Annotated in this window: 44 protein-coding genes and 1 tRNA gene (2 of these 45 cut by a window edge); 12 read left to right on the top strand and 33 right to left on the bottom strand. The window is 71.2% G+C overall.

All coding sequences use genetic code 11. The annotated features are described in order from the left end of the window. The 5 genes from ABUW04_RS14440 to ABUW04_RS14420 form a co-directional block, all read right to left on the bottom strand. Positions 1 to 226 carry the beginning of a thioesterase II family protein gene (locus tag ABUW04_RS14440; RefSeq protein ID WP_380564899.1) on the bottom strand. It extends 545 nt beyond the left edge of the window, so 226 of the gene's 771 nt are visible here — the first part of the coding sequence; it begins with the start codon at positions 224 to 226; its stop codon lies off the left edge, out of view. 176 nt (positions 227 to 402) lie between these two features. Then, positions 403 to 675 (bottom strand): acyl carrier protein, encoded by a 273-nt coding sequence (locus ABUW04_RS14435; protein WP_380564897.1) that lies wholly within the window; start codon positions 673 to 675, stop codon positions 403 to 405. Next, entirely contained in the window at positions 672 to 1,619 is a 948-nt protein-coding gene (locus ABUW04_RS14430) for a chlorinating enzyme (protein WP_037595105.1), read from the bottom strand. The genes ABUW04_RS14435 and ABUW04_RS14430 overlap by 4 nt, the downstream gene beginning before the upstream one ends. Positions 1,620 to 1,722: 103 nt before the next feature. Then, on the bottom strand, positions 1,723 to 4,962 hold the full coding sequence (locus tag ABUW04_RS14425) for a non-ribosomal peptide synthetase (protein ID WP_380564895.1): 3,240 nt from the start codon (positions 4,960 to 4,962) through the stop codon (positions 1,723 to 1,725). 92 nt (positions 4,963 to 5,054) lie between these two features. After that, the gene (locus ABUW04_RS14420) at positions 5,055 to 6,317 is read right to left on the bottom strand and encodes a cytochrome P450 (protein WP_030253642.1); all 1,263 of its coding nucleotides are present in this window, start codon (positions 6,315 to 6,317) and stop codon (positions 5,055 to 5,057) included. A gap of 253 nt (positions 6,318 to 6,570) precedes the next feature. Here ABUW04_RS14420 and ABUW04_RS14415 point away from each other — a divergent pair, with 253 nt between their 5' ends. Continuing rightward, positions 6,571 to 7,881, top strand: a complete 1,311-nt coding sequence (locus tag ABUW04_RS14415; RefSeq protein WP_380564893.1) for an MFS transporter — start codon at positions 6,571 to 6,573, stop codon at positions 7,879 to 7,881. Positions 7,882 to 7,999: 118 nt separating this feature from the next. Here the strand turns inward: ABUW04_RS14415 and ABUW04_RS14410 are convergent, their stop codons facing one another. After that, a complete protein-coding gene (locus tag ABUW04_RS14410) occupies positions 8,000 to 9,247 on the bottom strand; it encodes a helix-turn-helix domain-containing protein (RefSeq protein ID WP_051725249.1) in 1,248 nt (415 codons plus the stop codon). Positions 9,248 to 9,565: 318 nt separating this feature from the next. On the opposite strand from ABUW04_RS14410, the gene ABUW04_RS14405 reads away from it, so the two are divergent. After that, positions 9,566 to 12,682 carry an AfsR/SARP family transcriptional regulator gene (locus ABUW04_RS14405; RefSeq protein ID WP_380564891.1) on the top strand — a complete coding sequence of 1,039 codons (3,117 nt, stop codon included), beginning with the start codon at positions 9,566 to 9,568 and terminating at the stop codon, positions 12,680 to 12,682. Here the strand turns inward: ABUW04_RS14405 and ABUW04_RS14400 are convergent. The 7 genes from ABUW04_RS14400 to ABUW04_RS14370 form a co-directional block, all read right to left on the bottom strand. Continuing rightward, positions 12,660 to 12,869, bottom strand: coding sequence for a hypothetical protein (locus tag ABUW04_RS14400; RefSeq protein WP_030253635.1), 210 nt, complete (start codon positions 12,867 to 12,869; stop codon positions 12,660 to 12,662). The two genes, ABUW04_RS14405 and ABUW04_RS14400, sit on opposite strands and share 23 nt — an antisense overlap. Positions 12,870 to 12,995: 126 nt before the next feature. Then, positions 12,996 to 13,235: a hypothetical protein gene (locus ABUW04_RS14395; protein WP_380564889.1), complete on the bottom strand. Its 240-nt coding sequence runs from the start codon at positions 13,233 to 13,235 to the stop codon at positions 12,996 to 12,998. A gap of 111 nt (positions 13,236 to 13,346) precedes the next feature. After that, the gene (locus ABUW04_RS14390) at positions 13,347 to 14,135 is read right to left on the bottom strand and encodes a thioesterase II family protein (RefSeq protein WP_380564888.1); all 789 of its coding nucleotides are present in this window, start codon (positions 14,133 to 14,135) and stop codon (positions 13,347 to 13,349) included. 231 nt (positions 14,136 to 14,366) lie between these two features. Continuing rightward, positions 14,367 to 15,371, bottom strand: coding sequence for a GNAT family N-acetyltransferase (locus tag ABUW04_RS14385; RefSeq protein ID WP_380564886.1), 1,005 nt, complete (start codon positions 15,369 to 15,371; stop codon positions 14,367 to 14,369). Positions 15,372 to 15,429: 58 nt separating this feature from the next. Continuing rightward, complete coding sequence (locus tag ABUW04_RS14380) at positions 15,430 to 16,623, bottom strand: lipid-transfer protein (protein WP_380564884.1); 1,194 nt, start codon at positions 16,621 to 16,623, stop codon at positions 15,430 to 15,432. Then, entirely contained in the window at positions 16,620 to 17,966 is a 1,347-nt protein-coding gene (locus ABUW04_RS14375) for an OB-fold domain-containing protein (RefSeq protein WP_380564882.1), read from the bottom strand. The genes ABUW04_RS14380 and ABUW04_RS14375 overlap by 4 nt, the downstream gene beginning before the upstream one ends. Before the next feature lie 110 nt (positions 17,967 to 18,076). After that, positions 18,077 to 18,376, bottom strand: coding sequence for a hypothetical protein (locus ABUW04_RS14370; RefSeq protein WP_030253625.1), 300 nt, complete (start codon positions 18,374 to 18,376; stop codon positions 18,077 to 18,079). Positions 18,377 to 18,818: 442 nt separating this feature from the next. Between ABUW04_RS14370 and ABUW04_RS14365 the strand changes: the two genes are divergently transcribed. After that, entirely contained in the window at positions 18,819 to 19,949 is a 1,131-nt protein-coding gene (locus tag ABUW04_RS14365) for an alpha-1,2-mannosidase (RefSeq protein WP_380564880.1), read from the top strand. A gap of 26 nt (positions 19,950 to 19,975) precedes the next feature. On the opposite strand, the gene ABUW04_RS14360 is transcribed toward ABUW04_RS14365, so the two are convergent. From ABUW04_RS14360 to ABUW04_RS14345, 4 genes are all read right to left on the bottom strand, one after another. Next, the gene (locus ABUW04_RS14360; protein WP_198037434.1) at positions 19,976 to 20,134 is read right to left on the bottom strand and encodes a hypothetical protein; all 159 of its coding nucleotides are present in this window, start codon (positions 20,132 to 20,134) and stop codon (positions 19,976 to 19,978) included. A 110-nt stretch (positions 20,135 to 20,244) separates the two neighbouring features. Beyond that, positions 20,245 to 21,288: a glycosyltransferase family 2 protein gene (locus ABUW04_RS14355; protein WP_380565042.1), complete on the bottom strand. Its 1,044-nt coding sequence runs from the start codon at positions 21,286 to 21,288 to the stop codon at positions 20,245 to 20,247. Between the two features lie 231 nt (positions 21,289 to 21,519). After that, positions 21,520 to 22,485 carry an alpha/beta hydrolase gene (locus ABUW04_RS14350; RefSeq protein ID WP_380564879.1) on the bottom strand — a complete coding sequence of 322 codons (966 nt, stop codon included), beginning with the start codon at positions 22,483 to 22,485 and terminating at the stop codon, positions 21,520 to 21,522. Between the two features lie 76 nt (positions 22,486 to 22,561). Then, positions 22,562 to 23,029, bottom strand: a complete 468-nt coding sequence (locus ABUW04_RS14345; RefSeq protein WP_030253619.1) for a cupin domain-containing protein — start codon at positions 23,027 to 23,029, stop codon at positions 22,562 to 22,564. Between the two features lie 165 nt (positions 23,030 to 23,194). Here ABUW04_RS14345 and ABUW04_RS14340 point away from each other — a divergent pair, with 165 nt between their 5' ends. Beyond that, the gene (locus tag ABUW04_RS14340; protein ID WP_380564877.1) at positions 23,195 to 24,046 is read left to right on the top strand and encodes a helix-turn-helix transcriptional regulator; all 852 of its coding nucleotides are present in this window, start codon (positions 23,195 to 23,197) and stop codon (positions 24,044 to 24,046) included. An 8-nt stretch (positions 24,047 to 24,054) separates the two neighbouring features. Here the strand turns inward: ABUW04_RS14340 and ABUW04_RS14335 are convergent, their stop codons facing one another. Then, positions 24,055 to 24,675 carry a TetR/AcrR family transcriptional regulator gene (locus ABUW04_RS14335; protein ID WP_037595101.1) on the bottom strand — a complete coding sequence of 207 codons (621 nt, stop codon included), beginning with the start codon at positions 24,673 to 24,675 and terminating at the stop codon, positions 24,055 to 24,057. Positions 24,676 to 24,750: 75 nt separating this feature from the next. Next, on the bottom strand, positions 24,751 to 25,623 hold the full coding sequence (locus ABUW04_RS14330) for an alpha/beta fold hydrolase (protein ID WP_380564875.1): 873 nt from the start codon (positions 25,621 to 25,623) through the stop codon (positions 24,751 to 24,753). 261 nt (positions 25,624 to 25,884) lie between these two features. Here ABUW04_RS14330 and ABUW04_RS14325 point away from each other — a divergent pair, with 261 nt between their 5' ends. From ABUW04_RS14325 to ABUW04_RS14310, 4 genes are all read left to right on the top strand, one after another. Beyond that, positions 25,885 to 29,337: an efflux RND transporter permease subunit gene (locus tag ABUW04_RS14325; protein ID WP_380564874.1), complete on the top strand. Its 3,453-nt coding sequence runs from the start codon at positions 25,885 to 25,887 to the stop codon at positions 29,335 to 29,337. Next, a complete protein-coding gene (locus ABUW04_RS14320; RefSeq protein ID WP_051725243.1) occupies positions 29,337 to 29,780 on the top strand; it encodes a hypothetical protein in 444 nt (147 codons plus the stop codon). Before ABUW04_RS14325 ends, ABUW04_RS14320 begins: the two co-directional genes overlap by 1 nt. A 2-nt stretch (positions 29,781 to 29,782) precedes the next feature. After that, complete coding sequence (locus ABUW04_RS14315) at positions 29,783 to 33,034, top strand: efflux RND transporter permease subunit (RefSeq protein ID WP_380564872.1); 3,252 nt, start codon at positions 29,783 to 29,785, stop codon at positions 33,032 to 33,034. Between the two features lie 123 nt (positions 33,035 to 33,157). Further along, positions 33,158 to 34,789, top strand: coding sequence for an LPXTG cell wall anchor domain-containing protein (locus tag ABUW04_RS14310; RefSeq protein WP_380564870.1), 1,632 nt, complete (start codon positions 33,158 to 33,160; stop codon positions 34,787 to 34,789). Between the two features lie 84 nt (positions 34,790 to 34,873). Here ABUW04_RS14310 and ABUW04_RS14305 read toward each other — a convergent pair whose 3' ends face one another. Then, the gene (locus tag ABUW04_RS14305) at positions 34,874 to 35,524 is read right to left on the bottom strand and encodes an HAD family acid phosphatase (protein WP_380564868.1); all 651 of its coding nucleotides are present in this window, start codon (positions 35,522 to 35,524) and stop codon (positions 34,874 to 34,876) included. 466 nt (positions 35,525 to 35,990) lie between these two features. On the opposite strand from ABUW04_RS14305, the gene ABUW04_RS14300 reads away from it, so the two are divergent. Further along, on the top strand, positions 35,991 to 39,050 hold the full coding sequence (locus ABUW04_RS14300; RefSeq protein WP_380564866.1) for a S53 family peptidase: 3,060 nt from the start codon (positions 35,991 to 35,993) through the stop codon (positions 39,048 to 39,050). A gap of 98 nt (positions 39,051 to 39,148) precedes the next feature. Here ABUW04_RS14300 and ABUW04_RS14295 read toward each other — a convergent pair whose 3' ends face one another. Then, on the bottom strand, positions 39,149 to 40,759 hold the full coding sequence (locus tag ABUW04_RS14295; protein WP_380564864.1) for a purple acid phosphatase family protein: 1,611 nt from the start codon (positions 40,757 to 40,759) through the stop codon (positions 39,149 to 39,151). A gap of 178 nt (positions 40,760 to 40,937) precedes the next feature. Beyond that, positions 40,938 to 41,729, bottom strand: coding sequence for a DUF5707 domain-containing protein (locus tag ABUW04_RS14290; RefSeq protein ID WP_380564862.1), 792 nt, complete (start codon positions 41,727 to 41,729; stop codon positions 40,938 to 40,940). A 396-nt stretch (positions 41,730 to 42,125) separates the two neighbouring features. On the opposite strand from ABUW04_RS14290, the gene ABUW04_RS14285 reads away from it, so the two are divergent. Together ABUW04_RS14285 and ABUW04_RS14280 are read left to right on the top strand one after the other, a co-directional pair. Continuing rightward, on the top strand, positions 42,126 to 42,707 hold the full coding sequence (locus ABUW04_RS14285; RefSeq protein ID WP_380564860.1) for a hypothetical protein: 582 nt from the start codon (positions 42,126 to 42,128) through the stop codon (positions 42,705 to 42,707). A 142-nt stretch (positions 42,708 to 42,849) separates the two neighbouring features. Next, positions 42,850 to 43,398: a hypothetical protein gene (locus tag ABUW04_RS14280; RefSeq protein ID WP_380564859.1), complete on the top strand. Its 549-nt coding sequence runs from the start codon at positions 42,850 to 42,852 to the stop codon at positions 43,396 to 43,398. A 4-nt stretch (positions 43,399 to 43,402) separates the two neighbouring features. On the opposite strand, the gene ABUW04_RS14275 is transcribed toward ABUW04_RS14280, so the two are convergent. From ABUW04_RS14275 to ABUW04_RS14240, 8 genes are all read right to left on the bottom strand, one after another. Next, a complete protein-coding gene (locus ABUW04_RS14275) occupies positions 43,403 to 44,131 on the bottom strand; it encodes a carbon-nitrogen hydrolase family protein (protein ID WP_380564858.1) in 729 nt (242 codons plus the stop codon). 79 nt (positions 44,132 to 44,210) lie between these two features. After that, on the bottom strand, positions 44,211 to 45,374 hold the full coding sequence (locus tag ABUW04_RS14270; RefSeq protein WP_380564856.1) for a hypothetical protein: 1,164 nt from the start codon (positions 45,372 to 45,374) through the stop codon (positions 44,211 to 44,213). Between the two features lie 42 nt (positions 45,375 to 45,416). Next, positions 45,417 to 46,946, bottom strand: a complete 1,530-nt coding sequence (locus ABUW04_RS14265; protein ID WP_380564854.1) for a M48 family metallopeptidase — start codon at positions 46,944 to 46,946, stop codon at positions 45,417 to 45,419. Between the two features lie 151 nt (positions 46,947 to 47,097). Then, a complete protein-coding gene (locus tag ABUW04_RS14260) occupies positions 47,098 to 49,974 on the bottom strand; it encodes a PKD domain-containing protein (RefSeq protein ID WP_380564852.1) in 2,877 nt (958 codons plus the stop codon). Between the two features lie 287 nt (positions 49,975 to 50,261). Beyond that, a complete protein-coding gene (locus ABUW04_RS14255) occupies positions 50,262 to 51,011 on the bottom strand; it encodes a hypothetical protein (protein WP_380564850.1) in 750 nt (249 codons plus the stop codon). After that, positions 51,002 to 51,646 (bottom strand): hypothetical protein, encoded by a 645-nt coding sequence (locus tag ABUW04_RS14250; RefSeq protein ID WP_380564848.1) that lies wholly within the window; start codon positions 51,644 to 51,646, stop codon positions 51,002 to 51,004. The genes ABUW04_RS14255 and ABUW04_RS14250 overlap by 10 nt, the downstream gene beginning before the upstream one ends. Positions 51,647 to 51,866: 220 nt before the next feature. Then, positions 51,867 to 52,133 (bottom strand): hypothetical protein, encoded by a 267-nt coding sequence (locus tag ABUW04_RS14245; protein WP_380564847.1) that lies wholly within the window; start codon positions 52,131 to 52,133, stop codon positions 51,867 to 51,869. Further along, entirely contained in the window at positions 52,130 to 52,282 is a 153-nt protein-coding gene (locus ABUW04_RS14240; RefSeq protein WP_380564845.1) for a papain-like cysteine protease family protein, read from the bottom strand. Before ABUW04_RS14240 ends, ABUW04_RS14245 begins: the two co-directional genes overlap by 4 nt. A gap of 1,057 nt (positions 52,283 to 53,339) precedes the next feature. Between ABUW04_RS14240 and ABUW04_RS14235 the strand changes: the two genes are divergently transcribed. Then, positions 53,340 to 55,790 (top strand): hypothetical protein, encoded by a 2,451-nt coding sequence (locus tag ABUW04_RS14235; RefSeq protein WP_380564843.1) that lies wholly within the window; start codon positions 53,340 to 53,342, stop codon positions 55,788 to 55,790. A gap of 127 nt (positions 55,791 to 55,917) precedes the next feature. On the opposite strand, the gene ABUW04_RS14230 is transcribed toward ABUW04_RS14235, so the two are convergent. From ABUW04_RS14230 to ABUW04_RS14220, 3 genes are all read right to left on the bottom strand, one after another. After that, on the bottom strand, positions 55,918 to 56,097 hold the full coding sequence (locus ABUW04_RS14230; RefSeq protein WP_380564841.1) for a hypothetical protein: 180 nt from the start codon (positions 56,095 to 56,097) through the stop codon (positions 55,918 to 55,920). 300 nt (positions 56,098 to 56,397) lie between these two features. Further along, a tRNA-Ser gene (locus ABUW04_RS14225) sits at positions 56,398 to 56,486 on the bottom strand. A gap of 169 nt (positions 56,487 to 56,655) precedes the next feature. After that, positions 56,656 to 57,671, bottom strand: the 3' portion of a protein-coding gene (locus tag ABUW04_RS14220; RefSeq protein ID WP_380564839.1) for a S1C family serine protease. It continues 712 nt past the right edge of the window; the window shows 1,016 of its 1,728 coding nt (coding positions 713–1,728); its start codon lies beyond the right edge, outside the window; the stop codon is at positions 56,656 to 56,658.

Here is a 57,671-nt window from a genome sequence, read left to right as displayed (position 1 = left end):
TCTCGGTGTGGCCGGTCACCGGCGGCTCCGAGAAGCGGCGCTCCCGGCCGGGCAGCGAGACGCCCAGTACCTGGATCTCCGCGGGCAGGGCCGCCACCAGCGGCCGCAGCGAGGCGGCGCCGGCTGCGGCGTAGGGGAGGACGAGGAGCCGCGCCTGCGGTGCGGCGGCGTCCGGGGACTGCTTGCGCAGCGGGAAGAGCCACTGCGGGACGGGAGCGTCGGTCACAGGTCGCTGCCTCTCTGCGGGGCGGGATGGGGCGGGACGGGCGGAGTTGGGGTTGGGCCGAGGGGTGGCGCGGGGGCCGCGACGGCACGGGCGGTGCCGTGCTCGTCGGGGCCCCACGTCACATCGGTGCGGGTGTCGCGGTGGTGCGGGTGCTGCGTCAGTGCGGTGACGATCCGTCAGGACCTGTCGGCGGTGTTGCGGAGGAGCAGTGCGGCCACGGCCGACACCGAGCTGTCCTCGAAGAAGTCCTCCGGCGGGAGCACGTCCTCGCCGAACAGCTCCTCGGCGCCGGCGACGAACCGCGCCGCCGCGAGCGAGGTGCCGCCCACCGCGAAGAAGTCGGTCTGCGGCCCCTCCACGGCCAGACCCAGGGCACGCCAGCTCTCGGCCACCCAGGCCTCGGTCTCCTGCTGGGTCGCCGGACGGCTCCCCGTCGTCTGCACGGTCATGCGGACCTCCGAATGTCACGGACCGGGAACTCGTAGCCGTTCACGGTCTCCTGTACGTACGTGTTGTGCTGGTAGGTGTCCTCGCCGGAGGTGAGGATCGCCCCGTAGCGGGCGAGGCTGACCGTGGAGCCGAACTCCTTCAGCTCGGTGAGCCCCGGGTAGACGCGGGCGGCGGTGGGCAGGTAGCGCACCGAGTAGCCCAGGCGGGCCTGGTCCTCGCTGGTGTTGGGGTGCGAGGCGTGCATGAGCGTGGACCAGAAGATGATGAACTGCCCCTGCTTCATGACCGCGGAGATGGCCTTGGACTCGTCCGGGGCCCAGTCGGGGTTCTTCTGCAGCTGGCGGTAGTCGTAGCCGAAGAAGCCGCGGTTGGTGCCCTGCTTCTCCAGGTTGTTGATGATGTCGGCGTCGTAGGTCAGGCCCTTGGTCTCGTCGTAGTTCATCTCCTTGTGGGTGCCGGGAATGAACTGCAGCGCCCCGGTCTCGACGCTGGCCTCGGTGAAGGCGGTCCATACGGTGACGGTGCCGCGGCGGTCCGAGTCGGCCGGCCACTGGATCTGCGGGGTGGCGTTGTCGGTGAGGCTGGAGAAGTCCTCGGCCTGGTGCCAGTCGGTGCCCTCGTCGCCGGGGTACTTGGCCAGGAACTCCGAGCGCCAGCACAGGGTGTCGGGTCCGAGGATGGAGGCGACCCGGTCGACGATCTCCGGACGGGTGACGTGCCCGGCCAGGAAGTCGATGTCGAAGTGGCGGTCGTAGTTGGAGATGGCGGACGCCTGCTTCTCGTCGCTGTAGATCGACTTCTTGGTGCTGATCAGCTTGGGGCGCAGCGCCCGCAGGTTCTGCTCCATCTCGGCCGGGTCGTACAGGTCGAACGGGCCGATGTAGCCGTCGCGCTCGAACTGCTCCACCTGCTCGGGGGTGAGCGAGAAGTCGTTCTGGGACATAGCTCTTCCTCTCATTCGGATCATGCGGTCGGTTCGGTTGGTTCGGTCGGTTCGGTTCGTTCGGTTCGGGCGGGCTGGTCGGTGTGGACGGCCGCGGACGGCCTCAGGCGGCGGCGGGCTGCCGCGCGCCCCGGAGTTTGGCGACCAGGTCCTCGATGGCGCTGCAGGCGTACAGGTCGCCGACGGTGACCTCGTACTCGGGCAGGGCCTCCTTGAGGATCGAGTGGACCCGGATCAGCAGCAGGGAGTCGCCGCCGACGTCGAAGAACCAGTCGTCGGTACGGAAGTCGCGGTGGCCGAGCACCTCGGCCCAGGCCTCGGTCACCACCGAGACCAGCCGGTCGCCCTCGGACCGGACGGGTGCCGCCGGGACCGCCACGGGTGCGGGGGCGACGGCCTCCTCGCCCGCGGCCAGGCGCCGCAGCCGGTCCAGGTCGAGCTTCCCGTTGGCGGTGACCGGGAACTCGTCCACCTGCGCCCACAGTCCGGGGACGGCGTGGCCGGGCAACTGCCCGGCGGCGAAGGAGCGCAGCGCGGGCGTGAGCCCGGGCGCGGTGCCGACGACCGCGGCCAGCAGCTGGTGGTCGCCGTTGCCGAGCGGTACCACCGCCACCGCGGCGTCGCGGACCTCGGGGTGGCTCCGCAGCACCGCGGTCACCTGCTCCGGCTCGACCCGGAAGCCGCGGACCTTGACCTGGCGGTCGCTGCGGCCGAGGAAGCGCAGGTTGCCCTCGGCGTCCCAGCGGACCAGGTCGCCGGTGCGGTAGAGCCGCCGGCCGCCGGCCGCGGCGCCGAACTCCCCGAAGACCCGGGCCGTCTCCTCCGGCGCCCCGGCGTAACCCGCCGCCAGGCCGTCGCCGTAGGTGTACAGCTCGCCGACGCCGCCGGGCGGCACCGGTCGGCCGGACCGGTCGAGCACCAGCACGCCGGTGCCCTGGATCGGGCGGCCGATCGGCAGCCCGGAGGCGGTGGCGGCGGCCGGCTCGTCGACGTGGTGGACGGTGGTGAAGGTGGTGTTCTCGGTGGGCCCGTAGCCGTTGCTGACGCGCAGTCCGGGGCAGGTCCGCAGGACCTGGGCCACCTGCGCCGGCGGCACCACGTCCCCGCCGGTGAGCAGCTGCAGCACCGAGCGGAAGGCGGCCGGGCGGAAGTCGGCGACCAGGCGGAACAGGCCCGCGGAGAGCCAGAGGCCGGTGACCTCGCGCTGCTCCAGCACCCGGGCCAGCGCCGAGGCGGTGACGTGCCGGCCGGTGAAGACCTCGATCGTGCCGCCGGCCAGCAGCGGCGCGAAGATCTCCAGCGTCGAGGCGTCGAAGGCCAGCGGGGCCAGGCGCAGGAAGCGGTCGGTCGCCCCGGGCCGCAGGAACTGCGGCCGGTGGGCCAGCCGGACCACGCCCCGGCAGGGGATCATCGCGCCCTTCGGCGCACCGGTGGTGCCGGAGGTGAAGGCCAGGTAGGCGATCCGGTCGGGGTCGGCGGGCGCGGGCGGCGGCGCGGTGCCGACCAACGCGACACCGACCGGCGCGGTGCCGGCGGGCGGTGCCACGGTCAGCAGGGTGCGCCCGGTACCGGCGGCGCCCAGCGCCTCCAGCCGGTCCGGGTCGCCGAGCACCACCCGTGCCTGCGCGCCGTCCAGGACCGCGGTGTTGGCCGCGGGCGGGTTGCCGGCGTCGATGCCCACGTAGGCGGCGCCGATCCGCAGGACCGCCGCGATCGCGACGATCTCGTCGACCGAGCGGCGCAGCGCCAGGCCCACCCGGTCGCCCTCGGCGACCCCGGCGGCGGCCAGACGCGCGGACAGTTCGGCTGCGGCGTCCAGCAGTTGACGGTAGGTCAGGATCGACTCCGGGGCTACGCCGGCGCGGACCGCGGGGGCGTCCGGGGTGCGTACGGCCACCTGCTCGATCAGCTGCCACAGCCCCGCGTCGACGGTCGCCTCGGGGCCGCGCTCCAGGGCGTCCAGCCGGCGCCGCTGGGCCGGGGAAACCGTGCCGACCCCGGCCAGCGGGCGGTCCGGGGCGGCGGCCAGTTCGAGCAGCGCCTGCTCGAAGGAGCCGGCCAGGTCGAGCGCCTCCTGTGCGGTCAGCACCGAGGTCGCGTACTCGAGTTCCAGCGCCGGCTGGGCGTCCCAACCGAGCACGTGCAGCATGGCGTCGTAGGCGGTGCCACCGGTGTGCCCGACGCAGATCTCGAAGTCCACCCCGCCGGCCGGCAGCACGGTCGGCACCAGCTCGCTGTGCGCGCCGAAGGCGATCTGCGCCAGCGGGTTGCGGGAGCGGTCGCCGCCCCGGGTCAGCCCGGTCACCAGGTCCTCGAACGGCACCCGGCCGTACCGCAGCAGTTCCCGCAGCGCCCGGGCGGTGCTCCGGACGTAGTCGGCCACTGTCCCGTCCTCCGGGATCTCGCAGGCCACCGGGCCGAGGCCGGTGGCACCGCCGACGACCCGCATGGCGCTGCGGTTGTGCCGGCCGACGGTGGGGACGCCGACCAGCAGCCGCTGCCGTCCGGTGCGCCGGGCCACCACCAGCGCCCAGGCGCCCAGGAGCACCGCGTTGCGGCTGACGCCGAGTGAGGCGGCCAGCGCCACGCAGCCGGCCCGGGCCGACTCGGTGATGGTGAAGGGCAGTCGGACCCCGGCGCAGGTGCGGACCGCGGGCCGGTCCAGGTCGCTGGGGAGCTCCACGACGGTCGGCCAGTCGGCGAGCATCGCGGCGCGCTCGGCGGTCAGCGCGGCGACGGCGTCGGTGCGCTCGGCCGCGGCCAGCAGCTCCATCCCGGGGGCCTCGTCGGCGTCCCCGGGGCCGACTGCGTCCCCGGCGGTACCGGCGTAGTCAGCGGCGATCTCCTCCCAGAGCAGGCCGATGCTCCAGCCGTCCAGCACCACGTGGTGGCCGATCAGGGTCAGCACATGGCGGCCGGGCCCGGCGGCGGTCAGCACGAAGCGGACCGGCGGCGCCTCGTAGGGACGCAGCTGTGCCGGCACGGCCGGGGTCAGCAGCCGGTGCAGCACCTGCACCGGGTCGGCGTCCGCGGGGACCGTCGGCAGTTCCTGCTCCACCACGACCGGCTGCCAGTCGGCCAGTACCCGGGTGCCGAGGGCACCGGTCTCGGCGTCGCGGGTGAACACGGTCCGCAGGGCGGCGTGCCGTCGGGTCACCCGGGCCAGCACGGCGCGCAGCCGGTCCCGGTCCAGCGGTCCGGTGATCCGGGCGCTGACCATGACGTGGAAGGGCGAGGCCTGACCGTTCAGCGGCCCCTCGGCGGAGAGTATCCCCTCCAGGGTCCGGGTCACCCGGGCGTCGGGGTGCTCGCCCGTCTCTACTGATCGCTCCTGGGAATTCACGTCGGGCATCCTCTGTGACTCGTCGTGGCTCGTGGCTGGCGACTGGTGGCTCGTGGCTGGTGGCTGGTGGCTGGTGCTTCGGTGATCTGCCGTCAGGCGGTGCGTTCGGCCTTCAGTTCGGCGGCGAAGGCGGAGAGTCCGGCCTTGTCGGGGGTGAACCGGACCGGGAGGCGGCTGAAGCCCGCCAGGAAGTTGGAGTGGAACCTGGCCGTCTCCCCGGCGACCTCGATGGCGGAGGTGAACCGGCGCAGCGCGTCCAGCAGCGCGGTGATCTCCACCCGGGCCAGGTGCGCCCCGAGGCAGAAGTGCGGTCCGTAGCCGAACGCCACGTGCCGGTTGGGGGTGCGGGCCAGGTCGAAGCGGTCCGGGTCGGGGAAGACGGTCTCGTCCCGGTTGGCCGAGGAGTGCCAGACCGTGACGATGTCCCCGGGCTGGATCTCCCGGTCGCCCAGCAGCACCCGTTCGGTCGCGGTGCGGCCGAAGTGCATGGTGGGCGTCGCCCACCGGAGCGCCTCCTCGCAGGCGGAGTCGGCACCGACCTCGCCCTCCCGCAGCGCCTGCCACTGCGCGGGTTCACCGGCCAGGGTGTGCACGACGTCGTTCATGGTGAGCCGGCTGGTCTCGTCCCCGCCCAGGATCAGGCTGTAGCAGTTGAGGACGATCTCCTCGCGGCTCAGCGGGGCGCCGTTGATCCGGGCGTTGACCAGCACGCTGATCACGTCCTCGGCGTCGCCGCCGCGGCGCTGCTCCATCAGGTCGGCGAAGTAGAGCAGGATGTCGCTGCGCGCGCTCCAGCCGTCCTCCTCGCTCTGACCGGCCTCGCCGGAGCTGAGCGTCTCCCGGCTGCGCTCCAGCAGGAAGGCCCGGTCCGACTCGGGCACCCCGAGCAGGTCGGAGACGGTGGCCATCGGTACGTGCTCGGAGACCTCGGCGGCGAAGTCGCACTCGCCCAACAGCACCGCCCGGGCCACCCGCCGTGCGGTGTTACGGCGGACCCGGTCGGCGATCGGGGCCAGCACCCGCGGCGAGAAGGACTTCAGCAGCACGTTGCGCACCTCGCGGTGGCGCGCCCCGTCGGTGACGGCGCACATCTTGCCGCCCGCCGAGTCCTCCCCGGCGAGCAGCGTGACCAGCACGTTCCCCTGCTCGGAGGTGAACCGGGCCGGGTCGCGGTAGACGGTCATCAGGTCCGCGTAGCGGCTGACCACCCAGAATCCCGGGCGGCCCGCGGCGGCCGGCTGCCAGTGCACCGGGTCCTCGTGACGCAGCCGGCGCCAGTACGCCCCGAGGTCGTCCTTCGCGAACGTCTCCGGGTCGGCCAGGTCGACACCGAGGTCCAGTACCTGGGCAGCCATGCGTCTCACCTCCGTCGGACGGCGCTCCCCTGTCGTGAGCGATGAGGAGATTCCAGCCCCGGAGCACGGCCGCCACCAGGCAACCGGACCGGCAGGAAGAATGCCGCCGCAACGACCGCACCACGACCGGAACGTGCCTGGGCCGACACCGGGTGCACGCCCCACAGTGGGCGGGTCGCGCGGGCACACGGACCCGTGCCGGGACCCGTCCCAGCCGGACACATCCCAGCCAGACCCATCCCAGGAGGAACCAGTGAGCGAACCAGAGCGCCAGCCGCCCCTGTGGCGCAACGGCGACTACGTCGGGTGGTGGACCGGGAACACCCTCTCCGCCCTGGGCACCAGCGTCTCGGCGATCGCCTTCCCGCTGCTCGTCCTGGCCAGCACCGGCTCGGTGAGCAAGGCGGGTGTGATCGGCTCGGCCAACCTGCTCGGCGTCGTGGTCACCGCACTGTGGGGCGGTGTGCTGGCCGACCGGGTCTCGCGCCGGGCCATCCTGGTGGCCGGACCCCTGGCCCAGGCCGCGGTGCTGGCCGCGGTGACCGTACTGGCGCGGGCCGACCGGCCGTCGCTGCCGCTGCTGGTGGCGGCCTCGCTGCTGAGCGGTCTGCTCTCGGGCGTGGTGATGGGTGCGGGCACCCCGGCGCTGGCCCGGATCGTGCCCAAGGAGCAGCTGGCGACCGCCAACGGACAGGCCATGAGCCGGGACATGCTGGCGCAGCTGCTCGGCGCCCCGGTCGGCGGTGTGCTGTTCGGGCTGGCCCGCTGGGTGCCCTTCGGCGCGGACGCGCTCTCCTTCGTCTTCGCCGCCCTCGGCGCGCTCAACATCCGTCGGCCGCTCGGCCCGGACCGTGACGCGGCGGCTCCGCGGACCTCGGTGCTCGCGGACGTCTCGGCCGGCCTCCGCTTCGTGCGGGTGCAGCCGTTCGTGCGCTTCGTGGTGGTGATGGCCTCGGTGCTGAACATGGTCGCGCAGGCCTTCCTGCTGCTGCTGATCGCCCTGGTCGCGCACCGCGGCGGCGGCCCCACCGCGATCGGTCTGGTCAGCGCGACGACCGTGGCCGGGGGCTTCGCCGGCTCGCTGGTCGCCCCGGCGGTGGCCCGGCGGTTCCGGGCCAGGGTGCTGCTCTGCGGCGCGGTGTGGATCTTCACCCTCGGACTGGCCGTCACCGCGCTGGTGCCGCAGGTGTGGGAGATCGCGCTGGTGGTCTGCCTCACCCAGGTGGCCACCGTCCCGGTCAATGTGGTGCTGACGACCTATCTGATGCGGCTGGTCCCGGACGGGATGCTGGGCCGGGTCGCCGCGGTGAACCGTTTCGGCGCCTATGCGCTGGAGTGGTGCGGACCGCTGCTGGCCGGACTGTTCGTGGCCCTGTTCGGGGCGCCCGGCGGCATGCTGGCCCTGCTGGTCGTGATGGTCCCGCTGGCGGTGGCGCTGATGGTGGCCCCGGCCCTGGCGATCCTCGGCACACCGGTCGGGGAGGTGGCCGAACTCGCGGTGCAAGAACCGGCGAAGAGCGCACCCGGTGTGGTCGCAGCCGTCCCGCACCCCGCGCAGGGCTGAGCCGGCCGAGGCCGACGCTCCCGCCGACAACGGCGAGGCCCCCACCCGAAGTCCGGGCGGGGGCCTCGCTGTTGCGCCGGGCGTTACGACAGGCACTGCGACAGGCGTTGTGACGGGCTCAGGCGCCGGCCAGCGCGCCGGGGCCGTCCAGAAAGGTGCGGACGTGACGGAGCATCCGGTACCGGTACTGGCCGCTCCGGTCCACCTGGAGCAGTGAGGTCTCGGCCAGGTCCGCCAGCAGCCCGACCACCTCCAGCTCGGAGAACTCACCGGGGTCCACCTCCAGTTCACCGACCCGGAAACTGCCGCGCGAACCCCGGGCCAGCTGCGCCAGCAGCCGCTCGTGCCGGCGGCCCAGCAGGTCCAGGCTCCAGCGCAGGCTGGCCTCCGGGGTGCGCTGGTGCGGCAGCGTCCGCTGGTCGCCCGAGCTCAGCAGGCGCACCGCCTGACCGTCCGCCAGCAGCGACTCCAGCGGCACCATCCGCAGCCGGTGCGCGGCGAACTCGATCAGTCGCGGCAGCCCGTCCAGCAGTCCGACCAGGGCGATCAGCCGCTCCGAGTCCGCCGAGAGGTCCAGATCGGGGCAGCCGGTGCGGAGCCGCTCCAGCAGCAGCTCCACCGCGGCCTCCGGTCCCAGCGGCGCCAGCTCGCACAGCACCGCACCGTCCACCGACGGCGCGCGCCGGGCCGTCACCAGCACGTGCACGCCGGGGTTGCGCGCCAGCAGCCAGTCGACCAGCAGCGGGACGGTCTCCGGCAGGTGCTCGGCGTTGTCGAGGACGAGCAGCAGCTGCTGCCGGCCGCCGGCGGCGGCCTCCTCGCCGAGCAGGTCGGCGACGGCCTGCTCGGCCAGCTCCAGCACGGCGGGCCCGGCCAGGTCGCGCTCGCCGGGGATCAGCCCCAGCTCGACCACGGCCACCCCGTCGCGCAGCTCGCTGCCCGCGCTCTCCGCGGCCGCCAGGGCCACCCGGGACTTGCCCACCCCGCCGGGGCCGGTGACGATCACCACCTGCTGCTCCACCGCGAGCCCGGCCAGCAGCTCGGTCTCGGCCCTGCGCCCCACCAGCGAGGAGCGCGGCGGACGGCTGCCGCGCCAGACCCCCGGCTCCGGGCCCACCAGCTTGAGCCACTCGGCGGCCATGCCGACCGGCATGCCCAGATCGTCCACCGGGGCGGAGCGGAGCTTCTCCTTGAGGCTGGGGTCGAGGACGTCCAGCAGCATGTCCACGGAGCTGCGGCGCGGTCGCTGGATCAGCCCGCGCTCGAAGTTCCGAATGGTTCTGACGCTGATGCCGGAGCGCTCGGAGAGTTCCTCCTGCGTCATCCCGCTCTGCAGGCGCAGGCGCAGCAACAGGTTGTCGTTCATGTGGTTCACCTCCATGTGCGACAGACGACACCGCGGGAAGCGGTGCTCAGCCCCGTTGGCCGACGCACGAAGTGTCGGACACGGAGTTCCCGTTCCACTCCTGCTCGCGTTCCTGCTCGCGTTCCCGGTTGTGTACCGGGTTGTGCACCAAGTTGTGTACCGACTGTGGGCTGTACCGCTTGGCAGGTACAACGCCTATGATGCGACAGCTGAACTTCCCGGGGTGGGTCTGGCAGGTAGGCGGGGGCGTACATGAGCACAAGTGGCATATCCGGCAGAAGTCCTGATGATTCGCCAGCCCTGTCGGCGGCCACTGGATTGCAGTTCAACATCCTCGGACCGCTGGAGGCCTGGTCGGACGGGCGAAGACTGGAGCTCGGCGGCCCGATCGCGCGACGCATCCTCGCCGTTCTGCTGCTGGAGCCGGGCAAGCTGCTCACCGTGTCCCGACTGGTCGACGCGGCCTGGCCGGACAACCCGCCCACCACCGCCTCGCACCAGGTCCGCAAGGCCATCGCCGACCTGCGGCGCCGCATTCCCGGCGGCAGCGACGTACTGATCACCGACGGCCCCGGCTACGCCATCGCCGCACACACCCCGCTGGACGCGACCCAGTTCGACGCCAAGGCCCGCGAGGCCAAGGCCCTGATCCAGCAGGGCCGCACCGAGGAGGCCACCGTCCTGCTCGGGGCGGCGATCGCGCTGCGCCGCGGCCCCGCGCTCTCCGGGATCGGCGGGGGCGGCATCGTCGAGTCCGTCGCCCGGGTGATGGAGGAGCGTCATCTGGAGGTGGTGGAGCAGTACTTCGAGCTCCAACTGGCCTCCGGCAAGTCCGCGGAGCTGGTCGGCGACCTGCGCGAGCACACCAGCCGGCATCCACTGCAGGAGACCCTGCGTGGGCTGCTGATGCTGGCGCTGTTCCGCTCCGGGCGGCGCGCCGAGGCGCTCACCGAGTACGGGCGGCTGCGCGAGGAACTGGCCGAGGAACTCGGCGTGGACCCCGATCCGCAGCTGGCCCGGCTGTACGAGAAGATCCTGGTCGAGAGCCCCGAACTGGACGGCCCCGCCCGGCCGGCCGAGGTCCCCGCACCGCGGCGGCCCGAGCCGGAGCCGCCGCGGGCGCCCGTTCCCGCCCCGATCCCGGTCACCCGGCCGGCGATCCCGGTCGACCAGGGCACCGAGACCGAGGCTGCGTCCGCACCGCGCACCCTCCCCTACGACCTCGCCGACTTCGTCGGCCGCGACAAGGAGCTCGGCCAGCTGCTCGCCACCGCGCGCCGGGACGAGCAGCGCACCCGCATCATCGCCATCGACGGCATGGGCGGCACCGGCAAGACCTCGCTCGCCGTGCGCGCCGCCTACCTGCTCGCCGACGACTACCCGGACGGGCAGCTCTACCTCGACCTGCGCGGCTTCTCCCCGGACGAACGCCCGGTCAACATCAGCACCGCGCTGGAGGTGCTGCTGCGCACCCTCGGCGTCAACCAGGACCGGATCCCGGACGACCTGGTGGGCCAGAAGCTGCTGTGGCAGTCCGTCCTGGCCGGGCGCCGGGTGCTGCTGCTGCTCGACAACGCCTCCGCCGACGCCGCCCTGGTCAGCAGGCTGCTGCCGACCACCCCCGGCTGCCTGGTGCTGGTCACCAGCCGGGCCAGGCTGGTGGAGCTGGACGGCGCCGAGTGGATCTCCATCGACGTGCTGGCGCCGGAGGAGAGCCTGCAGCTGGTCGCCCAGCTGCTGGGCCCGGAGCGGGTCGAGGCCGAGCCGGACGCCGCCAGGGAGTTGACCCACCTCTGCGGCTACCTGCCGCTGGCCCTGCGCATCGCCACCGCCCGGCTGCGCAACCGCCGCGCCTGGAGCCTGCAGTACCTGGTCGAGCGGCTGCGCGACGAGAACCGCAAGCTGGACGAGCTCAACTCCGGCGAACGCGGGGTGGCCACGACCCTGCGGCTGTCCTACCAGGTCCTGCCGGAGAGCTGCCGGCGGGCCTTCCGCAGTCTGTCCCTGCACCCGGGCCGGGAGTTCGACGCGCACTCCGCGGCGGCGGTGCTGGCGGAGTCCGTCCAGGACACCGAGGACCACCTGGAGCAGCTGCTCGACGCGCATCTGCTGCAGCAGCCGGAGGTGGGCCGGTACGCCTACCACGACCTGGTCCGCAGCTTCGCCCGCGGCCTCTGCGACGAGCTGGCCGCCGCCGACCGCGCCGCCGCCGCCGAACGGCTGCTGGAGTACTACCTGACCGCCAGTGAGGCCGCCTGCGAGGTGCTCTACCCCGGCCGCAGCCGCCGCCCCACCGGCCTGGAGCTGCCGCCGCTGCGGCAGCCCGGGCTGCTCAAGCCCGAGGGCGCGCAGACCTGGTTCGCCAAGGAGCACATCACGCTGGCCAGCGTGGTGCACCGGGCGGTCACCGACGGGTACCACCGGCACGCGGTCTGTCTGAGCCGCAACGTCGCCTTCTACCTCAACGCGCAGGGCAACCTGGACGAGTTCGCCGAGCTGACCCGGATCGCCGTGCAGTCCGCGCGGCACCTGGGCGACGCCGGGCTGCTCAGCGTCAGCCTGGCCAACCTGGGCGTCGCCTGCTGGCAGCTGGGACGCTACGACGAGGGCATCGAGGTGGCCTCGGAGAGCCTGGAACTCGCGGTCAGGGTCGGCGACCGGCACACCGAGGCGCACAGTCAGGGCACCCTCGGGCTGTACAAGAGCCTGCTGGGGCAGTTCTCCGAAGCCCTCGGCCACCTCGAACAGGCGGTGGCGCTGGAGCGCGAGCTCGACAGCCCCCGCGCGGAGGCGGACACACTGACGGCGCTCAGCACCCTCTACGAGCAGTGGGGACGGTACCGGGAGGCCGCGGAGGCGGCGCAACGTGCGGTGGCTCTGGTCCGCGGACTGGACCGGCACGAGAACGCGCTGATCGCGCAGACCGATCTGGCCCTGGCCCTGCTGGGCCTGGGGGACCTGGACGGTGCCGGCAGGTGTCTGGCCGAGGCTCGCGGTCTCCCCGTGGATCGCTGCGAACCGGGGCAGATGGCGCTGACCATGGCGTTGTCCGCGGAAGTCGCCTACTCGGCGGGGGATCTGGAACAGGCCGAGGGCTTCGCGGACCAGGCCCGGGAGCGGGTCGAACAGAGTCTGTCGCCGCTGCGGCGGGCCAAGGTCGGGAACGTTCTGGGTCGCCTGCTGCGCAGTCTCGGCCGTCACGCGGAGGCGCAGCGGCTGCACGGTCAGGCCTACAAGGTCGCCGCTGCGATCAGCTTCCGGATCGAGGAGGCGTACGCGCTGGCGGGGCTGGCAGCGACCGCGGTCGCGCTCGGCGACTCCGTCGCCGCCGATGTGCACCACACCGCCGCCGAAGAGCTGTTCGCGCTGCTGGGCGTGCCGACGGACCGTCGCCGCCGCCCGGCGTCGCAGGTCACCCGGCAACTGCCGGGGTGACCGTGGTGTCGCTGGCGGCCGTGGTGCTGGTGCCCGTCGGGCTCTTGCCGTCGGCGAGCCGCACGTGGGCCGGCGTGCCGTGCTGACCGGCGGTGCCGTGCGCGGTGACCTCGGCGGCACCCGCACCCAGCCCGAGGGCGAGGACGGCGACTACGACACCGGCGAGGCTGACCATCGTGCGCTTCATGGGATGCTCCTGGGTTTGTGAGGCCGTTTCTTTCGACATGGCCTACATTCCCGGAGGCTGTTCCCGAACGGGTACCGTCACCTTCCCGTCGCTGACGGTACCCGCCGGGAACGTATCGGGCCCCGTTCAGGGCCGCCCGGTACGCGAGCTGAGGACGCGGGTGCCCACGTCGGACACCACCACCTCGGTGACCGCCGGGCCGGACTCGTGCCCCAGCAGGTCCAGATGACCGCGGACCGCGGTCCTCACCTCGGCCAGCACGGACTCGCTCTGTCCGGCCGCCTCTCCCACTCCGTCCTCGGCCAGCTCGTGGATCCGGACGATCTCGTGCATACCACCGCTGGTCGTCGTCTCGACGCTGAACACTGTGCTCCCTCCTGTTCCTCCGTCATCCGTTCGGTCCTGCCGTCAGGTACTTGCAGGTAGTGCAGGCAATGCACGTGGTGCAGTTCTCGATGACCGCTCCGCTCCTCGCGCTCAGCCCACCCCCGTTCCGACCCGGGCGCCGAGCCCCAGCGCCGGCACCCGCAGCAGTTCCCGGACGAATCCGAGCAGCGCGGCGGGGTCGGTGTGCGGGAAGGCGTGGCCGCCGGGGAGCATGGTCACGCTGAACTCCCCGCCCGCGACCCGTTCCCAGCGCGGAAGTTGCTCAGGGGGTGTGATCTCGTCGTCCAGTCCGCCGAAGACGTGCAGCGGACTGGACAGCGCGGGCGGGTCCGGCAGCAGGTACTGCTCGGCGTAGCGCAGGTCGGTCCTGATAGCGCGGAGGATCTCCGCCACGAAGCTCGGGTAGCTGAGCAGTTCCCTCGGCAGGCCGCCGTTGTCGGCGATCCACCCCAGCAGCCGGTCGTCGTCCACGTCGGACATGGTCCGCAGCGAGGGCACCTGGGGTGCCCTCGCCCCGGAGATCAGCACGGCGAGCGGCGCCGGCAGCCTCCGGGCCTCGATCCGCCGGGCCACCTCGTAGGCCAGCAGGCCGCCGAGACTGTGCCCGAACAGCAGGTACGGCATGGTGAGTTCGGCCCGCAGGCCCTCGAAGAGCGCGTCGGCGAGCTCCTCCACGTCCGCCGGCAGTGGTTCCTTCTCCCGGGTGCCGCGGCCCGGCAGTTCCACCGGGGCCAGCTCCACCCCCTCCGGCAGATGTCTGCGCCAGTTCGAGAACGCCCCGGCGCCCGCGCCCGCCTGCGGTGTGCAGATCAGGCGTACCTCCGGCTCACCGACGGCATAGCGCCCGGTGATCCACAGGTTGGTCGGCTTCGATGCCACCTTCCACCCCTTTCTCCGACTTGCCATCCTCCGCCTGGCGCACCCGCCCGGACCAGGCAATTCGTCGGCAGTGCGGCGGTAGGAACCCGGCAGTCCGGGGCACGGCGAGGCCTTCTCCCGGCAGACTGCCTGCAATGATTCGCTGTCGAAGGGGTGGTGCCGGGAACCGGTCCGTTCGTCCGCCATCCATGGTCCCGGGAAAGCGCGGACCGGCCGCCGGCGGACGCCGCGTCAGACCACGGGCGCGCCGACGCCGATCGGCTTGCTCTGGACGACCCAGACCTGCTCGGCGCGGAACCCGAGGCGCTGGTACAGGCCCAGGGCCCCGGTGGGCGAGTCGGCGTCGACGCCGAGCGAGGCGGTGTCGAAGCCCTCCGCCCTGGCCCGCGCCAGCACCTGTGTGAGCAGCGCCGAGGCCAGCCCCCGCCCGCGGGCGCTGCGGCGGGTGCCGACCAGCCCGATGTAGAGGTCCCGCTTGCCGGTGGCGGCCCGGTACTCGTCGAACTCCTCGGTGAGCACCAGCGCGAGCGGCTCCCCGTCCTGGTAGGCGACGACCGTGAGATCCGGCCGGAACGCGGAACCGCCGGTGACCTGCTGCCAGATCTCCGGGCTGGTCTCGGTCGAACCCCAGTGGTCGCGGAAGGCCTCGTTGCGGACCGTTCTGGCGTCCTCGGAGCACTCGGGCGCGAAGGTCCGCACGGTCACCCCTTCCGGGAGCGGCGCCCCGGGCAGTTCCCGGCCCAGGTCGATCCGCATGGTGTTGAACCAACGGCGCTGCTGGTAGCCCTGGTCCGCGAACAGCTGCTCCATGGCGGTGTGCCCGACCAGCGTCCCGATGTTGAGGCTCAGCGGCGCCTGCGGGAAGCGCTCCAGGTGCAGCGGCACCACGGCGTCCGCCGCCCACTCCAGCAGCCGCGTCCCGAGCCCGCGCCCCCGGTGCCCGGGGTGCACCCCACCGCTCATCCGGAACTCGTGCACCGGATCGGCCGCCGTCCGCGCCTGGAGATAGCAGTACGCCACCATCTCCCCGCCCTCGACCTCCCCGCCCTCGGTGAAGACCCCGACGGAGCCGCGCGGGAAGTCGATGTACGAGGACGCGAACGTCTCCGTGACCTGGTCGCGGCCGAGGTGGTCACCGGTGTCGTCCGCCTCGGCGAGGGCGTGGCGCAACCGCAGGAAGGTGTCCGTGTCGTCGACGGTGATGGGACGCCAGGTGTAGCCGCTGTCACTGCTCATGGACGACCATCCTCCGAGGCGCGGAGGAAGATGGTCAACCGCATTCGCGACCCGGGCCTCAGTCCCGTCCCAGCACCAGGCCCGAGGTGGGCACTCCGGTGCCGGCGGTCACCAGGACCCGCTGCGCGCCCGGGACCTGGTTGACGGCGGTGCCGCGCAGTTGCCGGACCGCCTCCGCGATGCCGTTCATGCCGTGCAGGTAGGCCTCGCCCAGCTGGCCGCCGTGGGTGTTCACCGGAAGGCCCCCGGCACCGTCCCAGCCCAGCTGCAGTCTGCCGCCGGCCGCGAAGTCGGCTCCCTCGCCCGGGCCGCAGAAGCCGAACTCCTCCAGCTGCATCAGCACGAACGGGGTGAAGTGGTCGTAGAGCACGGCGGTGTCGATGTCGGCCGGGGTCAGCCCGCTGGTGCGCCAGAGCTGGCGGGCGACCACGCCCATCTCCGGCAGGCCGGTGAGGCCGTCCCGGTAGAAGCTGGTCATCGCCTCCTGGTTGCGGCCCGCGCCCTGGGCGGCGGCGGCGATCACGACGGGGGTGTGCCGGAGGTCGCGGGCGCGTTCCGGGGTGGTGACCACCAGGGCCTGGCCGCCGTCGGTCTCCTGGCAGCAGTCGAGCAGCCGCAGCGGCTCGACGATCCAGCGGGAGGCGGCGTGGTCCGCCAGGGTGATCGGGCGCCGGTAGAAGTAGGCGGCCGGGTTGGTCGCGGCGTGGAAGCGGTCGGCGACCGCGACCGGGGCGAAGGCGTCCGGGGTCAGCCCGTAGCTGTGCAGGTAGCGCTGGGCGTGCAGGGCCACCCAGGAAGCGGGGGTGAGCAGCCCGTAGGGCATGGTCCAGCCCATCGCCACGCCCTCGGCCGAGGCCTGACGGGACGTCAGGCCGGTGCCGAAGCGGTGCTGGGACCGCTCGTTGAAGGCGCGGTAGCAGACCACCACCTCGGCGATGCCGGTGGCGACCGCGAGGGCGGCCTGCTGGACGGTGGCGCAGGCGGCACCGCCGCCGTAGTGGATCCGCGAGAAGAAGCTCAGCTCGCCGATGCCGGCCGCCTGGGCGACGGTGATCTCCGGGTTGGTGTCCATGGTGAAGGTGACGAGTCCGTCCACATCCTGTGGACGGAGTCCGGCGTCGTCGAGAGCCGCGTGCACGGCCTCGACCGCGAGCTTCAGCTCGCTGCGTCCGGAGTCCTTGGAGAACTCGGTCGCACCGATGCCGGCGACGGCGGCCCGGCCGCCCAGGGTGTCCGCTCGGTGCAGGCTCACGACTGCTCCTCGGTGGGCTGGTCGTCCATGGTGAGGCGCACGGTCGCGGAGGCGTGCGCGCCGCGCCGGGTGCGGCCGGTGACGGCGACGGTGATGCGGGGGCCGTCCCGCCCGGTCACCCGTCCGGTGAAGGTGAGTTCGTCGCCCGGGTGGGCGGGGACCCCCAGCCGTACCGAGATCCCGGTGAGCCGGGCCCGCGGCCCGGCCCAGTCGGTGACGTAGCGACCGACCAGGCCGTTGCTGGTGAGGATGTTCATGAAGATGTCCGGAGCCCCCTTGGCGTGGGCGAGTTCCACGTCGTGGTGCACGTCCTGGTAGTCCCGGGAGGCGATGGCTCCGGCGACGATGAGGGTGCGGGTCACCGGTATGCGCAGCGGCGGGAGCTCGTCCGGACCGGCGGGACGGAAGACCGGCAGGGTCAGCTCCTCGTCGCAGCGCTCGAAGTCCAGCCGGACCGGGAGCCCGATCCGGACCTCGGCGGCCGGCAGGCCGAGGACGTTGCTCACCATGCGCACGCCCTCGTCGAGCTCGACCAGGGCCACGGCGTACGGACTGCTGCCCCGGAAGGCGGCCGGGACCGGATGGTGCACCACCACGTACGAGTAGACCGTGCCCGCGCCGCCCGCCGGCTCCGCCGTCCAGGCGTCCGAGCCGCAGGCGTTGCACCCCGGCAGCCAGGGGAAGCGTGCGGTGCCGCAGTCGGCGCAGCGCTGGAAGCGCAGTTCGCCCTCGGCGACCCCGGCCCAGAAGCCCGCGTTGTCGCGGTTGACGACAGGACGGGGGCGCAGCGCGCGTTCACCGGCCGCCGCCTCGTTCACCTCCCGCGCCGCGGGGCGGAACTTCAGGATCCGGAACCGGTGGGTGGCCACCGGCACGGCCTCCTCCGGCTTCTCCCCGGCGGCCTCGTCGTAGGCCCGGAGGTCGGTCCGGGTGGTGACGAAGCGTCCGACGCCGAGGGCGGTGGTCTTCTCCGCGGAGACGGACTCGATCTCGGAGTCGTAGAGCACCCGCTGTCCCGGACGCAGCGACCGCAGGTACTCCTGCTCGCAGTCGGTGGCGACGACCGAGGTGAAGCCGGCGGCGTCCAGCGTCCCGAGGAGTTCGTCGTAGGCCGCGCTGCGACCGGTAGCCCCGTTGCCGGGGCCCGTCCCGTTGCCGAGCCCGCCCATGGTCCAGGACTGGAGCATCGCGGGCGGGGCGACCGCGCCCGGTCCGGTGTAGGCGGCGTTGGCGTCGCCCATGGCCTCGCACCAGTGGCGGATCATGGGGGCGTTGACGGGATCCAGCGCCCGGCCGCCCACGGCGGCGGGGCGTCCGGTGTAGGCCTGGAAGGTGTCGGTCACGAATCTGACTGTGCGTCAGCTACTGTACGCGAGTCAAGACCGTGCATGCGTCAAGACAGCAGTCGGCCCCGGGGCGTGGGACCGGCCCCGGGGCTGACTGCTAGAACAACCTAGAAGAAGATGCGCACATTGCTGTTGGACTGGCTGCTGTACACCGCGCCCGAGTTGTCCTTCACCCCGAGGGTGTTGTTGGCGTTGGAGGCGCCCGACCCGGTCGCGGTCTGCTGGGTCCAGTTGGAGTTGCCGTCCACCCATCCACTGAGGTTGCCGCTGCCGGTGTTCGACACGATGCTGCTGTTGGAGTGGTCGCTCGCGAAGGAACCGTCGTCGGCCGAGGCGGCGCCGGCGCCGGCGAGGAGCAGCGCGATGGCGACCGGGGCGGCGGCGAGGGCGATACGGATACGGGACATGAAATCCTCCAAGTAGTGGAAGCCGGAGTGCATGTGGGACGGCCCATGGCCAGATGGGGCCCTCCCTGACTGCGACGTCGCTCCGCAAGACTGACCCAGTGAGTCGACAAATATCCAACCCTGACAGCCTAATTCCCCCATAAGCGTGACAAGGGAGCCCTAACCCCCGAACGACCAACAGTTCGGGTCGTAACGGTTCTCCCTTGTGCCACCGCCCATTCGGCCGTCCGCAGCCACCCGCTCGGCCCCGCCGGGGGCTCGCGGCCTGCGAAAACCGCACGCCCCCGGGCGTGCGGCCGCCCTCCACACGTCAACCCGCCGAAGTATTCATCACCCGTCAATCCGCCCTCCACGGCGACGCAGGCGAGGGTCCACCCGCACCCGGCCGGTGTCAGTGGACGGCAGTAGCATCACCGGACCGACCGACTGTCAGGAGTCCCGTATGGAGCCCACGTTCGCCGACTTCTCGGTGTCCCCGCCGCTGCTCGGCAACGGAGTGGTGCGCAACGACGGCAGCAGTTTCGGCGGGGACCACCTCAAGCTCGGGGCGGGCGGGAGTGCCGAGCTGGACTTCGAGGTGGCGTCCGGCGAACAGATCATCGAGGCGACGCTCAAGGTGACGGTGCTGACGTCCAAGCTCGGGCCGTCCCCCGGGTTCGCGCCGATGGACCTGGTGGTCAACGGCGAGCCCCTGGTCGAGGCGCTGACCGTCCCCGGCGGCGGCGACCTGCCGCAGACGCTCGCCTACGCCGTGCCCGGCGAGCAGCTGCACCCCGGCACCAACACCGTGGCGGTGCGCAGCTCGCCCAAGTCGGCCACCATGCTCTGGCTGTACCGGATCACCGTCGACTCGGTCTACGAACGGGACCGCTCCGAGCGGGCGATGGGCGCCAAGGCCGCCGAGCGGGCGGTCTTCGCCTTCCGCACCGAACGACGGCCGGTCGGTGCGGAGAACTGGGTGCCGGCCCCGCCGTTGCACCTGCACGTCGACCGCGGCGAGCACGCCCTGCCGTCGCAGGTCTCCTGGCGGAGCGTCGACGGCGCCGAGGGGGCGGCCGTCTTCCAGTCCGCGATGACCGACTTCCTCGGCCACCACCGGGCCGCGGACGGCACCGTCGCCGAGTTCCGCGGCCGTCTCGCCGAGCGCTGGGCCCATCCCCACGGGACCTCCGGCGCCCCGGTGCACCGCTTCAGCACCCAGGAGGGCTGGGGCGGCGGCTGGCACGACTCCGGCGAACTGCGGTTGCTGGTGGACCACGGCGGGGTGCCCCTGGAGCGCGTCAGCTGGCGCGACCAGCGGACCAACGGCGGCTCGATAGCGCTGCTGCCGGACGGCTCCGGCTTCGTCGGCATCTACCAGCGGGTCAACGAGGGCCCGATCGGGTACCGGAGCGTGCCCGTCCTCAGTGGCCTGCCGCTCCCGGAGGCACCCGCGCCGGCGCCGCCCGCGGTGACCACCGCCGTCTCGGGGCGTGCCGAGCTCCAGGAGGAACTCGTGCGCACCGCCCAGCAGTTGGGACGGGTCACCGACGCGGCAGCGGGCCGCCTCGCCAAGTGGCTGCGGGACCGCTGAACCGCGCCGGGGACCGGTGCCACCGGCTAGCGGCGGCGCGGCATCAGCTTGTACAGCGCCAGGCCGGCGGCGATCAGGGTGGTGGCCGCCACCAGCACCGCCATGTTGTTGATCCAGACACCGGTGGCGGCCAGGGTGGCCCCCGCCGTACCCGTGGTGCCGGCACCTATCACTCTTCCGTACATCGATCGTCTCCTCGGTTGATCGTCGGGGACTGTCGGACAGGGCTGTCGGACAGGGACTGCTGCGCCCCGGAGGGGGCCGGCCGGGCCGCTCGGAGGAGCGGGCCCGGGGATCAGGTGGCGACCCAGCGTTCCTCGCTGCGCCGGGCCAGACCCCACAACGAGGCGAAGTAGACGGCGTGCTGGAAGAGGTCGTAGAGCATCTCCGGCACCATCAGCAGGGCGACCAGGACGGCGGCGGGTCCGGCCCGGCGCACCGAGACGACCTTCTCGACCACGAAGACCGAACCGATCGCGGTCCACACCGGTGACAGTCCGGGCCAGCCGTACACGGTGAGGGTCAGCGTCATGAAGGCCAGGTAGACCAGGAAGCTCAGCGCGCCGAAGCCCATCATGATCTGCTGCAGGAAGTAGCGCGCGGTCACCCTGGTCCAGCCGTAGTCACGGAGGTTCTCCAGGGCTCCGCGCTGCCAGCGCATCCGCTGGTGCCACAGCTTGGGCAGGCTGGTCATCACCTCGGTGGTCACCGAGCAGCGGGACGGTGACATGGTGCGGTAGCCGAGGGTCTTGACGGCCTTGGTGATCTCGTCGTCCTCGGTGAGCGAGGCGAGGCTGTAGCACTCGGTGCCGCCGCCGATCCGTCCGGACCGGCGTGCGGCCCGGACCTCGCGGAGCACCCGGGCGCGGAACATGGTGCCGGTGCCGGTGAGCACCGAGGCCTTGCCGCCGTTGCGCTCGATCTCCCAGGCGTAGCGCTGGAACTCCATCCGCTGGAGCAGCCCGAGCAGCCCGCCGCCGGGCTCGCCGTAGAACACCCCGCCGACCGCTCCGACCTTGCGGTTGAAGGTCGCCATCGCGGTCTCGACGAACCACGGGTTCAGCACCGTGTCGGCGTCCTGGACCAGGATCAGGTCGCGGTCGGCCAGGTGCGGCAGGACCCAGGCGATGGCCTGGTTGAGCGCCCCGGCCTTCTTGTGGGTGTTCTCGACCGACGCGAAGACGTCGGCGCCGCACTCCCAGGAGATCTCGGCGGTCGCGTCGGTGCAGTTGTCGGCGACGACCACGATCAGGTCCGGCGGCCGGGTCTGCTGCTGCATGCCGCGGATGGCGTCGGCTATCCGGTCCTGCTCGTTGTGCGCGGGTATCAGCACGACCAGCCGCGGAACGCCCTCGGTGAAGTCGTCCGCTGCGGCATGGGCACGACGGGACCCGTGGCGGCCGCCCCCGTGCGGCCGCGTCTGCACTGTCCCCGCCACCTGGCGCACCTGAAGCTCCGGCTCATCCGCATTGGCTCCGCTCGGGCGACCTGGCCAATCCTTCGCAGAGTCTGCACGGAATCTGCACGCTCAGGCAAGGAACCTATGCGCATTCACAGGTAGGGGTCCGGGTCAGGACGGCGCCCCCTGCGACTGCAGCTCGGAGCCCTGCTCGGCCTGCTCGGCGGTGGCCTGTTCGGCAGCGGCAGCGGCCCACTGCGCCCGGACGAAGGCCGCCGCGGCGTCGAGGGCGGCGTCGGCCTCGTCCAGCATCGCCGCGAAGGACTGGAACACGTGCGGCACCTGCGGCCAGACCTGGAGGTCGACCCGGACGTCGTGCTCGGCGGCGCGGGCCGCCAGCCGGGTCGCGTCGTCGAGCAGGATCTCGTGCGAACCGACCTGGACCAGCAGCGGCGGCAGCCCGGTCAGGTCCGCGAACAGCGGGCTGGCGGTCGGCACGGCGGGGTCCGTGGCGCCCAGGTAGTCACCGGCCCGGGTGCGCAGGCCGGCCGCGGTCAGTGACGGGTCGACAGCCGCCTTGCCGACCAGGCTGCCGCCGGACAGGGTGAGGTCGGTCCAGGGCGAGAAGACCGCGGCCGAGGCCGGCTGCGGCAGTCCCGCGTCCTTCGCCGCGACCAGCGCGGCGACCACCAGGCCGCCGCCGGCGGACTCGCCGACGAAGGCGATCCTGTCGCTGGGGACGCCCTGGTCCAGCAGCGCCCGGTACGCGGCGACGGCGTCGTCGACCGCGGCGGGGAAGGGGTGCTCGGGGGCCAGTCGGTACTCCACGCTGACGGCCCGGGCGCCGACCCGCCGGGCCACGTCGGCGGCCAGGCCGGCCCCGTCCGCCGCCGAGCCGATGGCGTAGGCGCCGCCGTGGAAGTAGAGCAGCACGGTCGACGGATCGCTGCCGGGGGTCTCCACGGTGAGGACCGGCACCCCGCCGAGCTGGTCCGGGGTGAGCGAGACGTCGGCGGGCAGCGGGATCGACGCGATCATCTCGTGGAAGACGGCGCGCTGTTCGACGACGTCGCCGCCGATGTCGAGCGGGCCGTGCCGCAGGAGTTCGTCCAGGGTCTGGCGTTGCTGCCGGGTCATGAGGAGGTGCCTTTCGGGCAAGGGGAGTTCGGGGGAGCTCAGCGGAGCTCGGGGTTCGGTGCGGGCGGGACCGGGGTCAGCGCGGCGGGCCGAGGATGATCTGGCCGTACATGTCGGCGGCTTCGGCCATGCGGTCCCTGGAGATCTGGAAGCCCTCGGGGCGGGGTGTGGCCAGATCGCGTCCGGCATGGCGGAACATCCCCTCGATCCCGCCGGGGGTGCAGATCATCAGCAGGTCGGCGGCGTCCGAGGTGATCCGGTAGCCGTGTGGGACGTTCTTGGGCAGGTAGACGATGCCGCCCTCGGACAGCTCCATCTCCTGGTCGTCGGACCACACCAGCGCTTCGCCCTTGATGAGCATGAAGACCTCGTCCTCGCGCGTGTGCATGTGGTACGGCGGGGCCTCGCCCTTGTTGACGGTGAACCGTCCGACCGTCAACTGCCCGTCGGTGGCGGCGCTGTCCAGGAGCACCGAGAAGATCCCGCCGTCGAGCCATTCGAGTTTCTGCTGCTGATCGGGCTCTGCCAGGTAGGCCATGCTCATGGGGAGGTCCCTTTCGTTTCGCTTTCCCGGGAACCTGTTTTCCCGGGCATCCGGAAATGAGAAAACGGACGTGTTGGATGCTTCTCCTGAACACGCCGTTACCGCAAGGTAAGAGGGTGGGAACAGCAGTACCACCCCACCTCCGGCCTGGTTACGATGCGATTGATGGCGACGACGAATCATTTCGGTATCGCGCTGCGCGGCTGGCGTGAACGACTGTCCCCGCCGGACGGCGACGGCCGGCGGGTCCAGGGGCTGCGACGTGAGGAACTGGCCCGGCTGTCCGGGGTCTCGGTCGACTACGTGGTCCGGCTGGAGCAGGGCCGGGCCCGCAATCCCTCCGCCCAGGTGGTGACCGCGCTGGCCAGAGCGCTGCAGCTGCCCCCCGCCGAACGCGACCACCTGTTCCGCTGCGCCAGTCTGCTGCCGCCCTCGGACGGCGATGTGCCGATGCAGGTGCCGGTGCGGGTCCGGCAGTTGATGCTCCGGCTGGAGGACACCCCGCTCGCGGTCTACGCCGCCGACTGGACCCTGGTCGCCTGGAACCGGATGTGGACGGCGCTGATCGGCGACCCGGACAGCTACGGCTGGGACCAGCGCAATCTCGTCGCCGGGATGTTCCGGTCGGTCGGTCCGACCGGGGCCGGACCGCACCGTCCGGAGTCCATCGCCGAGTGGCCGGTGCGGTCCTCGGCGGGTGACGCGGCCGAGGAGGCCGCACTGGTCGCCGATCTGCGTTCGACCGCCGCCGCCTATCCCGCCGACCGACGCCTGGCCGCACTCGTCGAGCGATTGACGAGAACCAGTCCGCGCTTTGCCGAACTGTGGTCCAGCGGCACGGTCGGCGCCATCGGCGGGGACCGGAAGACCATTGAGCATCCCCGGCTCGGGGACATCACGGTCGACCTGGAGGTGCTGATGGTCTCCGGTTCGGATCTGCGCATCATTACGTACACGGCCGAAGCCGGTACCGCCGATGCGGAGAAGCTGGAAAGGCTGCGTCTTTCCGGCCGGTAATGCGGGGCTCACCCGCCGCCGGGCCGGCGGCGGTCCGGGAGTGCGGCCCGGGTCAGCGTCGTGGCGGTGTGCACCAGGCTGCTGATCGCGGCCTCGGGGTCCAGCCCCTGCAGATCGGTCAGGACGAACAGGGCCTCGGCACTGACCACCACGGCGAGATCCTGCTTGAGCTGGGTCAGCGCCGCCGGATCCGCGACGCCCAGGGTGCCGTCCAGCGGCGCCAGCGCATGGTCGATCAGGCCGAAGCGCAGGCCGGGACGGGCGGCGGCACCACCCGGCCGGATCACCGTGGCCGCGATCATGGCGCGGACCACGCCCTGCCGGGTCAGCACGTGCCGCAGCAGGAACTCGGTCGCTGCGGCGACGCGTTCCACCGGGTCCACGGAGCCGGCCACCGGCTGGAGCGCCTCCTCCGCGCTGGGCAGCTGCCCGGCGATGGCCTCCTGCAGCAGGCTGGCCAGGTCGGGGAAGTAGCGGTAGGCCGTGGCCTCGGACACCAGGGCCGCCTTGGCGACCTCGGGCATCGTCACCTCCCGGCCGGTACGGCTGAGTTCGGCCGCGGCCTGGACGATCGCGGTACGGGTGCGCAGCTTCTGGTTGGCGCGTCCCATGGTGCTCTGCGATGTCATCGATCCACCCTTCGTACGACGCAAGGCCCCTACTGTCATGAGAGCATACTCTCACCAGGAAGCCGATCATGATGCTCAGCCGACGGAGCCGGCGTTGGCGTCCGCGTCCGCGTCGGCGTCCCCGCCCGGCTTGACGACGGTGTCCACGAAGTCGCCGATGGCCCCCAGGGTCCGGCCCAGCTGCTCGACCTGCGGGAAGTGGCCGGCCTCGGCTATCGGGGCGAAGTGGCCGTCGGGGAAGGAGTCGGCGAAGCCGCGGCCGTAGCCGAGCGGCGCGATCCCGTCCTGCTCGCCCCAGACGACCAGCACCGGCACGGTGACCCGGTGCAGCCGGCCGCGCAGCTTGGGGTCGTGGGTGAAGGCCTCGCCGGCGTAGGTGGCCAGAGCCCGCTGGTTGGCGGCGGCCACGGCGCGCTGCTGGTCGCTGAAGGTGGAGAAGTCCGGCCGGAAGGCCGGGTTGTGGAAGGACAGCTGGGTCATCTCGGTCGGGGCCATCACCCGGGTGTCGAGGACCTGGTTCTGCTTCAGGTGGGCGTGGATGCCCACCGCGTTGATCAGGGTCAGTGCGCCGATCCGGCCGCGGGTGTCGCGCAGCGCCATCTCGGCGGCGATCCAGCCGCCGACCGAGTTGCCGATCACCATCACGCCGGTGAGGTCGAGCGCGTCCAGCAGGTCCAGGTAGGCCACCGCGATGTCGGCGACGGTGTCGAAGCCGTCGGGGCGGTCGGTGCCGTCGAAGCCGGGGTGGGTCGGGGCGATCGCGTAGACGTGCTCGGACAGCGCGGTGGCCAGGCCGGCCATGGTGCGCGGTCCCGCGCCGCCGTGCAGCAGCAGTACGGCGCTGCCGTCGGTGTTGGTGCCGTACTCGGCGACGGTCAGCGAGAGGCCGCCGGCCAGGTCGACGGTCCGGGTGGTGCTGGCGCCGCTGGTGGAGAGGGGGGAGGTCATGATGCCGGGTCCTTGTCGTCGCGTTCACGAGAGCTGACTTGCATGAGCATAGGCAGCTCTCGCCAGCTTGTGCAAGTTAACTCTCATAACGAGGGCCGACAGTCCTCAGGCGACACCGGAACAACTCGTGTCACATCCGGATGATTCACATATCAGCGTTCATGATGCTCAGGTGACGACCTGTACACGTTCAGTGAATATCGGGTGTAGGACGTTCCTCATCGGGGGACCCTCCCAGGACAACGGTTCGGGGGGATCGGCATGCGTTGGATCGTGAGTTCGAGCATCAGGCTGGCCGCAGCAGTGGTGGCGGCGGCGATCGTGGTCCTGGTGGTGGGGGTGGGATCGCTGCGCCACGCAGCCGTGGACACCCTGCCCGAGTTCCTGCCGCCGCAGGTACAGGTGCAGACCGAGGCCCTGGGGCTGTCCACCAACGAGGTCGAGCAGCTGATCACCGTCCCGCTGGAGGACGAGTTCAACGGCCTGGCCTATCTGGACCGACTGCGCTCGCAGTCGGTGCCGGGGCTCTCGTCGATCGAGCTGACCTTCAAGCCCGGCACCGACATCTACAAGGCCAGGCAGCTGGTGACCGAGCGGGTCGCGCAGGGGCCCGCGGTGGTCAACGTGGGCACTCCCCCGGTGATGATCCAGCCGCAGTCCGCGCAGAGCCGCACCATGATGATCGGGCTGTCGTCCAAGTCCACCTCGCTGATCGACCTGTCGACGCTGGCCCGCTGGCGGATCCGACCCCGGCTGCTCGCCGTCCCCGGGGTCGCCAACGTGACCATCTGGGGCCAGCGCGACCAGCAGCTGCAGGTCCTGGTCGACCCGGCGAAGCTGCACGCCGCCGGGGTCACCCTGTCCCAGGTGATCAACACCACCGGCGACGCCATGTGGACCTCGCCGCTGACCTTCGTGGAGGCCTCCTCGCCGGGCGCGGACGGCTTCATCGACACCCCCAACCAGCGCCTGTCGGTCCAGCACATCCTGCCCATCACCCGGCCGCAGGACCTGGCCCAGGTACCGGTCGAGGACACCACCGGCAAGACGCCGGTGAAGCTGGGCGACGTCACCACCGTGGTCGAGGACCACCCGGCGCTGCGCGGCGACGCCGTGCTCTCCAGCGGCTCCGGGTTCCTGCTGGTGGTGGAGAAGCTGCCGGGGGCCAACACCCTGGCGGTGACCAAGGGCGTCGAGCAGGCGATGGCGGAGCTCAAGCCGGGGCTGACCGGGGTCACCATCGACACCTCGGTGTTCCGGCCGGCCAACTTCGTGGAGTCCGCGCTGCACGACCTCGGCTGGTCGGCGCTGGCCGGACTGGTCCTGCTGACGCTGTGGCTGGGCGTGTGCTGGCGGTCCTGGCGGGTCGCGCTGGTCGGGCTGGTGGCGGTGGCACTGCCGCTGGTGGCGGCCGCGTACGTGCTCTACCTGCTCGGGGCGACCTTCAACGAGATGACGCTGCTGGGGATGCTGGCGGCGCTCGGCATCATCGTCGACGACGCCGTCTCGGGGGTGCTGGCGCTGCGCGGCGCCGTCCGCGGGTTCGCGGCGCGCGCCGACGGCGACCGCACCGCCGCGGCCGCCGCGGCCGGAGTCAACGGCGCCGCCAGCGCCGCCGGAGGCCTGGGGTCCGGCACTCCCGATCCGCTGGCGCCGGCCGGGGCCACCGCCCTGCCGCACGGCGGTGACCTCCCGTCAGCAGCCGACCTCCCGTCGACCAACGGTCAGGGCGCGCCGCCGACACCCGATCTGGGGACACCCGATCCGGGGACACCCGATCCGGACCCCGGCCCGCACCCCGACCCCGGTCCGCCGCTCTCCGAGCTGCTGACCGAGGCCCTGGTCGACGCCCGTCGGCCGCTCGGCTTCGCCCTGGCCGTGCTGCTGGTCACCGCGGTGCCGCTGCTGCTGATCCCCGGCCTCGGCGGCTCGATGGCGCGTCCCATGGTCGCCGCCTATGTGCTCGCCCTGCTGGCGGCCAGTGCCGTGGCGCTGACCGTCACCCCGGCCCTGGCCCAGCTGCTGCTCCGGCCCGGGCGGCGCCGGCGGACCGAGCCCGCCCCGGGCCCGGAGCAGACGCTCCAGCCGTCGCCGCGGGCGCACTGGATCGAGCGCGGCTACCACCGGCTGCTGGACAACGGGCTGCGCCCGGTGGTCGCCTGCTCCCTGGCCGTGGTGCTGGCGCTGGCCGCGCTGGCGATCATCCCGCAGCTGGCGCACACCTCCCAGGGGCTGCTGCCGCAGGCCCAGGACCGCGACCTGCTGGTGCAGTGGCAGGCAACCCCGGGCACCTCGCTGCCCGCGATGGAGAAGACCACCACCGCGGCCGGCGACAGCCTGCGGGCCGTCCCCGGCGTCCAGGACGTGGCCAGCGACATCGGCCAGTCCCTGATGGGCGATCAGATCGTCAATGTCGACTCGGCGCAGACCTGGGTCACCCTGGCGCCGGGCGCCGACTACGGCCGCACCACGGCCGCCGTCCGCAAGGCGCTCGACCAGCAGTCCGTCCACCACACCGTGCTGACCTACCCCCAGCTGGCGCTCCAGGACGCCACCGCGGAGGTGACCGACGGCGATGACGCGGTGCGGGTCCGGCTCTACGGCACCGACACCAAGGTCATGGCCGCGCAGGCGGAACGGCTGCGGCAGGCCGTCGCCGCGCAGCCCGGCATCACCGACCCGACGATCCGGCAGGTCCCCACCGAACCCTCGATCGAGATCGCCACGGACGTCACCAAGGCCGCCAAGTACGGCCTCAAGCCCGGCGACGTGCGCCGCGCCACCGCCGTCCTGGTGGCCGGCATCCCGGTCGGCAGCTACTACCAGCAGCAGCAGATCTTCGACGTGGCCGTGTGGAGCACCCCCGCGGTCCGGGACAACCTCTCCGACCTGCAGAACCTGATGCTGGACACCCCCAGCGGGGGCCTGGTCGCGCTGAAGGACATCGCCACGGTGTCGATCCAGCCCGCGCCCACCGAGATCGACCACGACCAGGCCTCCCGCTACGTCGACGTGGTCGCCACCGTGCACGGGCAGGACCTGGGCACCACGCTGAGCCGGGTCCGCTCGGCCGTGCAGGCGGTGGAACTGCCGCTCGGCTACCACGCCGAGGTCAGCAGCGGTCTGCAGCAGACCCAGAGCGGGCAGCTCACCCTGGTGCTGTGCGTACTGGCCTGCGTTGCCGGGGCGCTGCTGCTGTTCCAGGCGGCGCTGCGGAGCTGGAGCCGGGCGGCGGTACTGCTGCTGGTCCTCCCGCTGGCGCTCTCCGGCGGGGTGCTGACGGCACTGGTCAACGGCTCCCGGATCACCACCGGGGCGCTGGTCGGCTTCCTGCCGCTGCTCGGCATCGCCGTCCACGGCGGACTGACGCTGTTCCACGCCTTCCGGGACGACGCGGACGTACGGCGCGCCGCCGGGCGGACGGCTCCGGCCGTGCTGACCACCGCTGTGGCGCTGGCCCTGCTGGTGGCGCCGTTCGTGGTGCGCGGCGACATCCCCGGGATGGAGCTGGCCCGGCCGTTCGCCCTGGTCGTGCTCGGCGGGCTGGTCAGCACCACGCTGGTGACCCTGGTGCTGCTGCCGGCCCTGCAGCTGTGGCTGCCCGGCGGCGACCGCGCCCCGGACGAGCTCGCCGCAGCGGATCCCGGCCCCGGAAACCCCGGCACCGGACACCCCGTCTCCGGAGACGCCGCCGCCGCCGGGGAGGTGCGCTGATGAGGCGTCGGCGCACCATCGCCACGGCGGTCCTGGCCGTCCTCGGCGGCGCCCTGCTGGCCGCCTGCGGCCCCAAGGCGGAGGCGGCGCACGACGTCCAGCCCGCCACCCTGGTGCCGATCCCGGGCAGTTCGCTGCACCGGGTGGTGCTCACCCCCGAGGCGGTCGGCCGGCTCGCCATCGCCACCACGCCGGTGCTCCGCCCGGCCGGCTCGGGCGGGCTGCTGCAGATCCCGGAGACCGCCCTGATCTACGACCCCGAGGGCCGCCCCTGGACCTACACCGTCCCGGCGCCGCGCACCTACCTGCGGGTGGCCGTCGTGGTCGACCGCACCGTGAACGGCCAGGTGCTGCTGAGCTCCGGGCCGCCGCCCGGCACCCCGGTGGTGGACGTGGCCGCGGCCGAACTGCTGGGCGCCGAGTACGGCGTGGGAGAGGAGTGACCATGGACCCGTCCGGCTCCACGCCCTTCTCCCCGACCGGCACATCCGCCCGTCCGGCCGCCCGTCCGCCCTCCGTGCCGGCGCCGCGAGGACCGCGCCGGCCGCGCCGCACCGCGATGCAGGCCATCGTCTCCTGGAGCCTGCGCTTCCGCTTCCTGGTGGTCGCCGCCGCGGTCGCCCTGATGGCCGTCGGCATCGCCACCATCCCGCACACCCCGCTGGACGTCTTCCCGGAGTTCGCACCCCCGCAGGTGCAGATCCAGACCGAGAGCCTGGGCCTGTCCACCTCCGACGTCGAGAACCTGGTCACCGTCCCGATCGAGCTGTCCATGAACGGCATGGCCGGGCTGGACACGCTGCGCTCCACCTCGGTGCCGCAGCTCTCCTCCATCGTGCTGATCTTCAAGCCGGGCACCGACCTGCTGCACGCCCGCCAGCTGGTCCAGGAACGGCTGTCCACGGTCCGCCCCACGCTGCCCAAGTGGGCCAGCCCGCCGGTGATGCTGCCGCCGGTCTCGGCGACCGGCCGGGTGCTCCAGATCGGGATGACCTCCAGCACGCTGAGCACCATGCAGCTGTCCCAACTCGCCTACTGGAACGTGAAGGCGCGGCTGCTGCGGGTGGACGGCGTGGCCGACGTGTCGATCTGGAACGAGCGCCAGCCCACCTTCCAGGTGCAGGTGGACCCGGCGAAACTGGCGGCCAGTCACACCACCCTGGACGACGTCGAACGGACCACCTCCGACGCCCTGGACTCCGGTGCGCTGCAGTTCTCCACCGGGTCGGTGGTCGGCGCCGGCGGCAGCGTGGAGACCCCGAACTCCCGCTACCAGGTCGGCCACCAGCTCTCCATCCAGACCCCGGCCGACCTGGCCAAGGTCCCGCTGGAGGACCCGGCGGCGCAGGGGAAGAACATTCCGCTGGGCAGTGTCGGACAGGTGGTCCAGGACTACACGCCGATCATCGGCGACGCGGTCATCAACGGGAAGCCCGGCCTGCTGCTGGTCGTGGAGAAGCTCCCCTGGGGCAACACCCTGCAGGTGACCAAGGACGTCGACCAGGTCATCGCCCAGCTCCAGCCCGGACTGCCCGGGGTCCAGTTCGACACCCACATCTTCCGGCCGGCGGACTTCATCACGGACTCGGTGCACAACCTCACCGACGCCCTGCTGCTCGGCTTCCTGCTGGTCGTGGTCATCATCGTGCTGTTCCTGTTCGAGTGGCGGGTCGCGCTGATCAGCCTGATCACCATCCCGCTGTCGCTGGCCGCCACCCTGCTGGTGCTGCGGGCCTTCGGCGCGACCGTCAACACCATGGTGCTGGCCGGGCTGATCATCGCGCTGGGCGCGGTGGTCGACGACGCGATCATCGACGTCGAGAACATCCTGCGCCGGCTGCGCGAGGCCAGACGGGCGGACGAGTCCGCCTCCACCGCGCGGATCATCCTGGGGGCCTCGCTGGAGGTCCGCAGTCCCATCGTCTACGCCACCCTGATCATCGTCTGCGCGTCGGTCCCGGTGTTCCTGCTGCACGGGCTGACCGCGGCCTTCTTCCGGCCGCTCGCCGTCTCCTACACCCTGGCCATCGCCGCCTCGATGGCCGTGGCGCTGACGGTCACCCCGGCGCTGACCCTGATCCTGCTGCGCAAGGCGAAGCTGAAGCGCTTCCAGTCCCCGCTGGTCCGGGTGCTGCGCCGCTGGTACGGGGCGCTGCTGGGGCGGATCGTGGCCCGGCCGCGAGCCGCCTACGCGGTCTTCGGCCTGGTCGTGCTGGCCGGGGCGCTGGTCGCCCCGCAGCTCGGGCAGTCGCTGTTCCCCACCTTCCAGCAGCGCGACCTGCTGATCCACTGGGACGCCATCCCCGGCACCTCCGACGCCGAGGTGGTCCGCACCACCACCAAGCTCAGCAACGAGCTCAGCGCCATCCCCGGGGTCACCGACTTCGGCGCCCACATCGGCCGGGCCAAGCAGGGCGAGGAGGTCGTCGGCATCAACGCGGCCGAGGTGTGGATCAGCATCTCGCCGAAGGTCGACTACAACCGCACCGTCGCCGCGGTGCGCGCCGTCGTCGACAGCTACCCCGGCCTCTACCGCGATGTCGAGACCTACCTCAACGAGCGCATCGAGGAGGTGCTGTCCGGCTCCAAGGAGGCCGTCACCATCCGGATCTACGGCCAGGACCTGGCCTCCATGCGCAGCACCGCCGACGCCGTGCTGGGCCGGATCCAGTCGGTCCCCGGCGTGGTGGACCCGCATGTCGACCTGTCGGTCGACACTCCGCAGATCCAGGTGGAGGTGAACCTGGCCGCGGCCGCCAAGTACGGCCTGAAACCGGGCGACATCCGCCGCCAGGCGGCCGCCATGGTCGCCGGACAGGAGATGGGCAACGTCTTCAAGGGCAACCAGGTGTACGGGGTGTACGTGTGGAGCGTGCCCTCGGCCCGGTCCAACCCCACCGCCATCAGCGACATGCGGCTGGACACCCCGTCGGGCGGCAGCGTCCGGCTGGGCGACCTGGCGAAGGTGACCATAGGGCCGGACCCGTACCTGATCACCCGTGAGGACAACTCCCGCTACATCGACGTCGGCACCAACGTCCAGGGCCGCGACCTGTCGGACGTGGTCCAGGACATCCAGCACAACCTGGTGGGCCTCAGCGTGCCGCAGGGCTCGCACTACGCGCTGCTCGGGGAGTACAAGGAGCGGCAGAGCGCCCAGAACAGCCTGCTCACCACGGCTCTGATCGCCGCCGCGGCGATCCTGATCCTGCTCCAACTCGCCTTCGGTTCATGGCGGTTGGCGGTGTTCGTGTTCCTCACCCTGCCGATGTCGCTGGTCGGCGGGGTGATCGCGATCTGGATCGGCGGCGGGGTGGTCACCATCGGGGCGCTGGTCGGCTTCTTCACGGTCTTCGGCATCGCCGCGCGCAACGGCATCCTGCTGGTCAACCACTGCCAGCACCTGGAGGAACAGGAGGGCGTGGCCTTCGGCCCGGCCCTGGTGGTCCGCGGCGCCGGCGAACGGCTCGCCCCGATCCTGATGACCTCACTGGCCACAGGTCTGGCCCTGGTCCCGCTGGTGGTACTGGGCAACCAGCCCGGTCACGAGATCGAGTACCCGCTGGCCGTGGTGATCCTCGGCGGCCTGATCACCTCCACCCTGCTCACCCTCTTCGTGGTCCCGTCCCTCTACCTCCGCTTCGCCAAGCGCGGCCGCCGGAGCGCGCCGGAGGCTGCCGCCGTAACACTTCGATAAAGCCGGTGCGGGGTTTGCGTCCATGGGGTGCTCTGTGTCCGGATCGTTCCCCGGCCCGCACATTGCGGTCGCACAGGAAGGGGCTAGTGTGCACCGACTGACCCCAGCGACCGAAGGACTCCCGTGGGATCCATACGCACCCGCCGCGCCCTCAGCACCGCCGCCGCGCTCGCTGTCACCGGCACGGCGCTGCTCGCCGGGGCCGGCACCGCGTTCGCCGCGGACTCGCTGCACATCAACATCAGCGAGTCCAACCTCACCCTGCCCAAGGCGGTGAACGGCACCGCGGGCACCAAGACCCTCCATGTGGAGGTCGCCCACGACCAGCAGGGGCACATCCCCTCGGCCACCCTCACCGTGGACGTCAGCGGTCTCGCCGGGGTGGCCGACGTGGTCTGGCCCGCCACCTGCACCCACACCGCCACGGTGGGCACCTGCAAGATCAGCCATGTCGACGATCTCGGCAGCGGCCAGCCCCCGACCGAGCTCGCCATCGGGCTGAAGGCCGACCCCAAGGCCGCCGACGGCGCCCAGGGCACCCTGGACCTCAAGGCCACCGCCCCCGGCGTGGACTCCTACGAGGTCCCGCAGACCGTCACCGTCGGCTCCGGCGCCGACCTGACGATCCAGCAGCTGAGCGCGGTCCACCACGCCAAGGTCGGCTCGACCCTGAGCGCCCCGATCCAGTGGTCCAACACCGGCAACGAGACCTCCCCGTCGACGGTGCTGACCCTGGAGACCATGGCCGGCCTCGACTTCAAGCAGCACTACAGCAACTGCAAGTACGGCAAGCCCACCGGCGACCTGGTCAGCGTCCGGGCCGTCTGCACCATCAACACCCCGCTCGCCCCGGGCCAGTCGCTGCGGCTGGCCGACCCGGTACAGGTGGGCGTCACCAGCGAGGCCTGGTACACCCTGCTGACCGCCTCGGTGCTGCCCCCGGGCGCCCAGGCCGACGCCGCGGTGGCCGGCGGTTCGGGCTACACCAGCGGAACGGGCCCGGCGCTGACCGCCGAGGCGGTCACCACCTCCTCGCTCCACGCCAACACCGCCGACATCAACCCCGAGGACAGCTACACCGAACTCGACGTCTACGCGGACAACCACGCCCACTTCAGCGCGGTCGGCGGCAGCGCCCGCGGCGCCAAGGGGCAGACCGTGGCGGTGACCGTGGGCATGCGCAACAACGGTCCGGCCCTGATCTACGACCGCAGCGGCGGCGAGGCCGTGGACGCCCTCAAGGTCGCCTTCCCGGCCGGCACCACCGTCACCAAGGTGCCCGACGGCTGCGAACTGGCCCCGAAGGGTGCGACCGCAGGCCACGGCCCCTACGAGTGCAACTCCAACTACGCACAGGGCCCCGGCTACCAGGTCCTCTACACCTTCAGGGTCCGTCTGGACGCAACGCTCTCCAACGCCCGAGGCAGCGCCAGGCTGACGAATTTCATGAGCGACTACATCGGCGGGCCGGTCACTTTCCCCTGGGACAACAGCACCAGCGGCTACACCGCGCCCATCGTCTTCAACGGCACCAGCCGGTCCGGCGGCTCCCCCAGCACCTCGGCCTCCGCCTCGGCCTCGGCCTCCCCGTCGTCGGCGACCACCGGCAGCAGCAGCGGCCCCGACGGCGGCTCCCTCGCCGCGACCGGCGGTGGCAGCGACACCGGAGCGCTGGTCGGCGCCGGTGCGGCGGCCGTCGCCCTGGGCGCCGGAGCGCTGGTCCTCACCCGCCGCCGGAAGGGCGGCCACGCCTGACCGGAACCCGCACCCCGCAGGCCCGCGGCCCGCGGCCCCGGTTCACTCCTGAGCCGGGGTCGCGGGCCGCGGGTCCGCTCCCGCTCAGTCCAGCAGTCCGTCGTAGTCGGGCAGCTTGAAGGTGGCGTCGGCGTAGCCGCCGGCCAGGTCGGAGGCGCTGTTGCCGACGTTGGCGACGATGTCGTACCCGTTCGCCTCGATCTGCTTGCGGGCCGCGGTCTTGAAGGTCTGCAGCGACTCCAGCAGCTGCAGCACATTGCGGCTGTAGAGGCCGTCGACGGTGTAGCCGACCGACGTCAGGTTGTACTCGGTGGCCGCGTCGATCAGGTCGGGGCGGCCGGTGACGAAGAAGACCTTGACCCCGTGCGCGGTGGCGTACTGCGCCAGCGCGAGCACCGGCGGGGTGGCTGGGACCGGGTAGCCGGAGGAGAAGTACGAGGCCAGCGAGGTGTTGTCGATGTCCAGCACGATCGCCAGGCCCTTGGTCGAGGAGACCGCCGCGACGCGCTGCTGCAGGTAGGCCTGGGCCGGGGCGGTCGCCGCGGTGGCGTCGGCGAGCCAGGTCGCGTAGCTGACCGTGCTCGCGGCGGCGGTGCTCGTGCTCGTGCTCACGGCGGCGCTCGCGGCGCGGGCCGGAGCGGCGGCCGCCGGGGCGGCGAGGCCGAGGCCCAGCGCGGCGGCGCAGGCGAGGGTGACTGCTGCGGCGGAGAAGGTGGAGCGGCGCGCGGCGTTCATGGCCCGGGGTCTCCTTCTGACGGTCCCTCAGGGAGTGGGTCGCTGCGACCCGTTGTGCAGACTTCCGACCCGGGGCGAACACCAGGAGGCGCGGAGCCGGACAGCTCCCGTCCCGTTCATGACATCTTACTGCCCGGTAAGCCAGGCGGACGCTGAAGCGGGTCTCTGCGGGTCCGACCCCTCCGCCGACCGGCCGCCGACCGGCCGCCGACCTGACCTGGCCTTGACGTCATTGTCGTAACGAATCCCCAGCACCATCCGATCCCAGCAGCAACTCTGGATCAATCCTGATAGAAAGTGCATCTAGTTCGTTCTGCAAGGGGCATGTTCCGGTGGCGGCCCCCGTCCACCGAAGAACAGCGAACGCCCGCACCCACCGTGATCCGGCTGTCGGCCGATGATCCGTGGCGCCTGCGCGCAACCGCTCCCGATGCATGACGTCGTGTCAGTTCCTAGGAGAATCTGCATGACCATACGGGTCAATGCCGTCCGGAGCGGGCGCATAGGCAAGGTCGCGCTCATTGCCGCGACCACCGCCGCCGCCCTCCTGGCCACCACCACCGCGGCCACCGCTGCTTCGGCCGGCGCCGGCGGTACCGCCGGGACGGGCGCCGCGAGCGCGTCGACCACGCCCAAGCGGGTCGGCACCGCCGCCCGCATCCCGGACGGGGCGGTCAGGACCGGCGCCCCCGCCGGCAGCACCGCGGTCACCCTCAGCGTCGGGCTGGAGCCCCGCGACCCCGCGGCCCTGAAGTCGTTCGTCGCCGCGGTGTCCACCAAGGGCAACGCCCAGTACCACCACTACCTGGCCAAGGGACAGTTCGCCGACACCTTCGGGCCGACCGCGGACACCGTCGCCAAGGTCACCGCGGCGCTCAAGGCCGAGGGGCTCAACCCGGGCAGGGTCAGCGCCGACGGCCTGTCCATCCCGGTCAGCACCACGCTCTCCGCCGCCGGGAAGGCGTTCGGCACCGGCTTCGCCAGCTACAGGCTGAAGGACGGCAGCACCGGCTACGCCAACAGCGCCGCCCCGGAACTCGCCGGGAACATCGCCGGCTACGTCTCCGGCATCGCCGGGATGGACACCCTGATCCGGATCAACGCCAGGCACAGCACCCCGCGGACCGCGGCCTCCGCAGCCTCAGCGACCTCCGCGGCACGCGCGTCGACCGGCAGCAGCGCCGTGCGGGCCCAGGCCGGCACCACCGGGCCGCAGCTGTGCACCAGTGCCAAGAGCGCGTTGAGCAGCATCGGCAGCGACGGCGGCGGGTACTACAGCGCCGGCAACCTGGCCACCAGCTACGGCATGGAGCACACCTCGACCAGCGGTTCCGGCATCACCGTCGGCGTCATGGAACTCGAGGCCTTCTCCTCGTCCGACGTCGCGGCCTACCAGTCCTGCTACGGCACCGGCGCAGCGGTCAGCACCGTCAAGGTCGACGGCGGATCGAAGGTCGCGCCCGACCCCGACCAGAACATCGGCACCGAGTCGCTGCTGGACATCGAGGACATCGTCGGGCTGGCGCCCGGTGCCTCGGTCATCGACTACGAGGGCGTGGACGCGACGGTCCTGAACGCCAAGGGCGTGGCCGTCAGCAACCCGAACCTCTCGGACGCCGACGTCGAACACGTCTACCGGACCATGGTCACCGACGACCGCGCCCAGGTGCTCTCCTCCAGCTGGGGCAGCTGCGAGCTGGACACCTCGGGTGCGCTCATCAGCGCCGAGAACTACTACTTCGAGGAGGCCGCGGCGCAGGGCCAGACAGTCCTCGTCGCCTCGGGTGACGACGGCGCGAGCGGATGCGCCCAGGACACCGACAGCACCAACCAGTACACGGCGTCGACCGACGATCCCGCCAGCCAGCCCTTCGTCACCGCCGTCGGCGGCACCGACCTCATCGGCAATCCGGCCTCGACCCGTTCCACCTGGAACAGCGAAGGCGGAGCCTCCGGCGGTGGCACCTCCGCGGTCTGGTCGCTGCCGAACGGCACCGCGCTCGACTACCAGTCCGGGTTCACCGGTTCCGGGTTCAGCTCCACGGCGTGCAAGCCCCACACCGGCTACACCTGCCGCCAGGTCCCGGACGTCTCGGCGCTCGCCGACCCCGACAACGGCTACGCCCTCTACTTCGGCGGCGGTTGGGGCACCATCGGCGGTACCAGCGGCGCGGCCCCGACCTGGGCGGCCCTGACCGCCATCGCCGACGCCCAGACCACCTGCAAGGCCAACGGCCCGCTCGGGTTCGTCAACCCGGCGCTGTACTCGGCGGCCCGCACCGCGTACGCGGCCGATTTCTCGGACATCACCCTCGGCAACAACAACATCGGCCACGGCGGCTACTCCGCCGCCACCGCCGCCGGCTACGACCTGGCCACCGGTCTCGGCGAGCCCAAGGCCGGTGCGCTGACCACCAGCCTCTGCGCCGCACTGGCCGCCCCGGCGACCGGCGCCGGCACCTACCACGCGGTCACCCCGACCCGTCTGCTGGACACCCGCAAGAGCGCCATCGTGCCGGCCTACGGCATGACCGGCGTGCAGATCGAGGGCAACGCGGGCATCCCGGCCTCCGGGGTCACCTCGGTGGTCCTCAATGTGACGGTCACCGGCACCACCAGCTCCGGCTACCTCACCGCCTGGGGCGACGGCACCACCCGTCCCAAGACGTCCAACCTCAACTGGGTCAAGGGCCAGACCATCGCCAACCTGGTGACCGTCCCGGTCTCCGGTGACGGCGGCGTGGACTTCTACACCACCGGGCCCACCCAGGTCATCGCGGACGTCCAGGGCTACTACACCGACGACACCAGCGGTCTGACCCTCACCACCGAGAGCCCGACCCGCATCCTGGACACCCGCTCCGCCAAGGGCGTCAGCACCAGGACGGCGATCACCAACAGCACCGTCAGCCTCGCGGTCGACGGCGCCAACGGCATCCCCAGCGACGCCAAGGCCGTCGTGCTCAACCTGACCGCGGTGGGCACCGGCGGCTCCGGCTACCTCGCGGCCTACGCCGAGGGCGGCAGCGTCCCGACGGTGTCCAACGTCGACTGGTCCGCCGCCGGGACCGTCATCGCCGGCCTGGCCGTCGTACCGGTCGGCGCGGACGGCAGGGTCAGCATCAAGGTCGTGGGCAGCAGCCATGTGCTGGCCGACGTCTTCGGCTACTACACCGCCGACGCCGGCGGCAGCTCGTTCACCGTCGCGGGCCCGTCCCGGCTGCTCGCCAGCACCGCGGTCGCCGCGGGGCAGCATGTCGCGCTGCAGGTCACCGGCCGTGTCGGTATCCCGAGCGGGATCAAGGCCGTGGTCCTGAACGTGACGGTGCTCGGCTCGACGGCCGGCGGCTACCTCACCGCCTGGGCCGACGGCGCCACCCGGCCGCTGGCGTCCAACCTCAACTGGTCCAACGCCAACCCGATCCCCAACCAGGTGATCGTGCCGGTCGGCTCGGACGGCAAGGTGGACCTGTACGTCAGCAGCAAGGCCAATGTGATCGCCGACGTCTTCGGCTACTACATGTGACGGACGGCAGGACGGGAGTCCGCCGAACCGAAACACACCGGGGCCCCGCCGACCAGACCTCTGGTCGACGGGGCCCCGGCCCGTACCCCGACGCCGTGTCAGCTGTAGCCGTCGGAGCGCTTGCGGTGCATGGTGAACTGCTCGAAGACCGAGAGGTTCCCGTTGGGCATGTTGACGTTGTAGTAGGTCACCTGGAGCCGGGTGGTGTCGCCGGGGTGCCGGCCCGGGTCGACGGTGAAGGCGGCGAAGCCGTAGGGGTGCTCCAGGTCGCGGACCCCGGTCCAGACCGCCTGCTCCTTGACGTAGGTCGAGGTGCGCTTGCCGTTGGAGCCCGCGGTCGCCGACACCGCGGTGATCACCTTGGCGGTGCCGTCCTTGAAGAACGCCTGGTTGGTCGTGCCGGACACGCCGCCGCCGCCCAGGATCATGTGCACCGTGCCGAGCGAGGAGTCGATGTCGTCGGTGGCGGTGGAGACCGGGTTGGGGGTGAGCGTCTCGCTGCCGGAGACCACGCCCTTGACCGCGAGCGAGCGCTCGTAGTTGTGCTCGTGGCCGCAGACCACCAGGTCCACGCCGTACCGGTCGAACAGCGGGCCGTACTTCTGCCGCAGCCCGAGGTCGGCGCCGTTGGCGTCGGAGGAGCTGATCATCACCTGGTGCATCGCGACGACGATCCAGTCGATCTCGCGGGAGGACCGGGCCGCCTTCAGCTCGCGCTCCAGGAAGGACAGCTGGCGTCCGCCGGAGTAGCCGCTGATGTAGATGTCGCCGCCGTCCTGGAGGGCGTTGTCGTCGTTCTGCAGCACGATCACCCGGACCGAGCCCGCGGTGAAGGCGTAGTACAGGCCGGCCAGCTCGGCGTCGGTCTCGGTCGAGGGGAGCGAGAAGTAGGCCTGGTAGGCACCGAGGCCGATGGGGCCGTTGGCGCTCTCGATCTCGTGGTTGCCGGCCGCCGGCATCCACGGGCGGAAGCGGGCCGAGCGGGTGTTGTTGGTGAAGAAGTTGTTCCAGGTACGCACCCGGTCCACGTCCAGGTTGGCGTAGCACAGGTCGCCGTTGAGCAGGTGGAACAGCGGCGCGACCTGCTCGATGCCAGCCACGATGTCCTTGGAGGCGGGCGTCGAGTTGGCGTCCAGGCCCACCGGGCCGGCGGCGGTCCAGGTCACCTCGGGCGTCGCCTGGTCCCCGAAGCTGGTGAAGGTCAGCGGCGCGCGGCCGCGGGGCGCGGTGCGGAAGTTGCCGCTGTCCGGGGTGGTGCCGCGGTGCGACACCAGGTAGACGTAGTCGGTGGCCGGCTTAAGCCGGTTCAGCGCGGCGTGGTGCACGTAGACGGTGCGGCCGGACTTGCCGTCGACGTAGGTCCGGGTCTGCGCGGAGGCGCTGGAGCCGAAGCCGTCCTTGAGCGTGCCGTAGTGCACCTGGGGCCGGTCGACGGCGCCGTCGGTGATCCAGGAGACCACCATCTGGCTGCTCGGGTCCGCGCCGAAGGTCAGGTGCAGGCCCTGGACCGGCGGCGCACCGGCCGCGTCCGGGGTCAGGCTGAACGCGGGGGCGCCGAGCGGCGTGGCCGCCTCCGCGGTACCGGCCCCGAGCAGCGGCACGGCCACCGCTCCCGCCCCTGCGGTTCCCAGAAGCCCGAGGGCGTGGCGGCGTGAGAGCCCTCCGGGCTCCTCCGGGGTTTCGAGCTGTGAGTCCATGGTGTCGTCCATGATGTTCCTCCAGGGCAGGCGCAGCGGACCGCCCAACCCTGTTCCCGCCCGATGACGGCACAGTGAATACGGCCTTGCGTACAGCCATGCACCTGACGACTCATCACCCTCGCCGACCGCCGGGTGCCTCCGTCGAGGCACCCGGCACCCGCTTCCGGGCTCGGACCGTGCGACCGGGCTACTTGACCGTGATCGCCGCAGCCGCGCTGGTCACCGCGCCGGTCACGCCGTTGCCGGCCCACACCACCCGGTAGGACCCGGAGGACGAGGCCTTGACCTTGTAGGAGTACGCCCCGGTGCTGGAGGTGGTCGCCGTGCCGGCGGCGGACCAGGTGGTGCCGCCCTTGGCCTCGAACTGCAGGGTCAGCGTGCGACCGCTGTAGGCCTTGTAGGCGGAGTTGTCCAGGTCGGCCCGGGTGAGCTTGCCGGACAGCGTGAAGTAGCTGCTCTTCTTCGGGGTGGCGGTGCTCTTCGCCAGGGTGATCTCGGCGTTGCGCTTGACGGTGAACAGCGTCCCGGTGGTGTCCCAGGTGGTGCCCCCGTCGGCGGCGGTGACCAGCAGCTCAGCGTCCCAGTTGCCGGCGAGGCCGTTGTACACGTACTGGTCGGCCTTGTAGTCGTACGCCGAGTAGGTCTCGGCGTAGCTGCACACCGAGGTGGTGGCCGAGCTGGCGGTGCAGGTCGCGCTGCCGCCGTAGGACTTCAGGTAGGACTTGGAGTAGGCGAACCCCTCCTGCTCCTCCACCGCCGACAGGCCCATCAGCTTGAGGCTCTTGATCCCCGAGTCGTCCGAGACGGTGACCGTGTAGGTGACGGTCCTGGTGTTGGTGATTCCGAGGACCACGGAGGTGGCCTTGACGGAGTCGATGACGGGTGCGGAGGCGGTGTCCGCGTAGGCCGCCCCGGGTGCGGCGAGGGCCGCGAGGGCGGTGGTGCCGGACAGCAGGATTCCGGCGATGCGCTTGCGCATGGTGCTCCGTAACAGAACAGGGCTGAGGAGGGTCCGGGTGTTCCACGGACCCGCGAGCCTCGTTCTAGGTGGGAAAGCTGGCAGGAAGCCGGTAAGAATCCTGTCATTGACCTGGGACTTCAGCCGGCCGACGGAGCGCCTGGCCGAGCTCGCCGCGCCGACACCCGAAACATGAGCACAGGGGACCGGGCCAGGCCAGGCCTGGATGGGTAGTCGACGATGCACTTGAGCACCCTGCAGCGCAGCCCGTCCCGTAAATATGATACTTCCTCAACTTCACCTCAATTCCCTTGAGAATCAGGTGAGTTCAGGATTGACTCCTCTCATCGCCGGTCAACGGGGATCGGCGAATCGCCTGGACGGGAGTCCTGTCCGGGCTGTCACGGGGACAAGTGAATGAACAAGCGAAGCATCGCCGCCGGCCTGGCCGGCAGCGTGGCCGCAGCATTACTGGTGGCTGCTCCGGCAGCCACCGCGGCAAGCAGCACCAAGGCCGTCGTCTGCACGGCCGGCAGTACCTCGGTCACCTGGAAGAACGTGACCGAACCCTGGGTGGTCACCCACGCGAAGCGGGTCGTCCACCCCGGCACCGGCAGCACCAGGGTCCTGGTGACGGTGCCACAGATCGCCTTCGTCAAGGCGTCCGTCACGGGTGGGGGAGCCCCCGCGACGGTCATCGGCAGCCTCGCCCGGAAGACCGGCCTGGCCCTCGCCCCTTCCGGGGCACAGACGCCCAGGAAGGCCGTTGTCACCTGGAGTCCGACCAGGAGCGGCAGCTACGTGCTGTACGCGGGTACCCGCAGGGTCCACGGCAGCTATGTCGCCAGGACCTGCAACGCCCACGGCACGGCCATCACCACCAAGTCCGGCAGCGCTACCAGTTGGACAACCCCGCTGAGCACCGGCGTGGTCCTGTGCGGGGCCATAACCGTGCCACCGGGCGGCCTGGCCGCGAAGGCCCGCAGCAGGTACTGCTGACCGTCGGCCCGACTCTCATCGCACCCTCACGCACGTCGCGCCCTCATGCACGTCGCACCCTCATGCACGTAGCACGTCGCACGTCACCCTCACCGCGCTCATCGCGCACAACACCCTCATCGAGCAAGGAGCTCCACCAGCCATGCGCAGAATCGCCAGCGCCGCCCTCGTCACCGCCATAGCCGCCTCCGGGCTGGTCGCCGTCGCGGCCCCCAGCCAGGCCGCCACCGTCCACCCGATGGGCTGCGTGGACGCGGGCGTCCACTACTCCTTCTCCAAGGCCAAGATGGTCTGGCGGCCCACCAACATCTACAGTCCGTGGGGCAGGAAGGGCTTCACCTTCTCGTACACCACCAGCAAGACCGGGACCTGGAGCGCGACCGGCACCGCCACGGTCGGGGCCGAGGCCGGAGTGATCTTCGCCAAGGCGAGCACCTCGTTCTCCCTCGCCATCGGCAAGACCTGGTCGCACACCTCGTCCTGGGGGGTCAGCGGGACGATCTCGTCGCTCCCCAGGGGCAAGACCCAGGGCCGGACGATGATGTACCACAAGGCCGAGCAGTTCACCACGAAGAAGTACACCGTCAACCACACCTGCTCGAAGACGACGGTGAACTGGACCAAGACCTTCGTCGCCCCGTACAGGAGCAGCGACAACTCCACCTACCTGTGGGGCTACCAGTACAAGTAGCCCACTACGCGGGGCCCGCGTCCGCTCCCCCGGACGCGGGCCCTTCGGCCGTGCGGACGGCACCGCCGCGGTTCAGCGCAGCCCGGGCGATGCCGCCGACCTCGGGACCGGCCTGCGCCAGCACCCGCCCGTCGGGCGCCCAGATCCCCGAACAACCGAGGGCCTCGTCGAAGCCCTCGCCGGTGGATCCGGCGAAACCGGCGAACGCGACCCACACCCCGTGCTCCCCGGCGATACGCCGGGCACGCTCCGGCGGGACCGCGGCGTCCCGCCGGTGGTCGAGGATCCCCGCCACATACACGTCCATCCCCTCAGCAGCGAGGGCCGCCGCATGGCCCGGGACGCCGGTGTCCCGGCAGACGGCCAGCCCGAGGCGCCAGCCGTCGACCTCGACCACGGCCGGCACATCCGGTCCGGGACTGAACCGACCGGCCTCGCTGGAGTGCACATGGACCTTCCGGTACACCACCGTGGCACCCGCACCGTCGATCGCCAGCACAGCGATGTACGAACGTCCGTCCGGATCGTCGACCGGCGCACCCACCAGCGCGAGGGTCCCGCTCTGCGCGCAGGCGTCGACGATCGGCCCGAGCCGCGGATCATCAACAGCCACGGCCGGAGCATCGAACTCATAGCCCGTCAACGACAACTCGGGAAACACCACCACCCGCGCACCAGCGGCCCGCACGGCCTCCGCATGGGCCACCGCGTTGACCGCGATCCCGTACGACACGCACGGAGGCTGGGCGACAGCGAGAACCAGGGAGTCGGACACCCGCAGATCATAGAGGGACCTGCACACCCATCCAGCACTACTTTCCGGTGACCGGGTCCGCGTCCGGGTTGGGTGTGCTCAGATCGAAGTACGAGCCGGCCGGGGCCGGACGGTGCTGGGGCAGCGGCGGTACGGCCGGGCGGCCGGCCGCCTCCCAGCCCAGGACGGCGCTCGCGCGCTGCTGGGTGAAGAGCGAGGTGCCGTCCTTCGAGTAGGTCCAGGGCTCGAAGGCGACCATCCTGCCGATGGCCCGGAACTGCTCCACGGCCTCGGCCCAGCGCTCGTTCCGGACCAGGAAGATCGCGAGCCAGGCGCGCATCGTATTGACCCGGAGGTGCGCCGGATCGGCCGCCGCCAGGTCGATCAGTGCCTCGTCGATCGCCCACCGGACCTGTTCGCCGCGCCAGAACGCGGCACGCAGCTCGGCGTTCTCGGGCCGCAGCTCACGGTTGAGCAGGTCCAGCCGCAGCAGGCTCAGCAGCGAGCCGTCCGCTGCCGCGGCGATGGTCTGCTCGGTGAACTCCAGGACCAGGTCGGTCGAGCCGTGCCAGCGCGGCAGCCAGTAGCTCTGCGCCGAGATGTGCGCCAGCACATGGTGCGGGTCGCGCGCGAGCACCTCCGCCCAGAGCGTCCGGAACTCGTCGTTCTCCCACTGCAGGCCCTTGGCCGCTCCCAGCAGCACGACCCACGGCGTGGGGTCCTCCGGGCTCAGGGCGGCAGCCTCCCGGCAACGCTCCGGGGCCTGGCGCAGCACCCGGAAGAAGCCCTCCCACTGCTCCCGGCCGACCTTGCTCGACACATCACCGGTGCGGATCTTCCAGGCCAGCTGGACCAGCGACGACGCCTCGATGGCTGCCGCCGCCCCGTCCTCCGGGTGGGCCTGCCGCCAGGCCTGCAGCCAGCGGTCGTCCTCCGCCGCGAGACTGCCGAGGATCGAGGTGTAGAGGTAGCGGCGTTCCCAGTCCCGCCCGGTCTCCCACATCAGCGCACCGACCGGCTGCCAGTCCCCTGCCTTCACGGCGAGGACGGCGGCGTCCAGGGCCGGATGGTCCACCGGCCAGTCGGTGCGCAGTTCCGCCCGCAGCGGCAGCCCGTACTCGGCCGGTTGGATGGTGCGGCTGCTACCGGCGTCCTTGGTCGGACCGGCGGCGGCCTTCGGCGAGCGTCCCTGACCGGTGATCCGGTCCAGGAATCGTGGCATGACGGTGCTCCCTCTCCCCTGCTGCGACTGAGTTTTCCACTGCTATGACAACTGCTGTACGAGTTCCCGTAGTTGACTGGTCGACGGCCGACCCGCGACGACCGCCTCGACGGCCGGCTGCAGGTGGTCGGCGAATCCCTCCGGCAGCAGTTCGGTGCGGAGCTCGAAGCGGTGGCTGTGGCTCCAGGACAGCGGCCAGCCGCCGCGCCCGGCATCGGCGACGGTGACCTCCACCAGCGATCGCAGCCGCTTGCCGAGGTCGGTGCGCAGGTGCTCGTCCCGCAGGCGGCCGGTGGTGCCCTTGGCGATGTTCGGTTCCGGCAGTCGGTCGCAGAGCGAGGCCAGCCCGCCCCGGTCCACCACCTCCAGTACCTGCATCAGCGTGGGACTGCCGCCGCTGACCACAGCGGCTGCCGAGAGCAGCGGCCCGGCCTGCTCCAGGGCCCGGGCCCGGCCGGCGGTGTGCAGCAGTGTCGCCCAGTCCACCTGCTGCTTGCCGTTGTTCTCCGGCTTCCAGGCCGAACGGGCGACCGCCCCGAACAGCGGCGCGGGCAGGTGCAGGAACTCCGTCGCGCTGCCGCTGTCCCGGCCCCGGCCGTCCTCCGGCAGCGCCTCGATGGCGGCGACCCGCTCGTCCATCGGCGGGTGCGAGTCGTACGGACTGGCCGCGCGCTTCGGCAGGTCGCGCCGGATCGCGTCGAGTTCCTCGATCCGCTCCGGGTCGGCGAGCAGGTGCCGGAAGCCCCCGATGAACTCGTCGGTGTGCGGCAGTAGTCCGAGCTCGCTCGCGGAGGCGGCGTAGTGGCCCAGGTAGAAGTCGAACCCCGCGTCCAGGGCCGGGATCTGACGGAGCGCGGAGGCTGCGTTGTCACGCCCGGCGATCCGCACCGCAGCCAGGTCGGCGGCCCGCTCCTGCTCCCGGCTGATGGCCTGGGTGGTGCGCAGGTAGCGCTCGGCATAGCTCTTGTAGAGGGCGAACAGCGCGGCACTCAGGTTGTTGCCGCCCTGGAACGCCCGCAGCGTGTTGGTCATCGAGTCCCGGCCGCGCTGGACCAGCCCGGCGAGCCGGGTGTCCTGGTTGGAGTAGTGGCCGAGTTCGTGCCCGACGACGGCGTCGAACTGGGCGGGGGTGAGCCCGATCAGCAGCGGTGCGCCGAGCAGCATCCGGCGCTTGCCGGGTACCAGCCCCAGCAGCCAGGACTCCTCGTGCACGGCCGCGTTGACATCGGCGGTGATCCAGATCTCCTTGGGCGGCCTGGTCCCCATGGCCTGCGCGAGCACCTCGACCCGCTGCCACAGCACCGGCTGCTCGGACCTGGTGACCCGGACACCGGGGGGCTTGCGCATCCGGTTGCCACGGGTGAAGAAGATGCCGCGGAGGATGGGCACACCCGCCAGCGCGCTGAAGCCGAGGGCGTAGAAGACCAGCCGGGGGCTGGGGTCGTCGGCGTCGAGGACCAGGTAGTCGATCGCCAGCAACAGCGCCAGCAGCCCGAAACCCATCGCATAGAACCCGACCAGCAGCCCGGCCGCCCGTACCGCCCTGCTAGAAGTCCTCGGCCCGCTGGACATGCCTGCCACTCTTCCCCCCGCCCGCCCTGATGTTCCGCGGAGAGTACCGCCCACCAGAACCCCCTGCTCCAGAGGGGTACGGGTTCGCACGGTGCCCCCGCGCAGTGGTACCCCGACCACGGCTCATCGCGCGACCCGACACAGAGCAAGGTCAGTACAGGTAGTAGCCCTCGACGTCGAGGATCGCGTCGGTACTGCCTGCAGAGTTGGTAATCATGGTGGAGTGGTTGGATCCGGCCCCGTTGGTGCGGATCTCTGCCGAGTTCGCTCGTGTGTCCCCAGCGCCGAGGTTCAACGAGGATGTCCCAGGGTTGTAGCCGGGTATCTGCACAGCCAGCCAGGTGGCGGCCGTGGTGTTGGTCGCCGTGAGGTTCACCAGCAGCATCGCAGTGTCCTGCGGTATGGCGTGGGAGCCGACCACCAGCGAGCTGATCGAACCGCGGGCCTTGATCTTCGCCTTGGGCACGCCGGTCCCGTTGCGGGTGTCCACGACTCGGGTGGGATCTGTGGGGAAGAAGGCTGCTCCCACACCGTCGACTACTGCGTACGAGTCAGCGATCAGGTCCACGGACCCGGCGTTGTTGTAGAGCGAGACGGTTCCGTCAGCGGCAATCGGGACCAGAACCTGGTTCGAGGTGGTCTGCCCGGCCCGGAAGTTCAGCACCGAACTCTTGGGGCGGGCGCTGCCGCCCGCGTAGGCGGTCACGTAGCTGTCGGCGGTCGCGTTGGTCTCCGTGAGGTTGAGCAGGACTGCCTTGTCACTGTCCGTGCCTGGGCAGCAGTCCGGTTTGAAGGTCAGCGCCTTTCCGGGACCGATCTTGCCGACCGGTGCGCCGGAGAAGGGCCAGCCGGTACCGGTACGGGTGTCCAGTAGCCGTGCGGGACCCCATTCGTTGACGAAGCCACCGCTTTGGGGCAGGGCCTTGGTGGTGTAGTAGCCCTGGACGTCCGCGATCAGGTCGACGGTGCCGTTGTAGTTGGCCAGGTCGACGTAGCCGTCTGTGCCGACCTTGACGGTGACCTGGTTCGGCACGGTCTGCCCGGCCCCCAGGTTCAGCGTCGATGCGACGGGGCGCGGCGACCCGTCCGGATAGACGGTGATGTAGGTGGCCGCGGTGGCGTCAGTAGCCGTGATGTTCATCGTGACCGCATCGACGCCCGAGGCGGGAAGCCCGCTCTGGCCGGCCACCTTCAAGCGCAGGACCCCGCCGGCACCGATGGTGTGCTGGGGTGCGCCGGTTCCGTGGCGGGTATCCAGGATGCGTACCGGCCCGAACGGCACCAGACCGTCGCCGACGCTGACGAGCGCGTTGGCTTTCTGGGTGCGCCCGCCCTTGTCGGTGACGGTGACGATCGCGGTGTACGTGCCGGGGTGGGGGTAGGTGTGGGCCGCGCTCCAGGGGTCGGAGTTGGTGACCGGGATGGTGCCGTCGCCGAAGTCAAAGGTGTAGCCGGTGATCGGCCACGGGCTGCTGGAGCTGCTGAAGAGGGCGACGGCGAGGCCCGACGTGGTCGGCCTGCGTACGTATTGCAGGGTGGCCGTCAGCGGGCCGGGTGGATTGACGGTGACCAGGGCGGAGCCGTCGCTCGGTGAGGATACGGCTGCGGGGGCCTGGGGGACGGTGGCGGTGGCGCTGACCTGGTAGGGGCGAGAGGGGTATGTGGTGGCCCGAGTGTAGGTGTGGCTGGCCGAGGGGGAGCCAGTGGCCACCTTGGTACCGTCGCCGAAGTCGAAGGTGTAGCTCACCCCGGCGGTGTGCCATGGATTGGTCACCGCCACCGATGCAGTCACCGGGAAGGGGGAGGGCCCCTGCGCCTGATCGACCGTCACTGCACCCAGCGACAGCGGATCCTGGCGCTCGACCGCACCGCGGTCCACGGCAGAGCCCGGCAGGGCACTGGTCGCCAGCGGATCGCGAACCCGCTGGTGGCCGTAGGCATCGGTAGCAGTCAGGCCGACAGCGTCCGGGGCACCCGAGTCCACCGCAGGGGAGCCCTCCGCCGGGGACAGGTCGCCCGCGTCGAGCTTGGGGTCGGCCTGGATGTCGTGGGTACCCTGCCCGGTGGCGGCGAACTCGGTCGGGCCGGAGTAGGAAGTGCCTGACCAGGAGTAGGCGGCAATGCCCGGAGCCGGGTCGACCAGGTTGTCGTCGGCAATCGCGGTTGCCGCCGCAGTAGCGGCAACCGACAGCTCCGGCCGTGCGGAGGTGGTGTCCTTGAGACATCCCCCGTCTGCGGTCCCGGTCCTGGCGACGTTGTCGCCGCTCATGATGTTGTTCTCCACGGTGGTATGCACCGCGGCGCCGGTGACCTCCACCGCGTCGAAGCAGTTGCCTGTGAAGGTGTTGCCAGTGATTACCGTGTCGGCCGCGCTGTCGGCCGCGACACCGTCCCCGCGGCCCCCGGTGATCACATCGGAGCTGATCGTGGTCCGGGCCACCTGCGCTCCGATCACAATGCCCGCGGCCGCAACCGAGCGCCCGACGGTAGTGCGGGTCACCGAAACATCCGCAGTGGTGGCCCCCTGGATGGACACGCCTGCTCCCTGGCTGGAAGGCTTCTGCTGCAGGTACACACCGTGCATCTGCAGCCGGTCCAGACCGATCCGCTGGGAATCCTGGACCAGAACACCGTCCTGCCGGAGGTCGATGCCGCTGACGTCGACATCGTGGACACCCGTGAGCGTCAACCCTGTCGGATCTGAACTGAGCAGGACCACCTCAGCGGGTCCCGCGGAGGTGATCGTGATCGGCTTCCCCGCCTCTCCCGAGCGCGTCACGGTCAAGCCCCCGCTGTAGTAGCTGTCCGGTTCGATCAGCACCGTCTGCCCGGGCTCGGCGGCGTCAACCGCAGCCTGAATGGTGCAGAACGGCAGCACGGCCGTCCCCGGGACGCTGCCGGAGTCGCTGCACGCCTTCCCCGCATCGACCAGCAACGAAGTGGCATCCGCAGAAGCCGCGTCCGTACCCAGACCGCCGATCAGCAACGCGGCAGCAACAACGGCCATTAGTGCGCGGCTGCGCGGCATACGTAACTCCCCCAACGGCCCGAATGATCCGAACGCTACGACCCCGGCCGACGAATTGTGTGGTGACACCTGTGTGGCTGCTGAATGCTACCCATACGAAACACGTCACGGAAGATCAACAAAGCTTCCACCAACGGTTGATCGGATATAAAACCGACAAAACTGGCGCAGGGTGGCGTTGCCCTTGCCGGCATCCCCATCCGTGCAGGTCACTCGGCCGGCGACCGTTGTCGAGGAGCACGGCATGATGATCGACTGTGCTGCTGCGACTCGCCTACCTGACCGGGTCACTCGGGCCGGACGCGGCGGTCCGCGTGCAGGGCGTGCCATTGGGCTGCGGTGAGCCGTTGGGGCAGGGACGGTGGGCGTGTGAGCAGTTCGAAGACGTAGCCGCAGGCGTCGGCCTCGTCAGTGAAGCGGAGGTGGATGTCCGGCTGGAGGCCCTTCTTCGCGATGCCAGTGACCCAGAGTTCGTCGAACTGGTCCCACATGAGGGCGAAGACGTCGGTGGGCCAGCGGTGCAGCAGCGGATCGCTGTCCTCGGTCCAGGGGTCGGCCGGATCGTGGTCGATGTGGTAGGGCTCGTTGCTGCCGGATGCCTTCAGCGCCGCATCGAGTTCGGCGCGGGTGGTCAGCGGCAGCCCCTGGTCGCGCAGTCGGCGTTGCTCGGCGCGGGTGGGGTGGGTGGCTGCCAGGTCCTGCTCGGCGCGGGCGCGCAGCGCGGCGGTCGTGTTCGCCCAGGCCGCCCGCTCCTCGGCGAAGGGGGTGCCGTTCGGCTGGGTGAGTTCCTCGTGGATCCGGCGGCAGGCGGTTGCCTCGTCGGGGAACTGCGCCAGTACGCCGGGCCAGCCCGGCTCCAGGGCGCTACTGCCCTTGAGATACCACTGGCCGGTGCGGTCACTGCCGGTGAGCAGCAGGGCGTCGACGGGACCGCTGTCGGGGGCGGCCGGCGGTTGCTCGCCGGCGATGCGCAGCGAGGCCGGGTCGATCCCCGCAGCGGTGAGCGCCCTGCGGAGTGTTCCGGTGTTCACATCCATCCCTTGTTCCCGTACTCCAGTGCGAGGTATTCGACCGTCCAGTCGTGGCCCAGCTCCGTTGCGAGCCTGTCCGCCAGGGCAGCGCCCCTGGCATCCAACTCCGGGCCGTCAGCTGTGCCGTACTGCGCCTGATGATTCACGGCCTGGCTCCATGCATAGAAGTCGTCCACCAGCCCCGGGGTCAGCTGTAGTCCGGCGGTCGGCTCGTCGGGGGAGAAGTCACCGAATCCCTCTGCCCGCAGCGGCCCGTGGGCATACTGGCCCTTGACCTGCAGAACCCGAGGAAGCTTGGGCACCGGGTGCGGCCTCAAGTGCCAGTGGAACGCGCCGCAGTGCCAGCAGGCCAGGTGCGTACTGCCGTGGAGTTCGTCGTGGACGCCCAGCATCCACCCGGGACCGAGCTCTGCGGCTACCCGGAAGCCCAGTGCGGCCGTGACTCCACGCTTCCCGTCGCCCGGGGTCGCGCACCACGCGCGGACTGCCTCGGCCACATCCTGGGCCAGAGCCAGCATCGGGTCGTCAGGGGAGACCCCGGCGCGCGGGTCCCTCCCCACAAGGAAGGGGAACCCGGGCAGCACGCCGACCCGCTGCAGAAGGAGAGCGCGCGGGCCACGGGGCGCGAAGGGCTGGTTCATGGCGCTGATGCGAGGCTGGGTCCGACCACGGATCCGCTATCGCCCACTGTGATCGCCACGCTGCGCTCCGTTCCGTTGTAGATCAGACTCTACATTGGCCAGCCTTGGTCCTCTCCCTGCTGCACTGGTAGCACAACAGGCCCGGACAATGTCCGGGCCCGTTGCGGAGAGGTCACCCCTGCCGCATGGCAACTTCTGGTTGGGGAAGCGGTGCGCTGCTCTAGCCCAGGGGCATCGGGAGCCCAGGGATCTCGCCGCGTAGTGCGCGTAGAGCTGCTCGGTTGAGCGCACGCAGCCCGGCCAGGTCGTTGAGGAACAGCTTTACCACCCGCCCCTCTCCGCCCTCCCAGTGGCACGGGGTCAACGATGCGTCCGTGATCGCACCGTCCAACACGATCACGACACTGTGCGCCGACTCACCACGGTGGAAGGAAAGACAGAACCGCTCTTCTGAGAGCTTGGTCACCGCGGTCAGGACGGCTTTCATCGCGCCACCGTGTACAGGGTCCAACTGCTGTCGAAGTCCGCAAAGGTCACCATGTAGCTGCTTCCGTTCCACGGGTCAAGGATCTTCAGCATTGAAGCCGTCGACTCGGCTCCGTCGACCACGACGAAGTGGTATCCACCGGGGCTCATCAGCATGGTGGAGTCGCCACGGTTTTCAACCCCTTGCAGCATTCGGGCTGGCCGGGACCTCGCGCCCTGATCGGTCCCGGATGGGTCTCTGCGCTACCGACCAGGGCCGCAGCCATCATCCCCGACCTGATCCAGCGGCGGTTCACCGCGCCGATGCCCAGCCTCAAACTCACCGGAGGCATCACCTGCTTGAGCCTCACCGTCGAGGCGATCACCATGGCACACCAGGCCGGACTCGTCGCCGGCAACGCGATCATGCACACCGACAGGGGCGGCCAGTACCACTCGCACACCCACTGCAACACCTGCGACGCCTCGACATCCGCTCCAGCACCAGCCGTACCGGCTCCTGCCTCGACGGCACAGCAGCAGAGTCGTTCTTCGCCACGGTCCAATCGGAGATCGGCCGCGCCCACCGGCCCGACCACGCCACCGCCCGACAAGACCGAATGGCCATGGCCGCGTAGCCACAGGGGGGGTTAAAAACCGTGTCGACTCCAGGCCCGTCTGAACCCGCGCCCTCACCTTCGGACTCGGCTCCGGGACGGCCAAGTCGGTCCGGTTGACGACATGTTGCTCGGTGACGGTGGGCCGGTAACGAGTGGCTAAGGATTCCGGAGCCGTCAGGCCGGTTGTAGTCGATTTGACAGCTTTGGTCTCCGTGCGCAGCAGTACGATCACGCGCGCCTTCTGTTCGGATGATCGAAGGCACGCCCGTGAAGGGGGAACTGTGCCACGCGCACGACTTGTCTCTGTCCCCGTCGTGCTGGCCCTCGCCGCCGCCGCGGTGGTGACGACCACCGCCCGCGCCGACAGCGCGACGACCGGCATGCTCTATGTGAACGATGCCGCAAGCTGCAGCGACACTGCCGGCGCCGGCAGCGCGTCGCAGCCCTACTGCACGCTTCAAGCCGCCGCGAACGCCGCGAAGCCCGGACAGACCGTCAAACTGACTGGCCCCACTGGAGAGGACTTCTACGGGCCCCTGGTACTCACACACTCGGGTGCCCCGGGCGCCGCTATCACTATCGACGGATCGGGCGACAACCTGTACCCCGTGTCGAAAGGCGCGCCGCTGACCCTGCGGAACGTCCACGACATAACCGTGGAGAACCTTCAGATCGATGCCAACCCCGGGGCCGACCTCGTCGACGTCGTGGGCTCGCAAAACGTCGTGCTCGACGGCCTTCAGTCCACAGGTATGGCGTCCCCGGCCGTGGTCAACGGAATCAGCATCGACGGCGGCTCGTCGTCTGTGACGGTGTCACGCGCCCAGATCCAGGGGATGCTCAGCGGCAGCGACATTCTTGTCCAAACCGGTGCACAGCACGTCACGGTGACGACCAACTATCTCCGCGACTACGAAGCATCCGGAACACTGATCCATGTATCGGGGGCATCCGGGGTCGCCGTCACCGGAAACGCCCTGAACACCGTAACGAAGGCCCCAGCCATCGAGGTTGACGGCGCCGTTTCGGCGACCACCGTGGAGAACAACGTCGGCCTCGTCGATCAGGCCCCTGCACTCTCCGTCTCGACTACCGCCGCACCGCAGGTGTCGGACAGCTTCAACACGTTCAACGAGAACCGAGCGGGCACGGCTGCATACTCCTGGGGAGGCACGGACTACTTCACCAGCGCGGCCCTCACCGCGGCCACCGGCCAAGGTGCTCACGACATCCTCACAACCCCCGGAACCGGCCTCCCGGAGGGTACCGGCGTCGTTGACGCGGCGGACTCGTCCGCCCCCGGCGAGCTCAGCACAGACCTCTACGGGAACCCGAGGGTGCTCGAACCCCGCTTCCCACATCTGGGTGCCGGCCCGTACGACTTCTACGACCGGGGTGCGTGGGAGATCGAGGACCCCATCGGCTACACCGCTCCGACCAGCCCCCAGGTCACCACGGTCGGAACCTCGGTGGACGGCCAGGCCACGCCGGTGCCCACGTCAGCCTGGCACGAGCAGCTGACCGCGACGGTGGACTTCGGTGACGGAAGCACACCGCAGTCGGCCCCCGTCGGCACCGCCGTCCCGCACACCTACGCGCAACCGGGCACCTACCTGACCAAGACCGTCATCACCAACACCGACGGGTACTCGGTGCGTGACAGCCGGGACGTGGAGGTACTGAGCGACATGGTCGAGCAGCCCGTGCTGAGCGCCAAGCCCGCGCGCACGGGTGGGTACTCCCCCGGCACCATGGACTTCTCCATCTCCGGCACGCCGGGGGAGATCTATCGAAGTCTGACGCTGGACCACGGCGACGGAGTGGTCAGCGATTCGGGCCGGTGGCAGAGCTCCGAATACGCCTACACGCACTCCGGCATCTATCCGATCAAGCTGACCGCCGTCGACGATCTCGGCCGGACCGCCACCGCCTCGGCGACAGCAGTCGCCGGCGCCGACTTCGTCCCCTTGGAGGGCGGTCCCCGGCGCGTCTACGACAGCCGCACCGCTGGGCACACCGCCATCCCCGCCCACGGCACGCTCCGGCTCGCTCTGGCACACCCGCAGGACGGCAATGAGGCGCTGGTGCTCAACCTCACGGCCACCGACACCCGGGCCGCCGGCTTCGTCACCGCCTACCCGGACGGCACCGCCGCGCCGACCGCGTCGAACCTCAACTTCAGCGCCGGGCAGACCATCGCCAACCAGGCGACGGTGCGCACCGGCGCCGACGGGTACGTCGACTTCTCCAACGGCAGCTCCGGGCCGATCGACCTGGTCCTGGACGAGGTCGGCTCCCAGTCGATGACGGTCGACGGCACCGAGTACCGGCCGGCAACTCCGACCCGCATCCTCGACACCCGGACCTCGGCCCACCAGGTCCCGGGACACGGCACGGTCACCGTCCAACTCCCGGCGTCGCTGCGGCCCGCGGGCGGCGGGCCGGACACGCTCGAGGTGAACGTCACCGCGGCGCGCGAGCACAGTCCGGGCTATGCCACCGTCTATACCACCGGAAACCCCCGCCCCGGCTCGTCCAACCTCAACTGGTCGGTCGGAACGCCCGCCGCCAACCTGGTCACGGTGACGGCTGACTCGCAGGGCCGCATCACGCTCTACAACGGAAGCCCGCAGCCCACAGACTTCGTGGTCGACTTCCTCGGCCTCTACCAGCCGACGAACGCCACGGGCCCGACCACAGGATTCGTCACGACGGCTCCGACCCGGGCGCTGGACACCCGCTACGGGATCGGCGCACCCGCCAGACAGCTAGCGCCGCACCAGCAGCTCGAGCTCTGCCTTCCGGTTCCGGCCGGAGTGTCCGCCGCGGCGCTCAACCTGACGGTGACCGGCAGCAGTCAGGCCGGCTGGGTGTCGGCCTACCCGCACGGGACCGCCCGCCCCGGCACGTCCAACATCAACTGGGGCCCGGGGGAGACCATCGCGAACATGACCCAGACGCCGGTCAGCGCGGGCGGCTGCGTGGACCTCTACAACGGCGGCGGTGCCGCGGTCTCGGTGATCGCGGACCTGTCCGGCTACCAGTACACGCAGCCGTAAGCCGGTCGGCACACCGGACGAGACGCACGACGGAGGGGTGCCGCGGCGTCAGGTTCCCCGGGACCCCTCCGTCGTTCAATGGCACCCCGCTGCACCTCGCCCAGGGTCACCGGCTTCCGTAGGTGTCCTAGTCGTTGATGATGACCAGGAGTGGGAGTGCTCGTTCGGGGTTGTCGTGGATCGACTGGGTGGTCTTGGGGATGTTGTCGGCTCCGAGGGGCTGAAGCACGCCGATGGCGAGGTTGTGGAAGACGGCCATGGCGCGGGGTGCGGTACCGGGGTGGGCGCTGTGGAGACGTCCTACCAAACGACCGACCCAACACGGCACCAAGGCCGCTCGGAGCGGCCCACAGCGCACATCCGGCACCGGGGCGTTACCCCAGTGACCGGCCCCGGACAGGGTGCCGTCCACAACCTCGCCGACAAGCCATCCCATGGATGCCCCGGAATGCCTCCACCAGCGACAACGCTGCCAAAATCTGGTCCACCGATGGTCCACGAAAACTGGTCGACCATGGGACGGGGCGAACACCCATGGGACAGGAATCGAAAAGGGCGGGAATCGGAATTAACCCGAGACCCGCCCCGACCTGCGTGTTCTGACCTGCGGAGAGCGAGGGATTCGAACCCTCGGTCACGGTTCCCCGTGACGACAGTTTTCAAGACTGTTCCCTTAGGCCGCTCGGGCAGCTCTCCTTGCGCGGGTGGGCAGCACGAAGGGGGCGAGGCCCCCGGGGTGGTTGTCCGCGCTCAGGGATCTTCTCATGTTTGCGGGGGTGCTCGGGCAGCAATAGCCCCGTACGGCGGTGGGGCTGGTTGCCGTACGGGGCCGGTGGGCGTCGGAGTGTGTCCGGGCCGGGTGGGGTTACTGGTCGCCGGTGCGGGAGCCGAGGGTGACCTTGGTGGTGTGGCTCTGGCCGTCGCGGGTGTAGGTGACGGTGACGATGTCGCCCGGGTGGTGCGACCAGATCTCGCTGACCAGGGTCGGGCCGCTGTCGATCTGGACGCCGTCGAGCGAGGTGATGACGTCGCCCGCCTTGAGGCCGGCCTTGTCGGCGGGGCCGCCCGCGGTGACCGGGGCGCTGCCCTGGACCGCGGCGGAAGCGATTTTGGCGCCCTCGCCGGTGTAGGAGTCGTCGCGGAGCACGCCGATGATCGGGTAGACCGGGGTACCGGTCTTGATCAGCTGGTCCGCGACCCACTTGGCCTGGTTGATCGGGATGGCGAAGCCCAGCCCGACGCTGCCGGACTGGGTGCCGGTCGAGGTGTCGCCGCCGGTCGACTGGATCGCCGAGTCGATCCCGATGACCTGACCGGAGGCGTTCATCAGCGGGCCACCGGAGTTGCCCGGGTTGATCGACGCGTCGGTCTGCAGCGCGTTCATGTAGGAGGTCTGCGCGCCGGTCTCGTCGCCCGAGGCGACCGGGCGGTTCTTGGCGCTGATGATGCCGGAGGTGACCGTGCCCGAGAGGCCGAAGGGCGCGCCGATGGCGATGGTGGTGTCACCCACCGCCACCTCGTCGGAGTTGCCGAGCGCCAGCGGGACCAGCGGCTTCTTCGGGGTTCCGTCGATCTTGATGACGGCCACGTCGTAGCCCGAGGCGCGGCCCACGATGGTGGCCGGGTAGCTGGTGCCGTCGGAGAACTTCACGCTCAGCTTGCCGCCGTTGACCGAGGGCGCCACCACGTGGTTGTTGGTCAGGATGTGGCCCTGGGTGTCGTAGACGAAGCCCGTGCCGGTGCCCGACTCCTGCGAGTTGCTGGCCGAGATGGTGACCACGCTGGGCAGCGCCTTGGCGGCGACCCCGGCGATGCTCTCGGGGGCGCGGCTGAGCGCCTTGGGGTCCACGCTGCTGGTGACGGTGGTGGAGCCGTTGGAGC

The organism is Streptacidiphilus jeojiensis (genome assembly GCF_042510965.1).
In the GTDB taxonomy this organism is placed as follows: Bacteria; Actinomycetota; Actinomycetes; order Streptomycetales; family Streptomycetaceae; genus Streptacidiphilus; species Streptacidiphilus jeojiensis.
Note: the sequence above shows the minus strand (reverse complement) of the source record. Positions and strands in the feature narration are given on the sequence as shown.

Bases quoted from the DNA above. Each gene is read 5' to 3' on its own strand.
- ABUW04_RS14315 (WP_380564872.1), top strand. From the start codon at position 29,783: ATGGACCCGTCCGGCTCCACGCCCTTCTCCCCGACCGGCACATCCGCC.
- ABUW04_RS14330 (WP_380564875.1), bottom strand. From the start codon at position 25,623: ATGACCTCCCCCCTCTCCACCAGCGGCGCCAGCACCACCCGGACCGTC.
- ABUW04_RS14250 (WP_380564848.1), bottom strand. From the start codon at position 51,646: ATGAACCAGCCCTTCGCGCCCCGTGGCCCGCGCGCTCTCCTTCTGCAG.
- ABUW04_RS14255 (WP_380564850.1), bottom strand. From the start codon at position 51,011: ATGGATGTGAACACCGGAACACTCCGCAGGGCGCTCACCGCTGCGGGG.
- ABUW04_RS14345 (WP_030253619.1), bottom strand. From the start codon at position 23,029: ATGAGCATGGCCTACCTGGCAGAGCCCGATCAGCAGCAGAAACTCGAA.
- ABUW04_RS14305 (WP_380564868.1), bottom strand. From the start codon at position 35,524: ATGAACGCCGCGCGCCGCTCCACCTTCTCCGCCGCAGCAGTCACCCTC.
- ABUW04_RS14280 (WP_380564859.1), top strand. From the start codon at position 42,850: ATGCGCAGAATCGCCAGCGCCGCCCTCGTCACCGCCATAGCCGCCTCC.
- ABUW04_RS14385 (WP_380564886.1), bottom strand. From the start codon at position 15,371: ATGAGCAGTGACAGCGGCTACACCTGGCGTCCCATCACCGTCGACGAC.
- ABUW04_RS14340 (WP_380564877.1), top strand. From the start codon at position 23,195: ATGGCGACGACGAATCATTTCGGTATCGCGCTGCGCGGCTGGCGTGAA.
- ABUW04_RS14335 (WP_037595101.1), bottom strand. From the start codon at position 24,675: ATGACATCGCAGAGCACCATGGGACGCGCCAACCAGAAGCTGCGCACC.
- ABUW04_RS14350 (WP_380564879.1), bottom strand. From the start codon at position 22,485: ATGACCCGGCAGCAACGCCAGACCCTGGACGAACTCCTGCGGCACGGC.
- ABUW04_RS14365 (WP_380564880.1), top strand. From the start codon at position 18,819: ATGGAGCCCACGTTCGCCGACTTCTCGGTGTCCCCGCCGCTGCTCGGC.
- ABUW04_RS14285 (WP_380564860.1), top strand. From the start codon at position 42,126: ATGAACAAGCGAAGCATCGCCGCCGGCCTGGCCGGCAGCGTGGCCGCA.
- ABUW04_RS14270 (WP_380564856.1), bottom strand. From the start codon at position 45,374: ATGCCACGATTCCTGGACCGGATCACCGGTCAGGGACGCTCGCCGAAG.
- ABUW04_RS14360 (WP_198037434.1), bottom strand. From the start codon at position 20,134: ATGTACGGAAGAGTGATAGGTGCCGGCACCACGGGTACGGCGGGGGCC.
- ABUW04_RS14290 (WP_380564862.1), bottom strand. From the start codon at position 41,729: ATGCGCAAGCGCATCGCCGGAATCCTGCTGTCCGGCACCACCGCCCTC.
- ABUW04_RS14420 (WP_030253642.1), bottom strand. From the start codon at position 6,317: ATGGCTGCCCAGGTACTGGACCTCGGTGTCGACCTGGCCGACCCGGAG.
- ABUW04_RS14410 (WP_051725249.1), bottom strand. From the start codon at position 9,247: ATGAACGACAACCTGTTGCTGCGCCTGCGCCTGCAGAGCGGGATGACG.
- ABUW04_RS14370 (WP_030253625.1), bottom strand. From the start codon at position 18,376: ATGTCCCGTATCCGTATCGCCCTCGCCGCCGCCCCGGTCGCCATCGCG.
- ABUW04_RS14240 (WP_380564845.1), bottom strand. From the start codon at position 52,282: ATGAGCCCCGGTGGATACCACTTCGTCGTGGTCGACGGAGCCGAGTCG.
- ABUW04_RS14435 (WP_380564897.1), bottom strand. From the start codon at position 675: ATGACCGTGCAGACGACGGGGAGCCGTCCGGCGACCCAGCAGGAGACC.
- ABUW04_RS14430 (WP_037595105.1), bottom strand. From the start codon at position 1,619: ATGTCCCAGAACGACTTCTCGCTCACCCCCGAGCAGGTGGAGCAGTTC.
- ABUW04_RS14265 (WP_380564854.1), bottom strand. From the start codon at position 46,946: ATGTCCAGCGGGCCGAGGACTTCTAGCAGGGCGGTACGGGCGGCCGGG.
- ABUW04_RS14245 (WP_380564847.1), bottom strand. From the start codon at position 52,133: ATGAAAGCCGTCCTGACCGCGGTGACCAAGCTCTCAGAAGAGCGGTTC.
- ABUW04_RS14300 (WP_380564866.1), top strand. From the start codon at position 35,991: ATGACCATACGGGTCAATGCCGTCCGGAGCGGGCGCATAGGCAAGGTC.
- ABUW04_RS14260 (WP_380564852.1), bottom strand. From the start codon at position 49,974: ATGCCGCGCAGCCGCGCACTAATGGCCGTTGTTGCTGCCGCGTTGCTG.
- ABUW04_RS14325 (WP_380564874.1), top strand. From the start codon at position 25,885: ATGCGTTGGATCGTGAGTTCGAGCATCAGGCTGGCCGCAGCAGTGGTG.
- ABUW04_RS14295 (WP_380564864.1), bottom strand. From the start codon at position 40,759: ATGGACGACACCATGGACTCACAGCTCGAAACCCCGGAGGAGCCCGGA.
- ABUW04_RS14320 (WP_051725243.1), top strand. From the start codon at position 29,337: ATGAGGCGTCGGCGCACCATCGCCACGGCGGTCCTGGCCGTCCTCGGC.
- ABUW04_RS14400 (WP_030253635.1), bottom strand. From the start codon at position 12,869: ATGAAGCGCACGATGGTCAGCCTCGCCGGTGTCGTAGTCGCCGTCCTC.